A 54,571-nucleotide genomic window follows, 5' to 3' on the forward strand; every position below is an offset into this window, starting at 1 on the left:
TGAGGGACGCCGGTTCGACACCCCCGTTGAACATGAAACCGCCGGCGGCCCGATGGCCCCGGCGGTTTTTTCTTGCCTACGCCCCGGCCCGGCGATCACCGGGCCGGGCCGCGGACGTCAGTCGCGCTGCCAGATGGATCGGTCGATCCCCTTCAGCTCCGGCATCTCGCTCGCATCGAAGGTCGGCTCCTCGCCCCGCGCGCGCTTGGCGAAATAGTCGCGCGTCAGCTTCACCACCGTGCCGGAGAGCGCCACGATCGCGATGAGGTTGATCGTCGCCATCAGCCCCATGCTGGCATCCGCGGTGTTGAAGACCGTCGCGACCGCCTGCAGGGCGCCCCAGACCACCATCAGCAGCACGAGGCAGCGCAGCACCAGAAGCCCCGTCGTGCTCCCGAGCCCGAGGAAGGCCATCGCCATCTCCGAGTAGGAATAATTGCCGATGATCGAGGTGAAGGCGAAGAAGAAGATCGCAATCGCGATGAAGTAGGGGCCGAAGGCGCCGACATGCTCCTGAAGCGCGCTCTGCGTGAGCTGCGTTCCGGTCAGTTCGCCGCCCGGAACATAGGCCCCCGAGAGCAGGATCATGAGCGCGGTGCAGGAGCAGATCACCAGCGTGTCGATGAAGACGCCGAGCGCCTGCACCAGCCCCTGGCTCGACGGGTGATGCGGCACGGGCGTCGCCGCGGCGGCGATATTGGGCGCCGAGCCCATGCCGGCCTCGTTCGAGAACAGCCCGCGCTTCACGCCGTTCAGCATCGCCGCCGCGACCCCGCCCGCGACCCCGCCGCCGACCTCGGCGAAGCCGAAGGCGCTCGCGACGATATGGCCGAGCATGCCCGGAACCTCGGTGATGTTGGTGACGACGACATAGAGCGCGACCAAGAGGTAGATACCGGCCATGAAGGGCACGACATATTCCGCCACGGTCGCGATCGTGCGGATGCCGCCGAAGATCACGAAGGCCGTCAGAAAGGCGAGGACGAGCCCGGTGGCGATCTTCGGCACGCCAAAGGCGCCGACCATCGCGTCGGCGATGGAATTCGCCTGCACCGCGTTGAAGACGAGGCCGAAGGAGATGATGAGGCAGACCGAGAAGACGCCGCCGAGCCAGGGTAGGCCGAGGCCGCGCGCGATATAGAAGGCGGGCCCTCCGCGGTAGACCGCCGAGTCGGTCGAGCTGTCATGGACCTTGTAGAGCTGCGCGAGTGTGGACTCGGAATAGGCGGTCGCCATGCCGACGAGGGCGACCAGCCACATCCAGAAGATCGCCCCCGGACCGCCGAGGTTCAGCGCCACCGCGACCCCGGCGATATTGCCCGTCCCGACCCGGCTTGCGAGCGAGGTGCAGAGCGCCTGGAAGGGCGAGATGCCCTCCTTGTCCGTCTTCGGCGCGGCGAGCACCACGCGGAACATCTCGCCGAACCGCAGGATCTGCTGGAAGCGAAGCCGGATGGTGAAATAGACGCCGACGGCCAGGAGGCCGTAGATCAGCACATATCCCCAGAAGATGGTGTTCAGGAAATCGACTATCGCATTCACACTGTGTCTCCTTGCTCCCCGTATCTCCCATCAACGCACGCGAACGTGATTATGTCCATCACCGAGCGTGACCCCCGCCGCGGCCCGCCGCAATCCCTTGCGCCGGGTCGCATCGCTGTCCTATTGTCGCAGGGGGCCAGCGCATCGAGGAAGCCGAAGCCATGGAAATCAAACGGGTTGGCATCATCGGCGCGGGCCAGATGGGCAACGGGATCGCCCATGTCTTCGCCCTCGCGGGCTATGACATCCTCCTGAACGACGTCTCGAAGGAGGCGCTCGAGGCGGCGCCGGGGATCATCGCCGACAACATGGACCGCCAGGTCGCCCGCGGGAAGATCACCGAGGAGGAGCGCGACAGGGCGATCGGCCGGATCGAACTCGCGCCCGAGATCGCAAGCCTCGGCCCGACCGATCTCATCGTCGAGGCGGCGACCGAGCGGGAGGAACTGAAGCACAAGATCTTCGCGAGCATTCAGCCCTATCTCGCCGATCACACGATCCTGACCTCGAACACGTCCTCGATCTCGATCACGCGGCTGGCGAGCGGCACCGATCGGCCGGAGCGGTTCATGGGGCTCCATTTCATGAACCCGGTACCGATCATGCAACTGGTCGAACTGATCCGCGGCATCGCGACCGACGAGCCGACCTACAATGTCATGACCGGGGTGGTGACGCGGATCGGCAAGACCTATTCGAGCGCCGAGGACTTCCCGGCCTTCATCGTCAACCGCATCCTGGTGCCGATGATCAACGAGGCGGTCTATACGCTCTACGAAGGCGTCGGCACGGTGGCGAGCATCGACACCTCGATGAAGCTTGGCGCGAACCACCCGATGGGTCCGCTGGAACTCGGCGATTTCATCGGTCTCGACACCTGTCTCGCGATCATGAACGTGCTGCATGAGGGGCTCGCGGATACGAAGTACCGGCCCTGCCCGCTGCTGGTGAAATACGTCGAGGCGGGATGGCTCGGGCGCAAGACGCAGCGCGGGTTCTACGACTACCGGAGCGGCACGCCGGTTCCGACCCGCTGACGGCCGGGGCGCGCGGGTGTCAGGCGCGCGGTCCTAGACCGTCACAGACAGGGTCCGGCCGAAGCCGAGCCGTGTGTCCCATCCCTGATGCGCGCCGAGTATGCCGCAGACCGCGCGTGCGACGCCGCCATGTGTGACCCAGAGCGCGGGCCCCTCCCCGGTCGCCGCGTCGCGGAGCGCGGCGGCGACCCGGTTCCGCACCTCGGCCACGGTCTCGCCACCATGCGGGCGCGCATGTTCGAAGTCCGCCGCCCAGGCGTCCAGTTCCGCGCGGTTGATCTCGGCCCAGGGCCGCGATTCCCAGCCGCCGAAATCCATCTCGGAGAGCCTCGGATCGACGCGCGGCCTCACCCCCCGCTCCGCGCCGAGCCGATCCGCGAGCAGCCGGCAGCGGCTGAGCGGGCTGGTGGCGAGTCTGGCGAAGGGTGGGACCGGGGCCGGGAGCCGCGCGGGATCTTCGAGGCCGGGCCTGAGATCGATGTCGGTCCGACCATAGCAGACATCCGGCGCGATGGCCGGAACCGGGTGCCGGAGCAGGATCAGCTCCACCCGAGCAGTCCGAGATAGAAGCCGAGTTCGCCGGTCTGCTGCGTCGCGCCGAGGCAGTCGCCGGTGTAGCCGCCGAGGCGCCGGCCGTACCAGAGCCGCGTCAGGACATGGGCGAGCGCGAGGCCGAGGACCCCCGCCAGCGCGGCGGCGGGCGCGGCGAGGAGGAGCGCGGCCACGGGCAGCGCGGCGATCCCGATCGCGACCGCGACGCCCCGCCCTCCGGTTCCGCCCGCGAGGCTGCCCGCCGCGCCCGCGGAGCGCGCGTAGGTCCCCCCCGCCATCGCGACGACCATCGAGGCCCGGCTCGCCGCATGGCCCGCGATCAGGCCGAGCGGAACGAGCACCGGGGGCAACCCAGCGAGACTCTGCCATTTCGCCAGCAGCATGAGCGAGAGCCCGGCGACCCCGTAGGTTCCGAGCCGGCTGTCGCGCATGATCTCGAGCGCGCGTTCCCGCGTCGCGCCGCCGCCGAGCCCGTCGCAGACATCGGCGAATCCGTCTTCATGCAGGCAGCCGGTGACGAGCATCGCGACGGCCACCGCCGCCAGCGCCGCCAGATCCGGCGGGAAACGCAGCGCGGCGAGTCCATGGGCCGCCGCCGCCAGGGCGCCGACGATGAGGCCGACCGCGGGGAACCAGCGCGCCGCCGAAGCCATGCGCGCCGGGTCCCAGCGCGCGGGAACCGGGAGCCGGGTCAGGAACTGGCAGGCGAGCAGGAAGGATGTCCATTCCTCCGCGACCCGCCCGGCCGCGAACCGGCGCATGGATCAGACGCGGCCGCTGACGCCGGCGCTCTCGAAGCTTGCCATGTCGCGGAGCACGGCGGCGGCGGCCTTCACGAGCGGCCAGGCGAGAAGCGCGCCGGTGCCTTCGCCGAGCCGCATGTCGAGCGCGAGGAGCGGCCGCGCCGCCATCCGCTCCAGGAGCGCGCGATGCCCCGCCTCGGCGGAGACATGCGAGAAGATCATGGCGCGCCGCGCCTCCGGATCGATCCGCTCCGCCACCAGCGCGGCGGATGTCGCGATGAAACCATCTACGAGGACCAGCTTGCCCGCCGCGGCGGCGCCGAGCATGGCGCCCGTCATCATGGCGATCTCGAATCCGCCGAACTGGCGCAAGGTTTCCTCGGGCGATGCGAGCGCGCCGACGCGCGCATTCGCGCGGGCGAGGATGGCTGCCTTGCGCGCGACGCCCTCGGCGTCGAGGCCGGTGCCCCGCCCCACCAGGCCGTCGAGCGAAATGCCGGCCAGCCGATGGGCGAGCATGGTCGCGGCCGAGGTGTTGCCGATCCCCATCTCGCCGAAGGCGACCGCTTCGCCGGACGAGCGCGCGCCGATCTCGCGGCCGTGGCCGAGCGCGGTCGCGCATTGCTCGGCCGTCATCGCGGCTTCGCCGAGGAAGGAGCGCGTGCCGGGTCCGATCCGCCGCGAGACGAGCCTCGGGTCCTCCATCGCTTCGCCCGCGACGCCCGCGTCGACCACCTGCACCGCGATCCCGAGGCTCGCCGCGATGACGGTCGCCGCCGCGCCGCCGGCGAGGAAATTCGCCACCATCTGCCGCGTCACCGCCTGCGGGAAGGCCGAAACGTCCTCCGCCGCGATGCCGTGATCGGCCGCGAAGATCGTCAGCGCGCAGTTTTCGACCCGCGGTCTCAGGGTGCCGAGCGTCACGCCGATCTGGGCCGCGACCTCCTCGACCCGGCCGAGCGAGCCGACGGGTTTGGTCTTGTTGTCGATCGCCCGCCAGACGTCCGCCTCGATATCGGTTGTCACCGCGTTCTCAGCCATGTGCTCGGCCCGCTTGTTGGGAATGCTTGTCTGGAGAAATCCGGGAGGGCGCCAGCGCGCCGGAGGTCCCCGGGGGAAGCTGGGGGTGGCTCGCCCGCGCCATCGAGGCCGGGGAGCCACCGCCGCGTGATCAGGCGTTGATCACGTCCTTGAGCTGCTTGGCGATCGTCACCTTGGCGACGCGATCGGCCGGTTTCTGCATCTGCTCCCCGGTCGCGGGATTGCGCACGGTGCGCTCGGGACGGGCCCGGCAGGCGAACTTGCCGAGGCCGGGCAGGTTGACGGCGCCGCCCGCGGCGACCTCCCGCGTCACGATCTCGGTCAAGGCTTCCAGCGCGCGGTTGGCGCTCGCCTTGTCGAGATCCGCGCTCTCCGCGAGGGCGGAGACCAGCGCCGTCTTTGTCATCGGTTTTTGTGTCATGTTTCTTTCCTGTCCAACTCGTTCCCGTAACCGTTTTCTCAAGGTGCCGGGCACTTAAGCCCGAGGCTCCGGGAAACTCAATCGTGGATTGACCGTTTTCGTTCCCTGTGAGCCGCGGCTATGGCGGGATCACGCGCATACCTCAGAGGAATGCCGTTTCGTGGAAGCTGCGCAACTTCCTGGAATGCATCTTCTCCAGCGGCATTTCGCGCAAGGCCTCCATCGCTCGGATGCCGATATCGAGATGCTGCGCGACCTGGCGCTTGTAGAAGGCCGTCGCCATGCCCGGCAGCTTGAGCTCACCATGCAGCGGCTTGTCCGAGACGCAAAGCAGCGTGCCGTAGGGCACGCGGAAGCGGAATCCGTTCGCCGCGATCGTCGCACTTTCCATATCGAGCGCGATGGCCCGCGCCTGGCTGAGCCGGGCGACTGGGCCGGACTGGTCGCGCAGCTCCCAGTTCCGGTTGTCGATCGTTGCCACGGTGCCAGTTCGCATGATCTTCTTGAGATCATAGCCTTCGAGCCCCGTCACCGAGGCCACCGCCTCTTCCAGCGCGACCTGCACCTCGGCGAGCGCCGGGATCGGCACCCAGATCGGCAGGTCGTCGTCGAGCACATGGTCCTCCCGCATATAGGCATGTGCGAGCACATAGTCGCCCAGCGATTGGGAGTTCCGCAGGCCCGCGCAATGGCCGAGCATAAGCCAGACATGCGGCCGGAGCACCGCGATATGGTCGGTGATCGTCTTCGCATTCGACGGGCCGACCCCGATGTTGACCAGCGATATGCCCGACTGGTTCTCCCGCGTCAGATGATAGCTCGGCATCTGCGGCATCTTCGCCGGCGCGCCGGGCGGCCGCTCACCGGGCGCGGTCACGACATTGCCGGGGCCGACGAAACCGTCGTAGCCCGAGTTGGGATCGGCCAGCATCCGCGCGCCGAATTCGACGAACTCATCCACGTAGAACTGGTAGTTGGTGAAGAGCACGTGGTTCTGGAAATGCTCGGGCGATGTCGCGGTGTAATGCGCGAGCCGGGCGAGCGAATAGTCGATCCGCTGCGCGGTGAAGGGCGCGAGCGGCCGCGCGCCTTCGAGCGACGCCAGCGCGTCGCCGTTCACGATCCGGTCGTCGGTCACGCCGAGGTCTGGCACGTCGAAGAGATCGCGCAGCGGCCGGCGCAGGGTTTCGGCGATCGCCCCCTCGACATGGGCATTCTCGCCCATCGCGAAATGCAGCGGAATCGCGGTGTCGGAGGTGGCGATGCGGACAGGCATCCCGTGATTCTGGATCAGGAGGCCGATCTGCTGGGTCAGGTAGCCCTTGAAGAGGTCCGGCCGGGTGATCGTCGTCGCATAGGTGCCCGGCTCCGCCACATGGCCGAAGCTCAGGCGGCTGTCCACCTTGGCGAAACTGCCGGTGGTGACACTGAGCTCCGGATAGAAGGCGCGGTAGCGGCCCGCCGGCGGCTCCCCCTGCATCACGGCGGTGAAATTCTCGCGCAGGAAGGCGGTCGCTGCCTCGTAGCGGCGCGTGAGATCGGCGACCGCCTCGGCGGCGTCGTTGAACAGGCGGTCTTCCTCGGTCTCCGGGGTGACGACCGGAAGCTCCGCCAGAGGGCCCTGATGCCGCAAGCCGTGTTCCTTTCACGATGCCCGGGCGCTCTGGCCCGCCGGCGGGAGAGTCGGTCGCCCGGCGCCGTTCGGCAAGAGAAAACACGCCCCCCGCGGCAACGGTGACCGGGGGCGCCCAAAAAAGTTGGCCCGGATCTGAAGATCCGGGCCAGGTCCGGGCCGCCGGGTGGAGGCGGGCCCGCGGGTGTCCTTGTTCCGACCGCGCGTCAGTAGGAGTAGGCGCGCTCGCCATGCTCCGCGAGGTCGAGACCCTCGTGCTCCTCCTCCGTGGTCACACGCAGGCCGACGAGCATGTCGACGAGCTTGTAGAGGATGAAGGAGACGACGCCGCACCAGACGATGGTGATGAGCACGCCCTCGATCTGGACCCAGATCTGGGCGCCCATCGAATAGCCGTCGAGACCGGTGCCGCCGAGCGAAGGGCTGACCAGGATGCCGGTGCCGATCGAGCCGATGATGCCGCCGACGCCGTGGATGCCGAAGACATCGAGCGAGTCGTCGTAGCCGAGGGCGTTCTTCACCGTGGAGCAGAAGTAGAAGCAGACGATGGCAGCGAGGAAGCCGAGCACGATCGCGCCGACCGGCCCGATGAAGCCCGCGGCCGGGGTGACCGCGACGAGGCCGGAGACCGCGCCCGAGACCGCGCCGAGCAGCGACGGATGGTCCTTGGTCGTCCATTCGATGAAGAGCCAGCCCAGCGCGGCGCCCGCGGTGGCGACGAAGGTGTTGATCATCGCAAGCGTGGTGATGCCGTTCGCCTCCAGGTTGGAGCCGGCGTTGAAGCCGAACCAGCCGACCCAGAGCAGCGAGCCGCCGACCATGGTGAGCGTCAGCGAATGCGGCGTGTGCGGCTCGCGGCCGTAACCGGTGCGCGGACCGATGACCATGGCGCCGACCAGCGCCGCGACGCCCGCGTTGATGTGCACGACCGTGCCGCCGGCGAAATCGAGCGCGCCCCGGGTGAAGAGGAAGCCCTCGCCGTACCAGACCATATGCGCGATCGGCAGGTAGACGAGCGTCGCCCAGAGCACGATGAAGAGCAGCACCGCCTTGAATTTCATGCGCTCGGCGAAACCGCCGACGATGAGCGCGGGGGTGATCGCGAAGAACGTCATCTGGAAGCTGATGAACACGTATTCCGGGATCACCACGCCGTCGGTGAAGGTCGCGACCGTCGAATCGGGCGTGACACCCGCCAGGAAGAGCCGGGAGAAGCCGCCGATGAAGGCATCGAGGCTACCGCCGGGGTTGAGCGCGAGGCTGTAGCCGTAGACCACCCAGAGCACCATCATCATCGAGGTGATCACGAAGGTCTGCATCAGCACGGAGAGCATGTTCTTCGCGCGGACGAGGCCGCCGTAGAAGAGGGCGAGCCCCGGAACGATCATCAGCAGCACCAGGAGGCACGACGTCATCATCCAGGCGACGTCGCCCTTGTCCATCGTCGGCGCGACCTCGGTCACCGTCTCGGTCAGGGCCGGGTCCTGCGCCAGCGCGGCGCCCGCCGTCGCCAGAAGCGCGAGCGGAGAGAGCTTCAGCACATTTCTCATCATGTTCCTCATTGAATGGCGCCGTCGCTCAGAGCGCGTCATCGCCGGTTTCGCCCGTGCGGACCCGGTAGGCCTGAAGCACGTCGACCACGAAGATCTTGCCGTCGCCGATCTTCCCGGTCTTCGCGGTGGTGGCGAGGGTCTCCACGACCCGCGGCACATCCGAATCCGAGACGACGAGTTCGAGCTTGATCTTCGGAACGAAGTTCACGACGTATTCGGCGCCGCGGTAGATCTCGGTATGCCCCGACTGCCGGCCGTAACCCTTCACCTCCGAGACCATCAGGCCCTGGACGCCGATGCCGGTGAGCGCCTCGCGGACCTCCTCGAGCTTGAACGGCTTGATGACCGCTATGATCAGTTTCATCTGGTCCCCTCGTCTTATCGTTCGGCACGCGCCGGTGCCCTCGAAAGGGCGGAAGGCGTGCCAATGGCGAGGCCATAGGCTGAATTCAGGGCAGGCAGTAGGAGATTTCGCTCCGCGCCGAGGGCATCTTCGCGGAACTGCCGCGATCGCAGGCAATCCAACGGGCACTTGGTTCAATCTGCGCAATTATTAATCAGATACGATCCGCGTCGAGCGGAACGACTCGGGTGTTCCGCGCCGGCGCGCGCGGTAACTCCGGCGGTAACCTTGGCTGCAACTTCGCCGGCAAAGCGCTGGCGCGGCCGGTCGTTTGCCTGTACCTTCGCGAAAAACATCGAGCAGGCAGAACGAGGCACCCCCGATGGGGAAGAGACGGAGCGGGGCGAAGCCCCGGCTTGGCCGCACCGAGCGCATGCTGCGCGGCGCCTTCACCGGCGTCTTCGGCTGGATCTGGTGGATCGGGCTCAGGATGGCTGTCCTTTTCGGACTCATCCTCGCGGTCAGTACGGCATATTACCTGAACAAGCTGCCTCCGCTCGACGACCTGCTCGACGGCCGCGACCGGGGTTCGGTGACGCTGCTCGACGAACAGGATTCGGTCTTCGCCTGGCGCGGCCAGCAACTCGGACTGCTGCGCGCCGAGGATGCCTCGCCGCATCTCGTCAACGCGATCGTCGCGACCGAGGACCGGCGCTTCTACTGGCATTTCGGCATCGACATCAAAGGCACGCTGCGCGCCCTTCTCGTCAACGCGCGCGCCGGAACCACGGTGCAGGGCGGCTCCTCGATCACGCAGCAGGTCGCGAAGCTGCTCTATTTCGACAACAGCCGCACGCTGGAGCGCAAGATCAAGGAGATCCCCGCCGCGATCGCGCTCGACCTGAAGTTCTCGAAGGAGGAGATCCTCTCGATCTACCTCAACCGCGCCTATCTCGGCGCCGGCGCGACCGGATTCGAGGCGGCGTCGCAGCGGTATTTCGGCAAGTCCGCCCGCGATGTCACACCCTCCGAGGCGGCGATGCTCGCCGGCCTGCTCCGCGCGCCCTCGCGTTTCGCGCCGACGCACAACCTGAACGCGGCCCAGGAGCGCGCGGGCGTGATCGTCGGGCTGATGGAGGATCAGGGCTATCTGACGACGGCGCAGGCGGAAGCGGCGCGCGCGCGCCCCGCCGTCCTGTCGCGCGCCGCCGCGGCGCGGGCCGGCGGTGAATTCGCCGACTGGATCATGTCGAGCGGCCCGGATTTCCTGACCCGCCGCACCACCGAGGACATCGAGGTCCTTACCACCTTCGACCCGCGCATCCAGAAGGCGGCCGAGGAGGCGCTGTCCTACGTCTTCAAGAACAAGGTGCGCGAGGGCTCCAACGCGCAGGCGGCGATCGTCGTCATGTCGCCGGACGGCGCGGTGCGGGGCATGGTCGGCGGCCGCGATCTGGGCGGCAGCGACGGGCAGTTCAACCGCGCGACCCAGGCGCTGCGCCAGACCGGCTCGCTCTTCAAGACCTTCGTCTTCGCCTCGGCGCTCCAGAACGGGGCGAGCCCCAACGACACGATCCTCGACGCGCCGCTCACGATCAACGTGCCGGGCTCGGGCCCCTGGTCGCCGCAGAACTATACCCGCGACTACAAGGGGACGATCTCGCTCGCCGATGCCTATGCGAATTCGATCAACACGGCGACGATCCGCCTCGCCGAGATCACCGGCCGCGCCCGGGTGCGCGCGGTCGCGGAGGATCTCGGCGTCTTCTCCCCGATCGCCGAGGGCCCGGCGCTCGCGCTCGGCACCTCCGAGGCGACGCTGCTCGAGATGACCGGCGCCTATGCCGGCATCCTGAACAAGGGCGTGCGCGCCAAACCCTATGGCATCCGCGAATTGCGGCTGAGATCGGACGGCACCCGCCTCATGGGCGCGGATTCCGGCATGCCGGTCCGGGTTCTGGACGAAAGGGCCGCGGGCGAGATGGTCTGGATGATGCGCAACGTGGTCGAGCACGGTACCGGAACACGCGCGAGCCTCGGTGAACGGCCAGCGGCCGGCAAGACCGGCACCACGCAGGCGGCGCGGGATGCCTGGTTCATCGGCTTCACCCGGGACTACGTGACCGGGGTCTGGATGGGCTACGACAACAACACACCCCTGAAGGGTGTCTCGGGCGGCGGCCTGCCGGCCGACATCTGGCGCGAGACCATGCTGCGGGTCGAGGACGGCCTGCCGATGCGCCCGCTGCCGGAACTGGAGCCCCGCGCCCCGCTCCCGGTGCCGAACCTGCCCAGCCCGTCGCAGATGGTCGAGAATGTCGGGCAGACCGTGCAATCCGTGGTTCGCGACGTGCTCGGAGGGCTTTTCGGGAGCAACTGACGAGGAAAACCGGGGACCGACGCGTTTCCGGTGAACAAAGCGCGCTTGATGCGGGCATAACCATCTCATAAACCGCAGCCATCATTACCAGGGGGGCGAGGATGCCGGAGGGACTCATGCGCGGGAAACGGGGCCTGATCATGGGCCTCGCCAATGACAAGTCCATCGCCTGGGGCATCGCGCAGGCCTGCCACGAGGCCGGGGCGGAACTTGCCTTCACCTATCAGGGAGAGGCGCTCGGCAAGCGCGTCCGTCCGCTCGCCGAGAGTCTCAGCTCCGGGATCGTGCTGCCCTGCGACGTGGCCGACGAGGCTTCGGTCGATGCGACCTTCGCCGCGCTCGGGGAGAGCTGGGACGGGCTCGACTTCATCGTCCATGCGATCGGCTTCTCCGACAAGAACGAGCTGCGCGGCAGCTACACCGAGATGACGACCGCGGCGAACTTCACCCAGACGATGCTGATCTCGGTCTATTCCTTCACCGCGGTCGTGCGCCGGGCGGCGGCGATGATGAAGGACGGCGGGTCCTGCCTGACGCTGACCTATTACGGCGCCGAGAAGGTCATGCCGCATTACAACGTCATGGGCGTCGCCAAGGCCGCGCTGGAGGCGAGCGTCAAGTACATGGCGATGGACCTCGGGCCGAGGAACATCCGGGTCAACGCGCTCTCGGCCGGGCCGATCAAGACGCTGGCGGCCTCGGGCATCGGCGATTTCCGCTACATCATGAAGTGGAACGAGCTGAACTCGCCGCTGCGCCGCAACGTCACCCAGGCCGACGTGGGCAAGTCCGCGCTCTATCTCCTGTCGGACCTCTCGTCGGGCGTGACGGGCGAGAACCTGCACGTCGACGCGGGCTACCACGTCGTCGGCATGAAGGCCGAGGACGCGCCGGACATCGACGTGGTGTCGGGCCGCAGGGAGGCGTGACCGCGATGAGCGACCGGCTCCCGCACGAGAAGGGGTTCCACGTCAGCTGGGACCAAGTGCATCGCGACAGCCGCGCGCTGGCCTGGCGGCTCGACAGGCAGGGACCGGAGGGCGGCGAGTGGCGCGCGATCGTCGCGATCACGCGGGGCGGCCTCGCGCCGGCGATGATCATCGCGCGCGAACTCGACATCCGCCTCGTCGATACGATCAGCGTCAAATCCTACAACTGGCAGGAACAGGCGCCGGCCTCGGTCCTGAAAGCCCCCGACCCCGATCTGATGCGCGACGGCGAGGGGATTCTGGTCATCGACGATCTCGTGGACACGGGCAAGACGCTGGAACTCGTCCGCGATCTCTACCCGAAGGCGCATTTCGCCACGGTCTACGCGAAGCCGCAGGGCCGCCCGCTGGTCGATACCTATATCACCGAGGTGAGCCAGGACACCTGGATCTTCTTCCCCTGGGACATGGCGCTCCAGTATGTGGAGCCGTTCCGCGGGAGCTAGCCGCTCCGCCGGATGCCGCCAGCCCGGCCCCTGCGCCGCGAGATCGTGATCCGTTCGCGGCTTCGGTTCCGAACCGGCGAACAATCGCGGTTCGGCGGACCGGACAGTTTCGCCGAATCTTGCATTTTGACAGGATATTCGCCTATTGTTCCTCACTCACGGGGAGGAAGCGATGTCGCGACAGCGCATATCGTCGAGCAGGCTCGACGACGCCGCGCGCGCCGGCTGGCTGTACTATATCGCCGGGAAGACGCAGGACGAGATCGCAACGCATATGGGGATCTCGCGCCAGGCGGCGCAGCGGCTCGTTTCGCTCGCGATGTCCGAGCGGCTGGTGCGCGTCTGGATGGAACATCCGATCGCCCGCGGCCTCGATCTGGCGGCGCGGCTTCGCGACAGGTTCGGCCTCGTCCAGGTCGAGGTGGTTCCGACCGATCCGGGGTCCGAGGGCGGCACCGCCGGGCTCGCCGAGGCCGGCGCCTCCGAGATCACCCGCTGGCTGAAGCAGGAGCGGCCGATCGTGATGGCGGTCGGCACCGGGCGCACGCTCAAGGCGGCGGTCGATCACCTGCCGCCGATCAGCTGCCCCATGCACCGGATCGTCTCCCTGACCGGGAACATCGGGCCTGACGGCTCGGCGGCCTATTACAACGTGATCTTCTCAATGGCCGAGGCGGTCGATGCCCGGCACTACCCGATGCCGCTGCCCGTCTTCCTCGGCGGTCCCGAGGAACGGACCCTGATGCACGGGCTCGGCATGATCCGCACGACCATGGACCTCGCCGCCGCCGCCGACGTGGCCTTCGTCGGCGTGGGCGAGATGGACGAACGCGCGCCCCTACTGCTCGACGGCTTCCTGACCGAGGCGAAACTCTCCGAGATGCGCGCCGCCGGGGCGAAAGGCGAGATCTGCGGCTGGATCTATGACGCCGATGGCGCATTATTGAAAGGGGGCCCCGGCGCGGAGACCGCGAGCGCGCCGATCCCCGACCGGAACCGCGCCCGCGTCATCGCGCTCGCCAAGGGTCCGCGCAAGGTTGGTCCGCTCGCGGCGGCGATACGGGGACGGCTGATCAACGGACTGATCACGGACGAAACCACCGCCGAGGCGCTGCTGCGCGGCGCCTGAGCACGGGGCGCGCTCGCAGCCTCCAGTAAATATTTGCTCGATCGACGGGCGAATGCTCGATTCCTGTTGACAGGCGCCGGATAAGGCGCGACATTCTGACCAATCAGAAAGCCGAGCGAACAATGTTCGGGCGATTGGGAGGATACATGCGAGTTTTCACGCTTCCGATGGGGGCGGAGTCCGCGTGCGCGTCGGACACTGCGCTGCCCTGTCATTCCCTGTCCAGATCATCGAGTTGTCAGCGGCTCACCCGCGCCTGACCGCACGGGCACGAATCCCGTTGACAGAAATCATCACTCGCTGTATTAAAATTTTACGCGAGTAAAAAATAAACCTAACGAATGCACCACACGGAGGAGCGCGCATGAGATATCGCCTCGAAATCCCGATCCTTGCCGCCTTGGGCACCTGCACCGCGCTGACCGGCGCGCTGGCTGGCGAGATCACCATCGCAACGGTCAACAACGGCGACATGATCCGGATGCAGGGGCTGACGTCGGAATTCACGGCGGCGCATCCCGATGTCACGGTGAACTGGGTGACGCTCGAGGAGAACACGCTGCGCGAGCGGGTGACGACCGACATCGCGACCGGCGGCGGACAGTACGACATCCTGACCATCGGCAATTACGAAGTGCCGATCTGGGGCAAGCAGGGCTGGCTGGTGCCGCTCGAATTCGACGCCGACTATGATGCCGACGACCTTCTGCCCGCGATCCGGGGCGGGCTCAGCGTCGATGACAAGCTCTACGCCGCGCCGTTCTACGGCGAGTCGGCGTTCCTCATGTACCGCACCGATCTCTTCGAGGCGGCCGGCCTCACCATGCCCGAGGAGCCGACCTGGGAGTTCATCGGCGAGGCGGCGCGCAAGATCACCGACGCCTCGAACGGCGTCGCGGGCATCTGCCTGCGCGGCAAGGCGGGCTGGGGCGAGAACATGGCGCTGATCGGCTCCATGGCCAACAGCTTCGGCGCGCGCTGGTTCGACGAGGAGTGGGCGCCGCAGTTCGACCAGCCGGAGTGGCAGGCGGCGCTGCAGTTCTACGCCGATCTGATGAAGGACGCCGGCGCGTCCGGCGCGTCCTCGGCCGGGTTCAACGAGAACCTGACCATGTTCCAGCAGGGCCGCTGCGGGATGTGGGTCGATGCGACCTCGGCGGGGTCCTTCGTCTCCAACCCCAATGACTCGACCGTCGCCGACAAGGTCGCCTACACGATCTTCCCGAACAAGGAAGGCGTCGACAACCACGGCAACTGGCTCTGGTCCTGGAACCTCGCGATCCCGGCCTCGTCCAAGAACCAGGAAGACGCGAAGACCTTCATCACCTGGGCGACCAACAAGGCCTATACCGAGTTGGTGGCGGAGAAGGAGGGCTGGTCCAACGTGCCGCCGGGCACGCGTACCTCGCTCTACGAGAACCAGAACTATCTCGACGCGGCCGCCTTCGCGGGACCGACCAAGGCGGCGATGGACGCGGCCGACATCACCAAGCCGACGGTCCAGCCGGTGCCCTATACCGGCGGGCAGTTCGTCGCGATCCCGGAGTTCCAGTCGATCGGCACCACGGTCGGCCAGCTCTTCTCCGCGGTCGTCGCCGGACAGTCCTCCGTCGAGGACGCGCTGGCGCAGGCCCAGTCCTCGACTGAGCGCGAGATGCGCCGCGCCGGCTACTGAGTACTCCCCCAAGGAGTAACACCTGCTGCCCGGGAATTCTCCCGGGCGGCCCTTTCCCACAGCCCGTCCGTCCGCGAGGGAGTCCCCCATGGCCACCCGGCAGACCGAATCCATCGCCCGCTTCATGCGGATGCCCGCGATCATCCTGCTTCTGATCTGGATGGCCGTACCGCTCGCGATGACGGTCTATTTCTCATTCCGCTACTACAATCTGCTCAATCCGGCCGCCGGCGGCTGGGCGGGCTTCGAGAACTATTCCTACTTCCTGAGTGATCCGGCCTTCTGGCAGGCGATCCGCAACACGCTCGCGATCGTGCTCGGCGTGCTCGCGATCACCGTGATCGGCGGCATTGCCATCGCAATGCTGATCGACCAGCCGATCTACGGACAGGGGATCGTGCGGATCCTGGTGATCTCGCCCTTCTTCGTCATGCCCCCGGTCGCCGCGCTCATATGGAAGAACATGATCCTGCACCCGGGCTATGGGGTCTTCGCCGATGTCTCGCGCTTCTTCGGCCTGCAGCCTGTGGACTGGTTCGCCGCCTTTCCGCTCTTCTCGATCATCATCATCGTCGCCTGGCAGTGGCTCCCGTTCGCGACGCTGATCCTGCTCACCTCGCTTCAGTCGCTCGACAGCGAGCAGAAGGAAGCCGCCGAGATGGACGGCGCCGGTATCCTCGCGCGCTTCTGGTATCTGACGCTGCCGCATATGGCGCGCGCGATCACCATCGTGGTGCTGATCCAGACGATCTTCCTGCTCGGTGTCTACGCGGAGATCCTCGTCACCACGAATGGCGGCCCGGGATATGCCTCGACCAACCTGCCCTTCCTCATCTATCGCGCGGCGCTCCTCAATCAGGATGTCGGCGGCGCGGCGGCGGGCGGCGTGGTGGCGGTGATCCTCGCCAATATCGTCGCGATCTTCCTGATGCGCCTCGTCGGCAAGAACCTGGATTGAGGTGAAATCATGGCACGCGCCGTAACAACCCGTACCAAGCTCGGCTTCACCGCCGCCGCCTGGATCGTCGCCCTGCTGATCTTCTTCCCGATCCTCTACACGATCATCACCTCGCTCAAGACCGAGCCGGAGGCGATCGCAGGGCTGGACCTCATCCCGTCCTTCACGCTGGAGAGCTACCGCGAGGTGCAGAACCAGCAGAACTACATCCGGCCGTTCATGAACTCGGTCATCCTCGCGGTCGGCTCGACAATTCTCGCCCTGATCGTCGCGATCCCCTGCGCCTGGGCGATGGCCTTCTCGCCCACGAAGCGCACCAAGGACGTGCTGATGTGGATGCTTTCGACCAAGATGATGCCGGCCGCCGCCGTGCTCGTCCCGATCTACCTGATCTTCCTCAGGACCGGGCTCATGGACACGCGCTTCGGCCTGACCGTGCTGTTGATGCTCATCAACCTGCCGATCGTGGTCTGGATGCTCTACACCTACTTCCGCGAGATCCCGGGCGAGATCCTGGAGGCGGCGCGGATGGACGGGGCCGGGCTCTGGGAGGAGATCTGGCACATCCTGACGCCGATGGCGGTGCCGGGCATCGCATCGACCCTGCTTCTCAACATCATCCTGGCCTGGAACGAGGCCTTCTGGACCATCCGCCTGACGACCACGACGGCGGCGCCGCTGACGGCCTTCATCGCGAGCTTCTCGTCACCCCAGGGCCTGTTCTGGGCCAAGCTCTCGGCGGCCTCGGTCATGGCCATCGCACCGATCCTGATCATGGGCTGGTTCAGCCAGAAACAGCTGGTGCGCGGCCTGACGTTCGGCGCGGTCAAGTAAGAATCCGGAGGAATTTCAAGTGGGCAATATCGTACTACGCGACGTCAACAAGTCCTTCGGGCCGGTCACGATCATTCCGAAGATCAATCTCGAAATCGAGAACGGCGAATTCGTCGTCTTCGTCGGCCCCTCGGGCTGCGGCAAGTCAACGCTTCTGCGGCTGATCGCCGGGCTCGAGGACACGACGGGCGGCACGATCATGATCGATGGCCGCGACGTGACGCACGAGCCGCCGGCGAAGCGCCAGCTCGCCATGGTGTTCCAGTCCTACGCGCTCTATCCGCACATGACGGTGGCGAAGAACATCGCCTTCCCGCTCAAGATGGCGGGCGAGAGCCAGGAGGAGATCGACAAGAAGGTCTCGAACGCCGCGCGCATCCTGAACCTCGCCAACTATCTCGAACGCAGGCCCGGCCAGCTCTCGGGCGGCCAGCGCCAGCGCGTCGCGATCGGTCGCGCCATCGTGCGCCAGCCCTCGGCCTTCCTCTTCGACGAGCCGCTGTCGAATCTCGACGCGGCGCTTCGCGGCACCATGCGGCTCGAGATCTCCGAACTGCACCAGTCGCTCGGCAAGACGATGATCTACGTCACCCACGACCAGGTCGAGGCGATGACCATGGCCGACAAGATCGTGGTCCTGAACGCCGGCAACATCGAGCAGGTCGGCTCGCCGCTCGACCTCTACCGCGCGCCGAAGAACCGCTTCGTCGCGGGCTTCATCGGCAGCCCGACGATGAATTTCGTCGAAGGCCCCGAGGCCGGCAAGCACGGCGCCCATACGATCGGCGTGCGGCCCGAGCATTTCAGTGTCTCCACCTCCCCGGTCGAAGGCGGCTGGAAGGGTACCGTCGGCGTCGCCGAACATCTCGGCTCCGACACCTTCTCCCATGTCGAGACCGAGGGACAGGGCACGATCAATGTCCGCTCTTCCGGCGAGGTCGCGGTTTCCCACGGCGACACCGTCTGGCTCAGCCCCCATCCGGAGCGCATCTACCGCTTCGATCCTCAAGGGATGGCTATCTGATGCGACTTGAAGGCAAATCCGCCCTGATCACCGGCGCCGCCCGCGGAATCGGCGCCGCCTTCGCCAAGGCCTATGTCGCGGAGGGCGCGACGGTCGCCATCGGTGACATCGCGCTCGACCGCGCCGAGGAGACGGCGGCCGCCATCGGCTCGGGCGCCTACGCGGTCCAACTCGACGTGTCCGACCAGGGCTCGATCGACGCCGCCATCGCGGCGGTGGTCGAGCGCGCCGGCGGGCTCGACATCCTGATCAACAACGCCGCCCTCTTCGACGCGCACAACATCGTCGACATCACGAGGGCGAGCTACGACAAGCTCTTCTCGGTCAATGTCGCCGGCACGCTCTTCACGATGCAGGCGGCGGCGCGGCAGATGATCGCGCAAGGCCGGGGCGGCAAGATCATCAACATGGCGAGCCAGGCTGGCCGCCGGGGCGAAAGCCTCGTCGCGGTCTATTGCGCGACCAAGGCGGCGGTGATCTCGCTCACGCAATCCGCCGGGCTGAATCTCATTCAGCACGGGATCAACGTGAACGCCATCGCGCCGGGCGTGGTCGACGGCGAGCACTGGGAACATGTCGACTCGATGTTCGCGAAACTGGAGGGCAAGAAGCCCGGCCAGAAGAAGGCCGAGGTCGCCGCCGGCGTCCCCGCCGGCCGTTTCGCCACGCCCGAGGATCTCACGGGCATGGCGGTCTTCCTCGCCTCCGACGAGGCCAACTACATTCTCGCCCAGACCTACAACGTCGACGGCGGGCAATGGATGAGCTGAACCGGGAGTTCTGACATGGACCTGGGTCTCTCCGACAAGGTGGCGGTCATCACCGGCGGCAGCGCCGGGATCGGCCTCGGCGTCGCACGGTGTTTCGCCCGCGAGGGCACCCGTGTCGTCCTCGCCGCGCGCGACCGCGAGCGCGTGGCCGGCGCCGCGCGCGACATCGCCGAGGAATTCGGCACCGAGGCGCTCGGCCACCCCTGCGACGTGGCGACGGCGGAGGGCTGCGACAGCCTCATCGACGCCGCGCGCGAAGCCTTCGGCGGCGTCGATATCCTGGTCAACAACGCCGGGACCGGCTCGAACGAGACCATTCTCGACGCGCCCGACGACAAGTGGCAGTCATACTGGGACCTGCATGTGATGGCCGCCGTCCGCCTCGCCCGCGGGCTCGCGCCGATCATGGCCGAGCGCGGCGGCGGCGCGATCCTCAACAACGCTTCGATCTGCGCCGTGCAGCCGCTCTGGTACGAGCCGATCTACAACGTGACCAAGGCCGCCCTGCTCATGCTCTCGAAGAACATGGCGACCGAGTTCATCCCCATGGGCATCCGCGTCAACACGGTGAATCCCGGCCTGATCCTGACGCCGGACTGGATCAAGACGGCGAAACAGCTCTCGGCGGACACCGGCGGCGACTGGGAAGGCTATCTGCAATCGGTCGCCGACGAACATGCGCCGATCCGGCGTTTCGGCACGGTGGAGGAACTCGCCGACTTCATGGTGTTCCTCTGTTCGCCGCGCGCCTCCTACGTCTCCGGCTCCGTTCACCATGTCGATGGCGGCATGCTCCGCTCCATATAAGACTACGAGGAAGCACCCGATGCCAACCAATGCGATCCCGCTCTCGCTCGCCAATCTCGACAAGCTGCCGTCCGGGGTCGAGCGCCCCGCCTACGCGCGCGGCGATCTTTCGGCGGGAATCCTGCATTTCGGGATCGGCAACTTCCACCGGGCGCATCTGCAGGTCTATCTCGACCGGCTGATGAACGCGGGCCGCGACAAGGATTTCGCGATCCTCGGCGCCGGCGTCACGCCCTATGACGTGAAGATGCGCGACGCGCTCGAAGGGCAGGACTGGCTTTCGACCGTGGTCGAGCAATCGGCGGCGGTCTCGGCCGCGCGCGTGACCGGGGTGATGACCGACTTCATCCCGCCGATGGAGGGGGCCGCGATCATCAAGGCGCTCTCCGACCCCGCCATCCGCATCGTTTCGCTGACCGTGACCGAGGGCGGCTATTTCGTGAACCCGGCGCTCGGCAAGTTCGACCCGGAGCATCCGGCGATCGTGGCCGACGCGCGGAACCCCGACGATCCGAAGACCGTCTTCGGCCTCATCCTCGCCGGGCTCAAGGCGCGCCGCGCCGCCGGGATCGAGCCCTTCACCGTCATGTCCTGCGACAACGTTCCCCATAACGGCAAGGTCTGCCGCGACGCGGTGGCGGGTCTCGCGGAGGCGCAGGACAGCGATTTCGCCGCCTGGGTCCGCGAGAGCGTGGCCTTCCCGAATGCGATGGTGGACCGGATCGCGCCCGCGACCTCGGACCGCGAGCGCGGGATCGTGCGCGACGAATTCGGCATCGAGGACGCCTGGCCGGTGTTCTGCGAGGACTTCCTGCAATGGGTGGTCGAGGACAATTTCCCCGCCGGCCGCCCGGCCTTCGACGAGGCGGGCGCGGAATTCGTCGAGGACGTGACCCCCTGGGAGATGATGAAGATCCGCATCCTGAACGGCGGGCACGCGATCATCGCCTATCCCGCGGGCCTTCTCGACATCCATTTCGTGCATGAGGGGATGGAGCACCCGCTGGTCCGCGCCTTCCTCCAGAAGGTCGAGCGCGACGAGATCATCCCGATCGTGCCGCCGGTGCCGAACACCGACCTCGACGGCTATTTCCAAAAGGTCGAGGAACGCTGCCTCAATCCGAAGATCGGCGACACGATCCGCCGGCTCTGCCTCGACGGGTCGAACCGGCAGCCGAAGTTCATCATTCCCTCGATCGCCGATCGGCTGGAAAAGGGTCTGCCGGTCGACGGGCTCGCGCTCGAAAGCGCGCTCTGGTGCCGCTATTGCGCCGGGACAACCGATTCCGGCGCGGTGATCGAGCCGAACGATCCGAACTGGGAGCGCCTGACGGCGGTCGCCAAGGAGGCGAAGTCCGATCCGATGGCCTGGCTCGGGATGAAGGACATCTACGGCTCGACGGCGGACTCCCCGGCGTTCCGGAAATCCTTCGCCGACTGGCTCGGCCTGCTCTGGCGCGAAGGGACGGTCGCCACCCTTCAGCGCTACCTGGGCTGAGCGGTGACCGGGGGCGCGCCGCTCGTCATCTTCGACTGCGATGGTGTGCTCGTGGACAGCGAGCCGATCGCGATGGCGGTGCTGCTCGAGACGATCCGCGCCCAGGGGCTCGAGATCGATCCGGCCCAGGGCTACGAGCTCTTTCTCGGCCGAAGCCTCGCCAGCGTCGGACAGATGCTGGCCGAGGATTTCGGCGTGAAGCTCGACCCGCTCGCGCTCGAGGAGATGCGCCAGCGGCTCTACGCGCGGTTCCGCGCCGAGCTGAAGCCAACGCCGCGCACCCCGGAGGTTCTGGCCGCGCTCACCGCGCCCTTCTGCGTCGCCTCGTCGAGCCAGCCGGAGCGGGTGGAGCTTTCGCTGCGGCTGACCGGGCTCTGGGAGCATTTCGACGGCAAGCTCTTCAGCGCGACCATGGTCAGCCACGGCAAGCCGGCGCCGGATCTTTTCCTTCTAGCGGCCGAGCGCATGGGCTATGATCCGGCCAACTCCCTGGTCGTGGAGGACAGCGCGGCCGGCATTCGCGCGGCGCAGGCGGCGCGCATGCGGGTCGCAGGCTACACCGGCGGTGGTCATGCGCGGAACACGGAACATGAAGCGCGCCTGCGGGCCCTCGATCCGGACTGGATCATCGGTGACATGCGCGAATTGCCGAGGCTTCTGCGCCACTGGCAGTGAGGCTCCATGACGCCTCTGCTGGCCGCGATCGACGTGGGCACCGGGAGTGCCCGGGCCGGGATCTTCACGCTCACCGGCCAGCTTCTCGGCCGGGCGGAGCAGCCGATCGAGACGCGCCGCCTCTCCCCGACCGTGGCGGCTCAGGACAGCGAGCAGATCTGGCGCGCCTCGGCCTCCGCGCTCCGCGCCGCGGTCGCCGAGGCGGGTGTCAGGGCGGAGGAGGTCGAGGCGCTCGCCTTCGACGCGACCTGTTCGATCGCCTTCCGCGCCCCGGATGGCGCGCCGGTCGGCATCCTGCCCGGCGAGGCACCGCGCTGGGACACGATCCTCTGGCTCGACCATCGCGCCGCGGCGGAGTCCGCCGAGTTCAGCGCGACCGGGCATCCGGCGCTTCGCTACCTCGGCGGCAACATGCCGCCGGAGATGGCGCCGCCGAAGCTGCTCTGGGTCAAGCGCCACATGCCGGCGGCCTGGGCGCGGACCGGGCTGATCCTTGATCTCGCGGATTTCCTCGGCTGGCGCGCGACAGGCTCCATGCGGCGCTCACACTCCGTCCTCACCTGCAAATGGTCCTACCTCGGCGCCACCGGCGGCTGGCCGCGGGATTTCTTCGCAGCGGTGGGGCTCGACGATCTCGCGGACCGCGCCGGTATCGAACCGGCTCCGGCGGCCGTCGGCGAGCCGGTCGGGCGGCTGTCGATCGGCGCGGCGTCGGATCTCGGCCTGCCACCTGGGCTCCCCGTCGGCGCCGGTCTGGTAGACGCCTATGCAGGCGCGCTCGGAGTGCTTGGGGCGGAACGCCCAGGGGACGCGGCGCTGATCGCGGGAACATCGACCTGCCTGCTCGCGGTCACTCCGGACCCGCCGTTCATTCCGAGCGCCTGGGGTCCCTTCGCGGACGCGGTCCTGCCGGGCGCCGCCGCGATCGAGGTCGGCCAGTCGGTATCCGGCGCGATGCTCGACCGGTTGCTCGCCCCACCCGGCGCGCCGGCCCCGACGGCGGAACTGCGCGCGCGGGTGACGGCGAGGCTGCGCGAACTGCGCGCCGAGACGCCGGATCTCGCGCCAGAGATCCAGATCCTGCCCGATTTTCTCGGCAACCGCGCGCCGCTCGGCGATGCGCGGGCGCGCGGCACCATCACCGGGCTCGACATGGGCGGGGATTTCGATTCGCTCTGCCGGCTCTACTGGCGCGGCGCGGTCGCCCTCGCGGTCGGGCTTCGCGAGATGATCGCGCATCTCGGCGGGCATGGGCTGACCGTGGACCGGCTGCTTCTCGCCGGGGGGCATGCCCGGGACAGCATCCTGACCGGGCTCTACGCCGATGCGACCGGGCTCAAGCTGATCGAACCGCGGGATGATCCGGTGCTGCTCGGCACCGCGATGGTCGCCGGGGTCGCCGCCGGCCGATATGCCGACACGAGGGCGGCCGCCCGGGCGATGGGTGGCGAGGGCCCGGAGCGCGCGCCCGATCCGGCCAACGCAGGCTGGCTTGCCCGGGATGCGAAGGCCTTCGCGCTGATGCGCCGCCACCGCGCGGAGATGGAGGCCTTGCTGCGCCCCCTCTGACGCGCAAGGCAAAAAGAAAGAGCGCCGGAGGTCCAGCGCTCTCATGCCCGTCTGATCAGCATCGACCCGGACGCAAGGCCGGCCACGAAGGCCGACCGCGCTGACCTGGGCGCGAACTCAGGCGGCGACGCGTCCTCCGAGCACGTCATCGACATGCTCCTGCGCCTGGCCCTCGTCGATTCCATTCACCGCCGCGACCTCGCGGGTCAGCCGCTCCAGCGCCGCCTCATAGAGTTGACGCTCGGAATAGGACTGCTCGCGCTGATCGTCCGAGCGATGCAGATCGCGCACGACCTCGGCGATCGAGATCAGATCGCCCGAATTGATCTTCTGCTCGTATTCCTGCGCCCGGCGCGACCACATCGCGCGCTTGATCCGGGCCCGCCCCTTCAGGGTCTCCATCGCCTTGCCGACCGTGTCCACCGAGCTGAGCGGCCGCATGCCGACGGAACTCGCCTTCGCCGTCGGCACGCGAAGCGTCATCTTGTCCTTGTCGAAGGAGATCACGAACATTTCCAGGCGGAGCCCGGCGACTTCCTGTTCGTCGATCGATACGATCCGGCCTACCCCGTGAGCCGGATAGACAACGAAATCGTTCGGGCGAAACTCGGTCGCCTTCTTGGTCTTGCTCATGTTGGCGTCTAATCCTTACTGACTACGGGCGGCCACCTTCGCCGGTACACCGCAGCGACAAATTCCGCGCCGGTTGCTCATCGTGCAACCTGCTCGGAATTGACTGACTCGGCAGACCGGCTACAGGCTGTTTGGCCTCAGCCTTGACCACGTGACCATTTGTGCAACTGCATATAGCACAAACACAGCCAAAAGGGAAGGGACAGGCACGCAATCGCTGCCCCGCGGGAGTTCAGAAACGTTCCCGCGGGGAAAGAGGACCGCGGGCGCGAACTCTGGTTCAGCCGCCCTCGCCCGGCGCTTCGGAGAAGTATTTCTCGCGCTTGTTGGGCTCGCCGTCGCGCTCCTCCGCCTCCGGGAGCGGGTCGCGACGGGTCGCAAGCACGGGCCATTGCTCGGAGTACTTGCGATTGAACTCGACCCATTCCTCGAGATCGGGCTCGGTATCCGGCCGGATCGCATCGGCCGGGCATTCCGGTTCGCAGACGCCGCAGTCGATGCACTCGTCCGGGTGGATGACAAGCATGTTCTCGCCTTCGTAGAAGCAATCTACCGGGCAGACCTCGACGCAGTCCGTGTACTTGCAGGCGATGCAATTGTCGGTGACGACGTATGTCATGGCTCAGGGCCTCGATTCATTGTCCTCATGATCCGCAAAGCCTGTCACACTCCGCGAAAGGGTATTTAACAGGCTACCGTTCGGGATCAAGGGTCCCTGCGGTGTCCGGTTGTGGTTCCTCAAGGTCGAGGTAGAGTTCGCGCGCCTCCGTCGCAGGTCCGCGCCGGGAGCCGAGCGCCACCACCCGGATCACCCGGACCCGTGATCCCTGGACGAAACTCAGCCCGTCTCCGGGCCGGACCGGCGCCGCGGGCTTGGTCACGCGGGAGCCGTTCACCCGGATGCCACGCGCCACCGCCTCGGCGGCGAGACCGCGGCTCTTGAAGAATCGCGCCTGCCAGAGCCATTTGTCGAGACGCATCGACGCCGGTCGGGTCTCGCTCGGCATCACGCGCTCACCGCGGGCCCGTCATTCCCCGCGCCATCATTCCCGCAGTTTCAACGACATCAGCGCGGCGAAGGGGTTGTCCGGATCGACCGGACGTTCCGGGCGCTCCGCCCGGCGCGGCCGGTGCTGCTGTTCGCCCTGCTTGCGCTCGGGCTTGCCCTTGCCATGCTTCGGCCGGCCGCCCTGGTGATCGCCGCCCTTGCGGTTGCCGTCGCGGTTGCCCTCCCGGTTGCCGTCGCGCTCGCCCTGGTTGCGATTCCCGGCCTTGCCGCGGCGCTCGTGCCCGGCGCCATCAGCGCCGTGGTGCCGGCCCTGCCCGGCCCGGGCCGGCCGCTGCCGGGGGGCGCGGACGAAGGTGTAGTAGCTCTCGACCTCGAGCGATTCGAGCGGCGCTTCCTCCGCCTGCGCGGAGGGGGAGATCGGCGGCTCCGAGGGGACGGGCGTTTCGACCGGCGGATCGTCGGGCACGGGCGTCTCCGCCGGGGGTTCCTCGACGGGCGGGGTCACCGGAACCTCCGCCGGCGGATCGATCGGGTCCTCGGTGGGCGTGGTCGGCGGCGCCTCGTAGGGCTCCTCGATCGGCGTCTCGGCCGGAGCGTCGCCCGGAATCTCGGTCGGCGTTTCGGCGGGGACATCCGCCGGCACTTCGTCCGGCGTCTCCCCCGGCGCGGCCGCCATCTCGGGGGGCGTGGCGGGTGGTGTCTCGGACGGCACGTCCGCCGGTGTCTCGGACGGCACGTCCGGCGGTGCCTCGGCCGGGGCGTCGGCCGGCACCTCGGCCGGTGCATCGCCGGGAACATCAGCCGGAACCACGTCGGGTGTCTCGCCCCCGCCCGCGCTGGCGGCCTCGGCCGGCTTCGGGGCGCGCCGTTTCGGCCGGGTGCCCTCTGTCGCGGTATAGCCCATGCCGCGCATCAGCCCCGCGAACTGTTCGAGGCTGAGCCCGGTGATCGACAGCATGTCCGCCGATGCCTCGAACCCCGCGCGGGCGTCGAGACCCCGGATCATGTCCGCGAGGCGTTCCAGCATGTCGATCCGGATCGCGCGCTCCCCGGCGAGCCGGTAGCCGGCGCGGGCGTAGTACCCCCCGGGCGCGCCCTGAACGGCGGGAACGGTGACGAGGCCGGGCGGCGGCGCCTCGGGGAAGACGTCGAAACCCTCGCTCAGCGACCAGAGCACCAGCCGGAGCCGCGTCACGGCGGGTTTCAGCATCAGCGGCTGGAAGATCGTGTACTGGCCGAATCGGACCCCGTGCTTGCGGAGCCCGGCGCGCTGTTCCTGATCCAGCGATTTCACATCCTCGGCCACGTCGCCGCGCGGCAGAACGCCCAGCGCCTCGACGAGCCGGAAGGCGATGCCGCGCGCCATGCCCGACAGCGACTCGTCGTCGCGGAGCGCGATCAGAGGCTGGAACAGCGCCGCGCTCTTGCGGTCGATCCAGTGGCCGAGACGGCGCTTCACCTTCTCGGCGATCTGCGGGTCCGCGCCTTCCTCCACGAAGGCCTCGATCTGGGGCGAGAGCACATCGCCGCCGGTGACGAGCTTGCCGACGGCGTGCTCGCCCCACATCAGGCCGCCCTGTTCGGTCACGTCGATCTCGGTGTCGGGGGCGTTGTAGAACTTGTCCGCCCGCAGGTTCAGCGCAGGCGCCAGCGCCGCGAGGCCGGCGGCGCGCAATGTCCGCGCCTCTTCCGCCGAGGCCGAGGGGTCGAGCTGAAACCGGAACCCTTCGAGCCGGCCGATGAACTGGTCATCGATCGTGACTTCACCGTCTTCGGTCACCGTGGCCACGAGGCCCTCCCTCTGCTTCAACCGCCGCATCAAGATGCTCGTGCGCCGATCGACAAATCGCTGGGTCAGCCGCGCGTGCAGCGCGTCCGACAGGCGGTCTTCTACCGCACGGGTTTCCTCTCGCCAATGGTCCGTGTCATCGACCCAGCCCTTTCTCTGGGCCACATAGGTCCAGGTGCGGATATAGGCGAGCCGTTTCGACAGGGTATCGATATCGCCCTCGGCCCGGTCGATGCGCCGTATCTGCGACGCGAGCCAGTCGGTCGGGATGCCGCCCTCCTCGCGCAGGAATTCGTGCAGCCGGGCGCAGAGGTTCGCATGTTCCTGAAGCGAGACCTTGCGGAAATCCGGAACCCGGCACACGTCCCAGAGAAGCCGGGTCTCCACCGGCCCGCGCAGGCCGCGGATGTCCGGCATCTCGGCGAGCGCGCGCAGCGTCAGAAGATCGTCGGCCTCCCGCGCCCGTTGCAGATCCGGCTGGCCCGACGAGGCTTCGAGACTAGCGATCAGCGCCGCCGGAGAGCCGTATTCGAGCGCGGCGTTGCGCCATTGCAGGCGCCGGATCGGCTCGAACCGGTGCCGCTCGATCGCCTCGGCGACGTCCGGGTCGAGCGGGCCGGCCTCGCCGGTCACACCGAACGTGCCGTCGGACATGTAGCGCCCGGCGCGTCCCGCGATCTGCGCGAGTTCCGCGGGCGCGAGATGCCGGTGCCGCCGGCCGTCGAACTTGACGAGGCCCGAGAAGGCGACATGGCTGATGTCCAGATTGAGCCCCATCCCGATCGCATCGGTCGCGACCAGGTGATCCACGTCGCCGTTCTGATAGAGCGCCACCTGCGCGTTGCGCGTGCGCGGGCTGAGCGCGCCCATCACCACGGCCGCGCCCCCCTTCTGGCGGCGGATCAGCTCGGCGATCGCATAGACATCCTCGACCGAGAAGCCGACGATCGCGCTGCGCGCCGGCATCCGGCTGATCTTGCGCGCGCCGGTGTAGCGCAGGTCGGAGAACCGCTCGCGGGACAGAAACCGCGCACCGGGGATCAGATGCGCGATCCGGCCCCGCATCGTGTCGGAGCCGAGAAACAGCGTCTCGTTCAGCCCGCGCGCGTTCAGCAGGCGGTCGGTGAAGATATGCCCGCGATCCGGATCGGCGCAGAGCTGGATCTCGTCCACGGCGAGGAAATCGGCGCCGAGATCGACCGGCATCGCCTCGACGGTGCAGACCCACCAGGCGGCGCGGGGTGGCACGATGCGCTCCTCACCGGTGACGAGCGCCACGACCGAGGGTCCGCGCAGCGCCACGATCCGGTCATAGACCTCGCGCGCCAGCAGGCGGAGCGGCAGGCCGATGACGCCGGTCCGATGCGCCAGCATCCGCTCGATGGCGTAATGCGTCTTGCCCGTATTGGTCGGACCGAGCACCGCCGTGACGCGGGGTTCGCCGTCGAAAGCCATGCGTGCTCCTTCCGATACCCGCCCCGATTCCCGCCCCTGCTCAGAGATCCGCCGTGCCGAGCGACCGCTCGACGCGTTTGATGTGGTCCCGGATGTCGGGCTGGTTCGGATTGATCCGCTCCGCCGCCCTCAACGCGGCGAGCGCGGGCGCGTACTGGCCGGTCTCGCCGAGAATGATGCCGAGCCCGGTCAGCGCCCCGAAATGCCGCGGGTTCAGCGCCAGCGCGTGTTCGATATCGGCCATCGCCAGCGAGAATTCCCCGATCTGGTAGAAGGCCGTCGCCCGCGCGTTCCAGCCCTCGGCGAAATCCGGCGCCAGTTCGGTCAGGGCGGTGAGATGGTCGATCGCGGCGCCATAATTCTCCGCGTGCATCTCCTGGCCCGCCCGGCGCAGCAGCAGATCCATCGCGGGGGAACCCGATCGGGCCCAGAGCCGCTCGATCTCGTTCTGAACCCGCTCCCAGTCGTCCCGGTCGGGCTCGGCGAGTTGCCGGTGGAGATCCTCGAGCTTCGCGGCGCGCGCCTCAGCCGCGCCGACCGCGTCGTCCGGCGCGCCGGTGCGCGCGTCATCGGGTATGGCACCACCGTAGTCGGGCGGGGCGAGTTCCGGCGGATCTGGAGATTCAGGCGCCGGCGCGTCCTGCGCCCGACCCGGAACGGCGGCGGGAACGGTGCCAAGAATGGCGCCGAGAAGGGCGAACGTCACGGCAAGCCCGGACCTTTGTCGCTTTCCTGAACCGCGCATGCACCCTAGATAGTCGTTGAGCCGAGGAAATCGAGGGTCGCCGACCCTCCGCTGGAGTACAGACATGAGCGACGTTGTCGAAGGGGCCGTCAAGGCTCTCAACGCCAAACTGGCCGGGGAGACGCTGGATGGATCGGTCAAGTTCGTGATCCTCGACCAGGGCGCGGTCCGGATCGACGAGAACGGAGCGACGGCCGACGATTCGGACGCGGATTGCGTGATCATCGCGAGCGACGACGTGTTCCGCGCGCTGCTCGACGGCGAGCTCAATCCGACGACCGCGTTCATGTCCGGCAAGCTCCGGATCGAGGGCGACATGGGGCTCGCGATGAAGGTCGGCTCGCTGCTGTCCTGAGCCCGGTCGCCGGAGCTGGATGCGAACATGACGGGCGCCCCCTTCCACGCCGATGTGGCCGCGGCGCCACCGGGCGCGGCCGCGCGCTGGCTCCGGACCCGGGACGGCAAGCGGATTCGCGCGGTCTTCTGGACCGGGGGATCGCGCGGGACGGTGATCGTCCTGCCGGGGCGTACGGAATATGTCGAGAAATACGGCAAGGTCGTCGGACGGCTCACGGCGCGCGGTTTCAGCGTCGCGGTGCTTGACTGGCGCGGCCAGGGGTTGTCGGATCGCGATCCGCCCTTTCCCGAACTCGGGCATGTCGACGACTTTCGCGCCTATCTGCTCGACCTCGACGCGCTGCTCGCCGCCCCGGAGATCGCGGCGGGGCCGAGGCCGATCCTGATGCTCTGTCACTCGATGGGCGGCTGCGTCGGTCTTCGCGCCCTGATCGAGCGCCGCGACTTCGCGGGTTCGATCTTCTCCGCGCCGATGTGGGGGATCCGCGTCGGCCGCGCGGCGGGCCTGCTGGTCAGGCCGCTGACGGGGGCGGTGTCGTGGATCGGTCTCGGGCGAAGGCGGTTGCCGGGCTCCGGTCTCGGCAACCGCGGTGGCGTCGAAGGCAACCCGCTCACCACGGACCTGAACGCCTTTCGGGCCGCGGAGCGTCAGGTCACCCAGCATCCCGAACTCGGCCTCGGACCGCCGAGCATTCACTGGATCTCCGCGGCCTTCCGGGAGATGGCGGCTCTTCGCCGCCTGCCCTCGCCGAGCCACCCGATGCTCGGCTTTCTCGGGTCGGAGGAGCGGGTCGTCGAGCCCCAGGCCGTCATCGCGCGGTTCGGCCAGGCCTCCGACGCCGAACTGGTCCGCTGCCCCGGCGCGCGGCACGAGATCCTGATGGAACGGGAGGAGATCCAGGTACTCGTCTGGTCGCGGATCGACGCTTACCTCGACCGGGTGGCGCCTGCCCAGTCTCTGGCCTCGTCCCCTGCATCGTCTTCGGGCCCGTCTTCGGCCTCGGGCCGCAAGTCGTGACTCTCAGTCCGGCACGTCCGCCAGCAGGTCCAGCGCGGCGGCGTGCAGGCGCGGGTCGCCCGCGGCGATGATCCGGCCGCCCCGGTGCGCCGGCCCGCCCCGCCAGTCGGTCATGACACCGCCCGCGGCTTCGATCACCGCCTGCGGCCCCTGGACGTCATATGGCATGAGCCCCGCCTCGATCACAAGATCGACCTGCCCGAGCGCGACCAGCCCGTAGGCGTAGCAGTCGAAACCATAGCGCGTCAGCCTGACGCGATCGCGCACCGCCTCGAATCCGGCGCGCTCGGCCGGGGTGCCGATCTCCGGGAAGGTCGAGTAGAGGATCGCCTCGCCAAGCTCTGCGCAGGCGCGCGTGGCGAGCGGCCGCTCCGTCCCGCCACGCCGCATCACCGCGCGCCCCAGCCCGCCCATGAAGCGCTCGCCGACATAGGGCTGATCGATCAGCCCCATCAGCGGCTCCTCACCGGCGTTGACCGCGATCAGCGTGCCCCAGGTCGTCGCACCGCTCAGGAACGCGCGCGTCCCGTCGATCGGATCGAGCACCCATGTCAGCCCGCTCTCGCCCGGCCGCGGCCCCAGTTCCTCGCCAAGAATGCCGTCTCCCGGGCGATGCCGCGCGAGATGGGCCCGCATCGCCGCTTCGGCGTCCCGGTCGGCCTGGGTGACCGGGTCGAACCCCTTGTCCGCCTTGTTCTCCGCCCGAAGCTCCGGCGCGCGAAACTGCGTCAGGGAGACACCGGCGGCGATATCGGCCAGCGCCTCGGCCGTCGCCCAGATATCGTCCTTGAGATCGGCCCTCAGTTCCGCGTCGACGTTCATCCGGGAGCCCTCCGCCTCTCACCGCGGGTGAATAGGCCGGAACTCCCGAATCCGTCAACGCCGGCGCGGCGGCCAGTTCAGCTCACGTCGCTCAGGCCACGTCGCTCAGGACACGGGCCAGATCGAACAGGCGCCGGCGCTGCGCCTCGGGGATCGCATAATAGGATCGGACGAGTTCGAGCGCCTCCTTGTCCGCCAGCAGGTCGCCGCGGGTATCCCCCGCCGCCGCGGCCGGGGCGGCATCGTGCGCGGCTTCCTCGCTCTCGAAGCCTTCGAAGAAGAAGCTGATCGAGACATCGAGCGCCTGCGCGATGTCCCAGAGGCGGGAGGCGCTGATCCGGTTCATGCCCGTTTCGTACTTCTGGATCTGCTGGAACTTGATTCCGACCAGATCGCCCAGCTGCTGCTGGGTCATACCCACCATCCAGCGCCGGTGGCGGACCCGTTTCCCGACGTGCACATCAACCGGATGTCTCATCCCAAGCTCCTGTCATATCAATTCGCCCAGCGCCGACCGCGTCGGCTGTGTCAGTAACGTCAAAGCAAGTTTCGTGCCACATTTCGCACACCACGCGCCATGCGTACAGAAAGCTCAATCATAGGTATTTCACCTCTCGCGCGAGCCGACTCGCCCCACAATCCACGCGCGAGTCCTGCGAACCGGCTCCCACCGTAGGGCGTCGCCGTGACGTTTTGCGAACTTCCTTTGCAAAATGCAAATAACTTCGCGCCGCATTCTCGAAATGCCAACCGGACGCGGCCGGCGATGCCGGGTCCCGAGGGACCGCCGGAGCGCCGTGCCACGGCGCCCCCCGCGACAACGAATGACGCGCGAACGACCAAGGTCCGCCGTTTTCGCAGGCGGGTAACGCGGAGCGCCTGCGCGAATCGGCCGCGGGGCTTCCAGAACGCGAGTCTTTCAGGCCAGAATAGCCTCAAAGAAGAGTTCAAGACGGGACAGACAATGGCAGAGGCTCCCACCGCCATCGCGGATTACGGAATGATCGCCGATGGCCGCTCATGCGCCCTGATATCGCGGGACGGGTCCATCGACTGGCTCTGCTGGCCCCGGCTCGATTCACCGGCCTGTTTCGCCGCGCTGCTCGGGACGCGGAAGAACGGCCGCTGGCTGATTCGCCCGACCGGCTCGTACGGGGCGTCGCGGCGCTACGAGCCGCAGACCATGATCCTCGAGACCACGCACGAGACGGAAACCGGCGCGGTCCGGGTCCTCGACTTCATGCCGATGCTGAACGGCACGGCGGCGATCGTGCGCCGGATCGAGGGGCTGCGCGGCCGGGTCGAGATGGAATGCGATCTCGCGATCCGCGCCGACTACGGACGCACCGTCCCCTGGGTCGAACGGCAGGGGGACGAATGGCACGCGATCGCGGGTCCGGACACTTTCATCCTGCGCACCGATGCCGAGCTGCATGGCGAGGACCTGCATACGGTCGGGGTCTTCGAGGTCGCCGAGGGCGAGACCCGCGACTTCGTCCTCGTTCATGGCCGCTCCTACGGCGACGCACCGGTGCGCGTCGATCCGGACGTGGCGCTGGAGACGACGCGCGCCTATTGGGACGCCTTCACCGACCGGATCATGCTGCCGCCGAAGATGCGGCCGGCCTGGCGCGACGCGGTGGTGCGCTCCCTGCTGACGCTGAAGGCGCTCACCTATATCCCGAGCGGCGGAATAGCCGCGGCGGCGACCACCTCGCTTCCGGAAACGATGGGCGGGATACGCAACTGGGACTACCGGTTCTCCTGGCTCCGCGACAGCGCCTTCACGCTGCAGGCCTTCCTCGAAACCGGCCTTCGCCGCGAGGCGCAGGCCTGGCGCGACTGGCTCATCCGCGCCGTGGCGGGCTCGCCCGACCAGGTCCAGATCATGTACGGTCTCGGCGGCGAGCGGGTGCTCACGGAATGGGAAGTGGACTGGCTGCCCGGATTCGGGAACTCGCGACCGGTCCGCGTCGGCAACGCGGCCGCGGACCAGTTCCAGCTCGATGTCTATGGCGAGGTCGCCGATGTGCTGGCGCTCGCCTCGCGGCGCGGGCTGCCGCGTCATCCGCGCCAGAGCGCCTATCGCGACGTGGTCATGGCCTTTCTGGAGAAGGCCTGGCGCGAGCCCGACGAGGGCATCTGGGAGGTGCGCGGCGCACGCCAGCATTTCGTCTATTCCAAGGTGATGGCCTGGGTCGGCTTCGACCGCGGCGCGCAGGGGGCCGAGGCGCGCGGCGAGGTCGCGGAGGCCGCCCGGCTCCGGGCGATCGCCGACGAGATCCACGCGGAGATCTGCGCGAAGGGCTTCAACGCGGAGATCGGCGCCTTCACGCAGTATTATGGCTCCACCACCGTCGATGCGAGCCTCCTGACCCTGCCGCTCGTCGGCTTCCTGCCGCCGAACGATCCGCGCATGACCGGAACGGTGGCGGCGATCGAGCGGGAGCTTTCCTGCGACGGGCTGCTGCTGCGCTACCAGACCGATGGGCACGACGGGCTCGAAGGCCACGAGGGTGTGTTCCTCATCTGCTCCTTCTGGCTCGTCGAGGTCTATGCCCTGCAGGGCCGCATGGACGAGGCGGAGGCGCTGTTCGAGCGGATGCTGGGGCTCGCCAACGACCTCGGGCTGCTCTCGGAGGAGGTGGATCATGCGACGGGGGAGATGCTCGGCAACTTCCCCCAGGCCTTCAGCCATATCGGCCTCGTCATGGCCGCCGTCGCGCTCAGCCGCCGCCGGGCGGGTGACCGGCCGCTGATGCATCAGTAGGCGGCGGCGAACCGGGGCGCCTACTCGGCGGCGAGGCGCGGCGCGGTCGACGCGGAGAAGGACTGGCGCAGCGAGCAGGCGAGTTCCCGCGCCAGCGCCGCGCGGGGACCGGTCGAGCGCACATACATGTTGATCAGATAATCCGGCAGATCCGGCAGCGCGCCACCGTGCCGGATCACCTCGCACCGTTCCGGGATCGCGCCTTCGAGCTGGGCGAAGATCGCCAGATCGGCGGCGACGCTCACCTCGACGGCCTGGCAGGACAGCGAGTCGACCACGAGTTCCCAGTCCACCCCCGCCGCTTCCAGCGCGTCGATCACCGAGCGGCGGAAGACGCAGCGCGAGGTCGAGCCGAACCGGACCGGCCGCGACCGCCAGACCTGCCCGCCCCGCGCGCCGGCCCAGACCAGCGCCTGCCGCGCCAGCGTTTCTCCCCCGGGGTCGAGGGTCTCCTCCGTCGTCAGGATGAGGTCGAGTTCCGACCGGGCGAACCGGTCCTTGAGTTCGACCGTCAGATCGGACTGCAGCAGGACCTTCACGCGGGGATAGTCCTGCGCGAAATGGCGCAGCACCCGCGGGACGTAGGGATACATGATATCCTGGGGCACGCCCAGGGTCAGTTCGCCCTCGAAGGCGGGGTTGGTCATCCGGCCCCAGGCCTCGTCGTTCAGCGCGAGAATCCGGCGCGCATAGCCGAGAAGCTGCTCCCCCTCGGCGGTGAGCGTGACCTGCCGCTGGCCGCGGTCGAGCAGCGAGAGGCCAAGCTGCTCCTCCAGCCGCTTCAACTGCATCGAGACGGCCGATTGCGTGAGGTTCAGCTGCGACGCCGCGCGCGTGACACCGCCCGCGTCCGCGACGGTGGCGAAGGAGCGCAGCGCGGTCAGATCGAGGTTCCTTGCCATATCAATCTCCGTGATGGGTCGCGCCACATATATTCGTTATCAATATGCCTCCGACTCGGGTAAACATCAAGCACGGTGATGCAGCCGAAGTAACCCTTCACATTACCTGATGGAGAAAACCCATGTATGCCCGTACGAACGAACAGTGCGCCGTCCACCAGCCCTGGCCGCGTCCGTCGGTGCGCGGCATCCTGGACTGGCTCGTGGCCCTCGATGCCCGGTACCGGCAGCGCCGGACCCTCGAGACGCTCGATGACCGGATGCTGCGCGATATCGGGGTGACCCGCGCCGAGGTGGAACAGGAAATCCGGCGCCCGCTCTGGTGAGCGCGGCCTGTCCGGATCACGACTGGCCGAAACCGGCGACCCGGTTTCGGTCCTTGATCTGTTCCCCTATGCGCTCCCCTATCTGCTCTGGGCCCGCTCCACGAGTTCCAGCACCACCGGCCCGATATCCTCGACGATCGCATCGACGCCGTCCGCGTTCGGGTGCAGCCCGTCGCCCTGGATGAGCGCGCGCGCCTCCGACTGGCTCCGGCCCTCGGTCAGCCCGGCGAAGAAGGAGGGGTAGAGGATCGCCTCGTGCTCCGCGGCGAGTTCCGAATACATCGCCGAGAATCTGGCCTGATACTCCGGCCCGAAATTGCCGATCGCCGGGACGCCCGCCAGCAGGACCGGCATGCCCCGGGAGGTCACCCGGTCGAGAATCCGGTCCAGATTGGCCCGCGCCGCCTCCGGATCGAGGCCGCGCAGCATGTCGTTCGCCCCGAGTTCCAGGATCATCGCATCCGCGGGCTCGCCCAGCGTCCAGTCGAGCCGCGCGAGCCCTCCCGCCGTCGTGTCGCCCGAGACGCCGGCGTTGACCACTTCCACATCCTCCGCTCCGTTCGCGGCGAGCCATGCGTCGAGCTTCGGCACGAACCCCTCATCGGGCGGCAGTCCGTAGCCCGCGGTCAGCGAATCGCCCAGCGCGATGATTCGAGTTGCCGCCTGGACCGGCAGCATGGACATCGCTGCGACAAAGAGTCCCAGAACCATCCACGCGGTCGAGGCGTTGATCCGCATCTGGCCCAGGAGTCCGCGCCCGAACCCGGGCCCGACCCTGAACCCGAACCTGAGCCCGAGGCTGGACCCGAACCCGGGTCCGGACTTGGAACATCCAAGCTTGGAACCATATGGCCGAACGAGCCGACCCGAACAGGAAATCCGCATGCCGTCTCCGGTAATCGCCCTCGACAATGTCACACTCACCCTCATGGGCAACGCGGGACCGGTCAACATCCTTCGGGACATCTCGCTGATCGTTGAACCCGGCGAGACGCTCGGTCTCGTGGGTCCGTCGGGCTCCGGGAAGTCATCGCTCCTGATGTTGATGGCCGGGCTCGAAGCCGCCACCTCGGGCAGCATCAGCGTGCTCGGGGAGGATCTGACCGCGATGCGGGAGACCGCGCTCGCACGCTTCCGCCGCGGCAATGTGGGCGTGGTCTTCCAGTCGTTCCACCTGATCCCGACGATGACCGCGATCGAGAACGTGGCGACCCCGCTCGAGATCGCAGGCGTGCGGGACGCCTTCGGCCTGGCAGCGATGGAACTCGACGCGGTGGGGCTCAGTTCGCGCCACAACCATTATCCCGCCCAGCTTTCGGGGGGCGAACAGCAGCGCGTCGCCCTCGCCCGCGCGGTTGTCACGCGACCGCGCATCCTTTTCGCGGACGAGCCGACCGGGAACCTCGACGGCGCGACCGGGGACGCGATCATGCGCCTGCTCTTCGAGTTGCGCGACCGCCGGGGGGCGACGCTCGTGCTCGTCACGCACGAACCGGAGCTCGCGCGGCGCTGCGACCGGATTCTGCGCCTGCGCGATGGCGCGCTGGAACAATATGCCGAGGCGGCTGAATGATCGCACTCGCCTGGAAACTCGCGATACGTGAACTGCGCGGGGGCCTGCGCGGCTTCTACGTGCTGCTGACCTGCCTCGCGCTCGGCGTCGCGGCGATCGCCGCGATCGGCACGGTCAGAAGCGCGATCGAGAACGGCCTTGAACGCGAGTCGGCGACGATCCTCGGCGGCGACGCGGAAATGGAGTTCGCCTACCGCTTCGCCACCGAGGCGGAACGCGCCTGGATGGAGGATCAGGCGATCGACGTGTCCGAGATCGTCGATTTCCGCTCAATGGTCTCGGCCGGCGAGGGCGAGGAACGGCGGACCGGTCTCGTGCAGGTCAAGGGCGTCGATGAATCCTACCCCCTGCTGGGGCAGGTGGAAATCGAGGGCGGCGGCGTGCTGCGGGAAGCCCTCGAAACGCGCGACGACCTGCCCGGCATGGTGGCGCATGGCCTGCTGCTCGACCGGCTGGGTCTCGAACCCGGCGATGTGGTGACGCTGGGCATCCAGAGGTTCCGGATCGCCGGACGGATGATCTCAGAACCCGACAGTTCGGCGAGCGGCTTCACGCTCGGGCCGCGGGTGATCGTGCGACGGGCGGACCTCAAGGAGAGCGGGCTTCTGAGCGAAGGGTCGCTCTTCGATAGCGAATACCGGCTGAGCCTGCCGCCCGACGCCGATCTCGGCGCGCTGCGCGACGCCGCGCGGGCGGCCTTCGGGGACGACGGCATGCAATGGCGCGACCGGCGCAACGCGACTCCGAGCCTGCAGCGTTTCGTGGACCGTCTCGGCTCCTTCCTCGTGCTGATCGGCCTCGCCGGGCTCGCGGTCGGCGGCGTCGGCGTCGGCGCCGCGGTGCGCGGACATCTCGACGGCAAGAAGCCGACCATCGCGACGCTGCGTACGCTGGGCGCGGACGGCAACACCGTCTTTCTCGTCTATCTCTTCCGGTTCGGCATCGTCTCGGCGCTCGGTATCGCGCTCGGGCTGATCCTGGGCGCGAGCGCGCCGCTCATCGCGGCGCCGCTCATAGAGAGCCGGTTGCCGATGCCCGCGGCCTTCGCGCTCTATCCCCGCCCGCTCATCGAGGCGGCGGTCTACGGCGGGCTGACCGCGCTCATCTTCACGCTCTGGCCGCTCGCCCGTGCGCGCGACATCCGCGCCGCCGAACTGTTCCGGCAGATCGAGACCGAGCCGCGCTGGCCCGCGCCCGTCTTCATCGCGGCCATCCTCGGGCTGACCGGGCTCCTCATCGCGCTCGCGGTCCGGCTCTCGGGCGACCCGGAACTCGCGCTCATGACCGTCGGCGGCGTCATCTTCGCGCTGGCGCTGCTGTTTCTGACCGCGCTCGGGTTCCGGCGCTTCGTCCGCTCCGTCGGACGCAGCCGGATGGTCGAGCGGCGGCCCGCGCTCCGCTGGGCGCTCGCCTCGCTGGGCGGCCCCTCGGGCGAGACCGCGGCGGTGGTGCTCTCGCTCGGACTCGGCCTCGCGGTTCTCGCGGGGATCGGGCAGATCGACTACAACATGCGCCATCTGGTCGCCTCCGAACTTCCCGAACGCGCGCCCGCCTTCTTCTTCGTCGATATCCAGGACGACCAGCTCCCCGGCTTCGTCGCCAAGGCCGAGGCCGAGGCGGGTGTCGAGCGCGTCGAAACCGCGCCGATGCTGCGCGGCGTCATCACCAGGATCAACGGCGTCAACGCGCGCGAGGCGGTCGGCCACGGGCACTGGGCGCTCTCGGGTGACCGAGGCGTGACCTACGCCGCGACGCCGCCGCCCTCCACCACGCTCACCGAAGGGACGTGGTGGCCCGAGGATTATTCAGGCGCGCCGGTCATGAGCTTCGCCGAGGAGGAAGCGCGTGAGCTTGGCCTGAAACTCGGCGACGAGGTCACCGTGAACGTGCTCGGCCGCGATCTCACGGCGACGATCACCAGCCTGCGGAACGTGGATTTCCGCTCGATGGGCATCAACTTCCTGATGATCGTCAACCCCGCCGCGCTCGCCGGGGCGCCGCACAGCAATATCGCCACGGTCTACGCCGAGCCGGGGTCCGAGGCGTCGTTCCTGCGCGCCGTCACCGAGGATGCGCCCAATATCACGGCGATCAGCGTGCGTGAGGCGGTCAACCAGGCCTCCGACGCGCTGCGCTCGATCTCCGCCGCGACCCGATGGGGCGCGGGCGCGACACTCCTGACCGGGATCATCGTGCTGATCGGCGCGGCGGCCACGGGACAGCGGGCGCGGATCTATGAATCGGCGGTGCTGAAGACACTGGGCGCGACGCGGGCGCATGTGCTGGCGAGTTTCGCGCTGCGTTCCGCGCTCGTCGGGCTCGCCGCCGGAACCGTCGCCGCGCTCGCCGGGCTCGGAGCGGGCTGGTGGGTGACGACGCGGGTCCTGGAGGCGGATTATGTCTTCGCTCCCGGCTCGGCCGTCCTGATCGTCACGATCGGGGCGCTGGCGAGCCTTCTCGCCGGTCTCGCCTTCGCGCTTCGCCCGCTGCGCGCGAGACCCGCGCGCGTGCTCCGCGCGCGGGAATGATGCCTCCGGACGCCTGAATGGGCCCTGCGGGGGTCAGCCGACCGCGCGCCGCTCGACCGCGCGGGACGGGAACTCCGGCTGTTCCGCGGGACGGCCGTAGAGATAGCCCTGGAAACAGTCCACGCCCTGGCCGCGCAGCCAGTCGGCATCGGCCGGGTCCTCCACGCGCTCCGCCACCATCATCATCTCGAAATGCCGCGAGACCGCGGCGAGGCACTCGACCAGTACCTGCGCGTCGCGGGCGGCATGGACGCCGTTGACGAAATCGCCGTCGAGTTTCACGAGATCGAAGCGAAGTTCACGGAAATGCCGGAAACCCGTCGCGCCCGCGCCGAAATCATCGAGCGCGAAGGAGCAGCCGAAGGTCCGCGTGTGGGCGATGAAATCCTTGACCTGACCCACATCCGCGATCGCCGCGTCCTCGGTCACTTCCAGGATGAGCCGCCCGGTCACCTGCCGCCGCGTCTCGTCGGCCAGGAACGCCAGCCAGTCGGTGTCCCCCATCGTCCGGGGCGAGATGTTGATCGAAAGCCGCAGCCGGGGGTTCTCGGCGAGCGCCGTCAGCGCCTGCGAGAGCGCGAGCCGGTCGATCTCGCGGCCGAGTTCACCCTCTCCGACCATGGGCAGGAAGGCGCCCGCGGCCAGCACGTTGCCGTCGGGCAGCCGCACCCGCGCCAGCATCTCGTGGAAGGCGACGAAACCCGGGTTATCGGCGCGGACCACCGGCTGGTAGTGGAAATAGAGCCGTCCCTGCGCCAGGGCGCGGGCGACGGCGAACCTGATCCGCGCCCGGGCCTCGAGCCGGGTAGCGCCCAGTTCCGCCAGTCGCCGCTGATACGCCTCGTCGGCGAGCGCTCCTGGAAAGCGAATGAAATCCGACGCGGGCTGATCCATGGGGCACTCCTCACACTCGACACCCGTTTACCTAACGGGATCTTCCTTAATCACTGATGAATCGCGTAAAATTATCCCGATGGCGGTGGCCCCCCCGATCCGCGAGGCCACCCGTCGCGCGGCGTGGCTCAGGCCGCGGTCGGATCGCGCCCCGGTGCCGGAACCCGTCGCCGCGGCTGCACGCGGGCATCCGCCTCGCCCGGAGCTTCTCCCGGCGCCGCTCCTCCGCGCGCACGGCGGTAGGCTTCGGGCGTGGTTCCCTCCGCCGCCCGGAACACCCGGATCAGGTGCGGAAGATCGCAGAAGCCCGTATCGGTGGCGATCCGGGTCGCCGACCGCGCGGTCGTCCGCAGGAGATGCTTGGCATGTTCGACCCGGATGAGGCGGTCGGCTTCGAGCGGGGTCATGCCGAGCGCCTCGCGGAAATGCCGTTCCAGCTTCCTGCGGCCGACACCGAGGCGATCGACCAGTCGGGCGATCGACAGCGGCGCGTCGATCGACTGCCGCATGAGCAGGAGCGCCCGGCGCGCCAGCGGATCGTCGGTCGCGAGCGACAGCGGCAGGCCGGGCTGCGGCTCCTCCGCCGCCATCGCCTCGTCGATCATCATGATCCGCAGGCTCTTCGCCGCGCGCGCCCGCCCCAGGTGCCGCTCGACGATGAAGGCTGCGAGATGCGCCGAGGAAACGCCGCCGGAACAGGTCAGCCGGTCGCGGTCCACGACGAAGATCTGGTCCGAGACCGGTTCCAGCCCTTCGAAATGCTCCAGGAAATCCTCGTGATGGAACCAGCTCACGCAGGCGCGGTAGCCGTGCATCAGCCCGGCGCGATGCAGGATGAAGGCGCCGGTGCAGACGCCGACCAGCGGCACACCCGCCGCGCCGGCCCGTTCGAGGAAGCGCGTCGCGTCGGGATGCAACTTCTCGATCTCTCGACCAGCCCGCCCACGACCACCACATAGTCGAAACGGGAAGGGTCGCCGAGCGGTTCCTCCGCCTGGACCGCGACGCCGCAGCTCGACACGATCGGCTCTCTGTCCGCCGCGACGATCTTCCAGGAGCACAGGATAGGCCGCGAGCGGTCGCCTTCGTCGGCGGCGAGCCTCAGCACGTCGACGAAGTTCGCATAGGCGCAGAGCGTGAACCGCCGCGCGAGAATGAAGGCGACCTTGAGCCGGCCGACGTTCGTCATGTCCGCGTCCCCCCACCGCATCCCCGGCGTGACGCGAAGATACAGCGATTCCGACGCATTTGTACAGCCAGCACGGCCGAGCGGAGCACCTCCGCGAATGCGCGCCGCGCTCAGGAGACGAGCGGCGGTCGCGGTGGGGGACATGGCCCGGCTCGGTGTCCGGTCGGCGCTTGCGCCCCGTTCGGCCCTCCCGCCCTTGCCTTGACAGGCCCCGGCCGAGGCGCGACAAGGCCGAGTTGCGCGCGGGCTGGGATCGGAAGGCAGGGCATGGCGGCGAAAACCAAGGCCAAGGGCGGATTTCTCGAACTGGTCAAGACAATCGTCTATGCGCTCCTGCTCGCGGGGGTGATCCGGACGCTGTTCTTCCAACCGTTCTGGATTCCGTCCGGTTCGATGAAGCCGACGCTGCTGATCGGCGACTTCCTCTTCGTGAACAAGATGGCCTATGGCTATTCGCAGTATTCCTGCCCCTTCGGCATCTGCCCGATCAGCGGGCGCATCCTCGCGCGGGAGCCGGCGCGCGGCGATGTCGTCGTCTTCAAGCACCCGACCAACGGCACCGACTACATCAAGCGGCTGGTCGGCCTTCCGGGCGACACGATCCAGATGATCGAGGGCCGGCTCCACATCAACGGCGAGGAACTTCCCGTCACCCCGGACGGCACCTTCACGGAGGTCAACGAGCCGCAGGGGCCGATGGCCAACATGCCGCGGTGCAAGAACCGCCCCGTGGCGCCCGGCGGCGACTGCGACGCCGACCAGTATCTCGAAACGCTGCCCGATGGCGTCCAGCATGCGATCCTCGACATCGAGACCGGCTTTGGCGACAATACCCCCGCCTTCACCGTGCCCGAGGACGAGTTCTTCTTCATGGGCGACAACCGCGACAATTCGATGGATTCCCGCTTCCCGCGCTCGGCGGGCGGCGTCGGGCTCGTGCCGTTCGAGAATCTGATCGGCCGGGCCGACCGGGTCATCTTCTCCTCCGCCGGGTCCTCGATGCTCGCCTTCTGGACCTGGCGTCCGGACCGGTTCTTCAAGGCGATCGAATGAAGCTGAGCCAGCAGATGGCCGCGGCGGCGGAACGGCTCGGCCATCACTTCAAGACGCCCGACCTGCTCATCGAGGCGCTCACCCATTCCTCGGTCATGGGGCCGACCGACAACCAGCGGCTGGAGTTTCTCGGCGACCGCGTGCTCGGCCTCGTGATCGCCGAGGCGCTGCTGACGCGCGACCCGGGCGCCGACGAGGGCGACCTGGCGCCGCGGCTCAACGCGCTCGTGCGCAAGGAGACCTGCGCCGAGGTCGCGGCGGAGGTCGATATCGGCGCGGCGCTGCGGCTCGGACGCTCGGAGATGATCTCGGGCGGGCGGCGGAAGATGGCGCTGCTCGGCGATGCGATGGAGGCGGTGATCGCCGCGGTCTATCTCGACGCCGGTTTCGACGCGGCGCGCGACCTCATCCTCCGGCTCTGGGGCGAGCGTATCACGCAGGCCCGCGCGCAGGGGCGCGACGCGAAGACCGCGCTCCAGGAATGGGCGCAGGCGCGCGGCCAGCATCCGCCGGTCTATGCCGACATCGACCGCGAGGGGCCGGATCACGCGCCGGTCTTTCTCGTCGAGGCCCGGCTCGACGATGGCCGCTCCGCCGAGGGTCGGGCCTCGTCCAAACGCGCCGCGCAGCAGAAGGCGGCGGAAAGCCTGCTCGCCCGGCTGGAGGCGGAGCAATGACCGAACGACGCTGCGGGCTCGTCGCGCTGATCGGAGAGCCGAACGCGGGCAAGTCCACGCTCCTGAACCGGATGGTCGGCGCCAAGGTCTCGATCGTCACCCACAAGGTGCAGACGACCCGCGCCCGCATTCGCGGCATCGCGATCGAGGGCGACGCGCAGCTCGTCTTCATCGACACGCCCGGCCTCTTCCGGCCGCGCCGGCGTCTCGACCGCGCGATGGTCAAGGCCGCCTGGGGCGGCGCGGCCGACGCGGATGTGGTGGTCCTGCTCATTGAGGCGCATCGCGGGCTGACCGAGGGCGTGGAGACGATCATCGAGACGATCGCGAACCAGTTGCCCAGGGGCCGGCGGGTCGCGCTCGCGATCAACAAGATCGACCGGGTGAAGGCCGAGGTCCTGCTCGACCTGAGCGCGAAGATGAACGCCGCCTTCGATTTCACCGCGACCTTCATGATCTCGGCCGAACGCGGCCACGGCGTCGAGGATCTGCGCCGCTGGCTCGCGGATCAGGTGCCGGAGGGACCCTGGCTCTATCCCGAGGACCAGATCGCCGACCTGCCGCTGCGTCTCATCGCGGCCGAGATGACCCGGGAGAAGCTGACGCTCCGGCTGCATCAGGAACTGCCCTACGAACTCACCGTCGAGACCGAGAGCTGGCAGGAGCGCAAGGACGGGTCGGTCCGGATCGACCAGGTGATCTATGTCGCGCGCGACGGCCACAAGGGGATCGCGCTCGGGCCGAAGGGCGAGACGATCAAGGCGGTCGGCAAGGCCGCGCGGGAAGAGATCAAGGCGTTTCTCGGCCGCGAGGCGCATCTCTTTCTCACCGTCAAAGTGCGGCCCAACTGGCTCGACGAGGCGGAGCGGTTCACGGAAATGGGCCTCGACTACCGGGACGGCGAGACCTGAGCGCGCGCCTCACAGCCGATTTCTGGGTGCGTGCCTATCTCGCGCGGCTGAGACTCGCCGACATTCCGGCCTATGTGACCGCCAGGGGCGATCCGACGGCGGGGGCGGTGATCGTCAAGTGTGCGACACTGGACGGGAGTGCCAAGGCGTTCCAGCGGAGTTACGATCTCATGAGCGGCGAGCGGATCTGGGTCGTGCTCGCCGAGGGGCCGGAGGCGGCGGTGGACGCGGCGCTCGCCCGGCAGCGCGCGAACGATCCCGATCTCTGGATCATCGAGATCGAAGACCGCGCGGCGCGCACGCTGCTCGACGAGCCGGGCCTCTAGGGCGGGCCGCGGGCCCGTCTTTCGGGAAGCGCGAAGCGGCCCGGACGCCGTCGACGAGGCGGCGTGGGTCAGAGCGCGGTGGACAGAAGTCCGCCCTACGGAGTTGAGCATGGACTGGCGCGACGAAGGCATCCTGCTCTCGGCCCGGCGGCACGGGGAATCCGCGGCGATCGTCGAGGTCTTCACCGCCGCGCACGGGCGTCACGCCGGCGTGGTCCGGGGCGGGGCGAGCCGGCGGATGGCGCCGATCCTGCAGCCCGGCGCCGAGGTCTCGGCGGAATGGTCGGCCCGGATCGAGGAACATCTCGGCGCCTTCCGCCTCGACCTGATGACCGCGCATTCCGCGCGGCTGCTCGACGATGGCGCGGCCCTCGCGGCCTTGCAGGCGATCGCGGCGCTGACCGCCGTCGGCCTGCCGGAACGCGCGGCCCATCCGGAACTCTACGCGCTCACCCGCGATCTCGTCGGTGCCCTCGGCGCCGCGCCGGACTGGCCGGCACGCTACGCACTCTGGGAACTGGCGCTGCTCGGCGAGCTCGGCTTCGGGCTCGACCTCTCGCGCTGCGCGGCGACGGGCGCGCGGGAGGATCTGATCTATGTCTCGCCGCGGTCGGGCATCGCGGTCAGCCGCGCGGCGGGCGCGCCCTGGGCGGCGCGCCTCCTGCCGCTGCCGGGCTTCATCCGGGACGGGACCACCACCGGGGACTACGAGGCGCTCCGGGCCGGTCTCGCGCTGACGGGATTCTTCCTCGATGCCCGGCTCGGCCCGGCGCTCCCGCGCGAGCGGCTCCCCGCCGCGCGCGACCGCGCGGTGGAGGCCATCCTGCGCGCCGGAGAGCGTGCCAGACAGCGCACCGGGACGCGCGCCGCTACTCCGGGAGAGCCGCGATCTTGACGAGCCGCAGGCTCGTCTCCGGGCCGGTCAGCAGCATCGCGTCGCTCAGCATCTCGCCCCGGTTCACCCGTTCCATCGCGGCGAGGAACGCATCCTCCGCGTCGCGATCCGGGCAGGCCCGCCGCGTCCGAGGGATCGGCTCGAATGCGATATCCGGCCAGGTCCCGGTGAAGGCGGCGTTGAAACTGTTGCAGGGCCCCTGCCCGGTGATCCGGCCATCCTCGGTCAATGTCGCCACGGCATTCGCCTCGAAAGGCGCGCCATTCAGTTCCACGAGCTTCCAGCTCGTGCCCGGGAGAAGCCAGTTGTCACGCGGCACCTCTGCCGTTGGCTGCGCGATCACCACGCAGGCGCCGAGAAGGAGCGGCGCGATGGCACCGCCGACCCTTGCCAACACGCTCCGGGCCGCCATCAGTTCCGGCTTTCCAGAAGACGCCGCGCGATCACCTGCGCCTGAATCTCCGCCGCGCCCTCGAAGATGTTCAGGATGCGCGCGTCGCAGAGCACGCGGCTGATCTGGTATTCGAGCGCGAACCCGTTGCCGCCGTGGATCTGCAGCGCGTTGTCGGCCGCGGCCCAGGCCACGCGGGCGCCCAGCAGCTTCGCCATGCCGGCTTCGAGGTCGCAGCGCCGGCCCTCGTCCTTTTCGCGCGCGGCGTGATAGGAGAGCTGGCGGGCGATCATGATCTCCACCGCCATCATCGCGAGCTTGCCGTAGACGCGCGGGAAGGCGATCAGCGACTTGCCGAACTGCTTGCGTTCCTCGGCGTAGCGGAGCCCGAGTTCCAGCGCGCATTGCGCGACCCCGATCGCGCGGGCGGCGGTCTGGATGCGGGCGCTCTCGAAGGTCTGCATCAGCTGCTTGAAGCCCTGCCCCTCGACGCCGCCGAGCAGGTTCGCCGCCGGCACCCTGAACCCGTCGAAGCCGAGCTCGAATTCCTTCATGCCGCGGTAACCCAGCACCTCGATCTCGCCGCCGGTCATGCCCTCGGCGGGGAAGTCATCGCCCTCGGTGCCGCGCGGCTTCGGCGCGAGCAGCATCGAGAGACCGGAATAATCCGTCGTCGAGGGATCGGTCCGAACCAGCAGCGTCATCACATCGGCGCGGGCCGCGTGAGTGATCCACGTCTTGTTGCCGCTGACGACCCATTCATCGCCCTCCTTCACCGCGCGGGTGCGCAGGCTGCCGAGGTCGGAGCCGGTGTTGGGCTCGGTGAAGACCGCGGTCGGCAGGATCTCGGCCGAGGCGATCTTCGGCAGCCACTCCTTCTTCTGCTCCTCGGTGCCGCCTCCGAGGATCAGTTCGGCCGCGATCTCGGACCGGGTGCCGAGCGAACCGACCCCGATATAGCCGCGCGAGAGTTCCTCCGAGACGACGCACATCGCCGTCTTCGACATACCCGCGCCGCCGTATTCCTCCGGGATCGTCAGGCCGAAGACGCCGAGTTCGCCCATCTCCTGAAGAATCTCGATCGGGATGAGCTCGTCCTTCAAATGCCATTCATGGGCGTTCGGAACGACCTTGTCCTCGGCGAAACGGCGGAAGTGGTCGCGCACCATCTCGAATTCGTCGTCGAGCCCGGTGGCGCCGAAGGTCGCCGCGCCGTGCCCGGCCATCATCAGCTCCACGAGGCGCGCCCGCGCCGCGTCGCTGTTGCCGCCGCGGCGAAGCCGTGCCACCGCCTCGGCGTCGAGCGGCGCGGTCTCCGCCGCCGAGAGCCCGAGGTCGGAGGGCCGCGCCATTTCGCCCTGCGACATCGGAATGCCGCCCGCGAGCTGGCTCAGGTATTCGCCGAAGGCGATCTGGAGGATGAGGCTCTCGGTCTCCCCGAGCGCGCCCTGATCGTCAAGCCTTTCCGCCCAGGCGCGCATCTGCCGCAGGCTTTCCACATAGGTGGCGATCCAGGACAGGCTGTGCGCGGCGAACTGATCGGCTTCCAGCGCCTTGTTGGAGATCTTGCCGCCCGTGCTCACCCGCGCGCCCAGCGTCGCGCGGGCGGCGGCCAGCACGCGATCGGCGGCCTCGACCGCCTCGGCGCAGTCGGCGCGCAAGCTCGGCAGGATGATCTCTTCGGTCGCGGCGGCGCTGGCGGCTTGGTTCATCTCTCGGAAGTCCTCTGGCATCTGGTATTCGCGGCGGGTCTTTTCGGGGCTCGGCGGCGGCCCGTGTCGCACCCGCGGAATCTGTTTCGCACTTGCCGCGTACCCTAGACAGAAGCCTCGGCGGCGTCAATTGTTACGCAATATTACTACGTTGGTGGGGGGTGGCTCGGGAATTTTATTAGCGTTGCCTTCGGCGTCCACTCTTGCGAAACGGGTGCGCGCCGCGACCGCCGGAGGCAGGATTTTGGACGCTTTCATCGCAACATTCGGACTCGCGGGCCTCGTCTATGCGAGCCTCAGCATGGCAGCCGGCGGCTTCGCCAAGGGCGTGGTGGGCTTCGCACTGCCGCTGGTCGGACTCAGCCTCATGGCGTCCTTCCTTCCGGGGAAGACGGCGCTGGCGCTGCTCCTGCTGCCGATCCTGATCTCGAACCTCCTGCAGGCGCTGCGTAACGGCGGCCGCGAAGCCTGGGACTGCCTGCGGAAGTTCTGGCGGCTGAACCTCGTCTTCGTCCTCGTCCTCGTCCTCGCCGCCCAGCTTGTCGTGGTCATGTCGGACGCGATGCTCTACGCGGTGCTCGGCGTCGTGATCACCACCGCCGGCGTGACCCAGCTGCTCGGCTGGCGGCCGCGTTTCGCGCCGCGTTACAACAGACTGGCGGAGGTCATCACCGGGGCGTTGTGCGGAGTGCTCGGAGGCATCGCCGGCATCTGGGGGCCGCCGCTCATCATGTATCTCCTGGCGATCCACGCGCCAAAGCTGGAGATGATCCGCGCGCAGAGCATCACCTTCTTCATCGGCGCGGTGCTGCTTCTCGTCGCGCATACCCATTCGGGCATCCTGAACGCGACGACGCTGCCGGTCTCGGCGCTCATGGTCGTTCCGACGCTGGCTGGAATGTTCGTCGGCTACGGTGTCCAGGACAGGCTCGATCAGGAACTCTTCCGCAGGGCGACGCTGATCGTGCTGGTCGTGTCGGGACTGAACCTGCTGCGCCGCGCCGCCGGATTCTGAAGGCCGGATTCTGAAGGCTGGTTTCTGAACGCCGGGCCCCAAACCCGGGCTCCGAATCGGCATCGCCGCGCCGGATATTGAGCCCCGGCGCGGCGATCTCCCTTTGTCACATCGCCGCGGCGAGAACGTCCTCTTCGACATAGGCGGTGTACTGCTCGAAGTTCGACGAGAACATCGCGACCAGCTTGCGCGCCTGGGCATCGTAGGCTTCCGCGTCCGCCCAGGTCGACCGCGGGTCGAGCAGCCCGGCGTCCACGCCCGCGACCGCGACCGGCACGTCGAAGCCGAAGTTCGGATCGACCCGGAACTCCGCGTCGTTCAGCGTGCCGTCGAGCGCCGCGGTCAGCAGCGCGCGGGTCGCCGAGATCGGCATCCGCTTGCCCGTGCCATAAGCGCCGCCGGTCCAGCCGGTGTTGACGAGCCAGCAGGAGGCGCCGCCCTCGGCGATCTTGTCGCGCAGCAGCGCGCCGTAGGCCTCCGGCCGACGCGGCATGAAGGGCGCGCCGAAGCAGGTCGAGAAGGTCGGTTGCGGCTCGGTCACGCCGCGTTCGGTGCCGGCGACCTTGGAGGTGAAGCCCGACAGGAAGTGATACATCGCCTGCGCCGGCGTCAGCCGCGCGATCGGCGGCAGCACGCCGAAGGCGTCGCAGGTCAGCATGATGATATTGCGCGGCTGCCCGCCGAGCGAGGTCGGGCTCGCATTCGAGATCGCCTCGAGCGGATAGGCGCAGCGGGTGTTCGCCGTCAGGCTGTCGTCGTTGAAGTCGAGCGCGCGGGTCCGGGGATCATAGACCATGTTCTCGACCACGGTCGCGAACCGCGTGGTGGTCGCATAGATCTCGGGCTCCGCCTCGGCCGAGAGGTTGATCGTCTTGGCGTAGCAGCCACCCTCGAAGTTGAAGGTGCCGCGATCGGACCAGCCATGCTCGTCGTCGCCGATCAGAACCCGCGCCGGGTCGGCCGAGAGCGTGGTCTTGCCGGTGCCCGACAGGCCGAAGAAGACCGCGACATCCTCCTGATCGTCCTTGGCGTGGTTGGCCGAGCAATGCATCGGCATCACGCCCTTCTCCGGCAGCAGGTAGTTCAGGATCGAGAAGACCGATTTCTTGTTCTCGCCCGCGTAGGCGGTGCCGCCGATCAGGATCAGCCGCTGCTCGAAGGAGATGGCGATGACGGTGTCGGAGCGGCAGCCATGCTTCGCCGGGTCGGCCTTGAACGATGGGCAGTTCAGGATGGTGAACTCCGGTGCGAAATCGGCCAGTTCCTCGAGGCCCGGCCGGCGCAGCAGGTGGCGGATGAAGAGGTTGTGCCAGGCAAGTTCCGTGATCACGCGCACGTTCAGCCGGTATTCCGCGTCGGCGCCGGCGTAGAGGTCCTGCACGAAGAGCTCGCCGCCCTTGATATGCGCCTTCATGTCGGCCTTCAGCGCCTCGAAGGCCTCGGGCGCCATGGGCGTGTTGTTCTCCCACCAGATCGAATCTTCGACGGAGGGCTCGCGGACGACGAACTTGTCCTTGGGCGAGCGGCCGGTGTGCTTGCCGGTCGAGACGAGCAGCGCCCCGCCCTGGCCCAGCTGACCCTCGCCGCGGGAAATCGCCTGTTCGACCAGCGCCGGCTCCAGCAGGTTGTAATGAACCTGTCCGGCCCCGGGGAAGCCCATCTCCTCAAGCGTCTTGAATGTTCCGAGCTTCGCCATGTTGTTGAACGCCATCGTCATTACGCGATAAATCCCCAGTTTAAGGCACGGTCCGTCGCGCACCCCGCGAAAGGCACGCCCGTCCCGATTGCACGAGTCCTCACAAGTGGCGATCTTCGCAAACGCAGCAACCGCCCCCACATCAGATCTATACCACGAAAGGAGGAGGGAGCCTCAGGCCGTGAATGGTAAAAAGCCATACAGGCGTCATATTTCTAAGGCGGACGTGTACTTACGTGTTGCTCTGCGCGTTCGGTTGCGTTCGCTTCGCGGGAAAGCAACACGCTGCGCCGCCGCATCCGAGGGCGCGCTTCGGGGCCCGAAGCTTTGAGTCGGGGTTCGCGGGACCGCCCGGACGCGGACGCGAAAGAGGGCGCCGATCCGGCCCCGGACCGGCTGGTGGCCCATGCCTCCGCCGTCGCCTTCGACACCCGCGCGGTGCTCATTCAGGGCGCGTCGGGATCGGGCAAGTCGGGCCTCGCGCTGCGGCTGATCGCGCTCGGCGGCGTGCTCGTCGCCGATGACCGCGTGGTCCTGGAGCGACGGGGCCGGTCGATCGTCGCCCGGGCGCCCGATCCGCTGCGCGGACTCGTCGAGGCGCGCGGCATAGGCCTGCTGCGAACGGAGCGGGTCGCGGACAATGTGCCCGTCTCGGCGGTCGTTGATCTCGATTTCGCACCCGCGGCAAGGATGCCACAACTGCGTGTAATCGACCTGCTCGGGACCGACGTGGAGTTGATTTTCGGGCGCGGTGTGCCCAATCTTGATGCAGTGTTGGTGTTTATCATGCAGAACGCCCGATATCAGGGAAAATGACGGCAGAGCAGGGCCCGTCGCCGGAAAGGGCTCGAAAGCAGGCGCACCATGAGCGATGCATCCAGGCTTCCCGCGGGGCAGCACATCCTGATCATCACCGGACCGGCCGGTGCCGGGCGGACCACGGCGATCCGGGCCCTGGAAGACCTCGGTTTCGAGGCCATCGATAACCTTCCGCTGTCGTTTCTCCCCCGGCTTTTCGCGGGTCCGCCGCTCGAACGGGCGGTCGTGGTCGGAATCGACGCGCGCAACCGCGAATTCGGCATCGACCGCCTTGTCGGCGCTCTCGAGGAGGTGGCGAACCTCACCGGCGAGAGCCCGGCGCTCGTCTATCTCGACTGCGGTACGGATACGCTGATTCGCCGCTACAACGAGACCCGCCGGCGTCATCCGCTGAGCCCGACGGAGACCCCGAGGGCCGGGATCGAACGGGAACGCGCTCTGCTCGCGCCGCTTCGCGAACGCGCGGATGTGCTGATCGATACCGGGGAGATGACACCGCACGAGCTTCGGGCCGAGATGGCCCGGCTCTTCGGACCGAAGGACGCGCAGGCCGATCTCGCGATCGAACTGCAGTCCTTTTCCTATGCCCGCGGCACGCCCAGAGGCGCGGACATGGTGATCGACGTGCGCTTTCTGAGGAATCCGCACTGGAATCTGGCATTGCGCCCGAAAAACGGCCGCGATCCGGAGGTCTCCGCCTTCGTCTTGGGAGATTCCGGCTTCGACGCGTTCTATTCGCGTCTCGTCGACCTCCTGCGCACGCTCCTGCCCGCCTATCGGGCCGAGGGGAAGAGCTATTTCGGGATCGGACTGGGTTGTACAGGAGGCAAGCACCGCTCCGTCGCAGTCGCCGAGGCGTTGTCAAAAACGCTTGCGGAGGACGGATGGCGGGTGTCTATTCGGCACAGGGATCTTGAGCGCGCAGTCAAGAGCGCGACTTCGGACCTGGGGATGGGTGTAGCGTGATCGGAATCGTTATTGTCGCCCATGGCGGGCTGGCTGGCGAATATCTGGCAGCCATGGAACATGTCGTAGGCAAGCATCCCGGCACGGTGGCCGTGGCAATCGGCCCCGAGGATGACTGTACGACGAAACAGGCCGAGATCGAAGCCGCCGCGGCTTCGGTGGACGAGGGTCAAGGTGTCGTGGTCGTAACCGACATGTTCGGCAGCACGCCCTCCAATCTCGCCGTCGGCGCGTGCAGGAATCCAGGCCGCGCTGTCCTTTACGGCGCAAATCTCCCGCTTCTCGTCAAACTGGCCAAGGCGCGACGCATGGCACTCGGCGACGCCGTCTCCACCGCGCTCGCCGCTGGCCGCAAGTACATCGACTCGATCGATGGTCTTGGTCCGGACGGAGCACCGCTCCCGTCGTGAGCGCCGACGCCTCCATCCGCATGTCTCTGGAGATCGTCAATGACAAGGGTCTCCACGCGCGCGCCTCAGCGAAATTCGTCGAAACCGTGGAACGCTACGACGCGCGTGCCGAGGTCAGCCGCGACGGGCTCGACGTCTCGGGTGATTCGATCATGGGCCTCATGATGCTCGCCGCGGCCAAGGGCACGCATATCGATGTTCGCGTCGATGGCGCCGAGGCGGAAGCGCTCGCCGAGGCGCTGCGCGATCTCGTCGCAGGCCGCTTCGGCGAGTCGAGCTGAATCCGGACGGCTCCGGCTGGCTTGCTGGCCCGAGGGGCAGCGTTTAGATCATGCCATGGCCGATCGCGACCCTGACCAGCGCAAATCCTACCACCACGGCAACCTGCGCCAGGCGCTGGTGGACGCGGCCATCACGCTGATCGAGGAGAAGGGCCCGCTCGGCTTCACCCTCGCCGAGGCGGCGCGCGCCGCGGGCGTCAGCCCCGCCGCGCCCTACCGCCACTTCCGCAATCGCGAGGATCTGGTCGAGGAAGTGGCGCGGCAGGGCTTCGTGATCTTCGCCGAACAGTTGGAACGCGCCTTCGACCGCGGACGCCCGTCCCCGCTCTCGTCCTTTTTCGCCACCGGCGGCGCCTATCTCGGCTTCGCCCGCTCGCATCCCGGGTTCTACATGGCGATGTTCGAAGCCGGCGCGGCGATCTCGGCGAATCCCGAACTGGCGCTCGCCGCGCAGCGGGCGCTCGACGTGATGATCCGCGCGGCGGAGTTGCTGATGGCGCAGGTGCCGCCCGAGCGGCGGCCGCCGCCGACCATGGTGGCGAATCATGTCTGGGCCTTCAGCCACGGGGTGGTGGAACTCTTTGCCCGAGGCGCGCCCGGCGCCCGCGCGCCCTATACCCCCGAGGAAATGCTCGAATCCGGAACCGGGATCTACCTGCGCGGACTCGGCGTTCTGCCGCTCTGAGCCGGCTCACGATTTTTCGGAAGAAACCTCTTGAAGAGCGCGGCGATTTCGCCAATCTATGTGAATGTTAATAACATTAACATAGGAGCGCCTGATGCATACTCTCGCCGCCTGGACCGGGCGGTCTCGCGACTGGCTCGATGAGCGTGGCCGCGCGGCCTGGATCGCCGCGATGGTCATTGGGTTCATCCTGTTCTGGCCGATCGGCCTCGCCCTTCTGTTCTACATGATCTGGAGCAAACGCATGAGTTGCAACCGTTGGGGCCGCAAGGCCCGTTCGCTGCGGACCCGCGATTTCGGCAAGACCGGGAATACCGCCTTCGACGCCTATCGCGAGGAGACCCTGCGCCGGCTGGAGGACGAGCGGGAGGCCTTCACCTCCTTCCTCGACCAGTTGCGGGCCGCCAAGGACAAGGCGGAATTCGACCAGTTCATGGCGAGCCGCGCCCAGCCGACGGCTCAGCCCGGCTGACCTTTCCACCCCCGAGCCTCGCCGCGCCCATCCGGGCGCGGTTTTTTCTTCCCGCCATCATTGCCGCCGCCAGATCAGCCCGCCCGAAGGTTTCGCCCAGGGGCCGATCACCACATTCTCGCTGGCGAGTTCCTCCCGCGCCGTCTGGCTCCCGGCCCGCGCCTGGTCGAGCAGCACGCGGCGGTCTTCCGTCTCCTCTGTCTCGGCCGCGCTCGCGATCACGTCGCGCATGTGGACGAAACCATAGGCCTGCTCGGTCAGATCGGCGGCGTCGTAGGTCATCTGCCCCATCGCGACATAATGCCGGATCGCGCCCGCGCGGCGCAGGCGGCCGCCGAAGAAGGCGGTGGCGATCAGGCATTCGTCGGCGAGCGCGCGCATCGTGTCGCGCGGCGCCCGCTCATCCATCGCCCGGGTGATCCGGACCGTCAGCATATCAACCCGGATCTCCGACTGGAGAAAGCGGGCGAAGGTGATCGAGAGATAGGCCTCCAGCGTGTCCGTGAGCGGAATCCCGGCCTTCTCGATGCCGGAACGGACGAATTCGGCGGCGATGCCAAGGGTCGCTGGGTTCATGTCCGAGGCTCCGCTCCGAAGGTGCTGATCGAGACTGTCCGGTCGGGTGGCCGGTTG

Annotated in this window: 56 protein-coding genes; 32 read left to right on the forward strand and 24 right to left on the reverse strand. The window is 68.2% G+C overall.

Features of this window, described 5'->3' with window-relative positions; genetic code table 11:
• Positions 1-117 precede the first annotated feature (117 nt).
• Positions 118-1,542 (reverse strand): alanine/glycine:cation symporter family protein, encoded by a 1,425-nt coding sequence (locus ACLJK8_RS06600; RefSeq protein ID WP_413149314.1) that lies wholly within the window; start codon positions 1,540-1,542, stop codon positions 118-120.
• 161 nt (positions 1,543-1,703) lie between these two features.
• On the opposite strand from ACLJK8_RS06600, the gene ACLJK8_RS06605 reads away from it, so the two are divergent.
• Positions 1,704-2,579: a 3-hydroxybutyryl-CoA dehydrogenase gene (locus ACLJK8_RS06605; RefSeq protein WP_413149315.1), complete on the forward strand. Its 876-nt coding sequence runs from the start codon at positions 1,704-1,706 to the stop codon at positions 2,577-2,579.
• A 33-nt stretch (positions 2,580-2,612) separates the two neighbouring features.
• On the opposite strand, the gene ACLJK8_RS06610 is transcribed toward ACLJK8_RS06605, so the two are convergent.
• From ACLJK8_RS06610 to ACLJK8_RS06640, 7 genes are all read right to left on the reverse strand, one after another.
• Entirely contained in the window at positions 2,613-3,128 is a 516-nt protein-coding gene (locus ACLJK8_RS06610) for a histidine phosphatase family protein (RefSeq protein WP_413149316.1), read from the reverse strand.
• Complete coding sequence (cobS, locus tag ACLJK8_RS06615; RefSeq protein ID WP_413149317.1) at positions 3,119-3,892, reverse strand: adenosylcobinamide-GDP ribazoletransferase; 774 nt, start codon at positions 3,890-3,892, stop codon at positions 3,119-3,121. The genes ACLJK8_RS06610 and cobS overlap by 10 nt, the downstream gene beginning before the upstream one ends.
• Positions 3,893-3,895: 3 nt before the next feature.
• Entirely contained in the window at positions 3,896-4,915 is a 1,020-nt protein-coding gene (gene cobT, locus ACLJK8_RS06620) for a nicotinate-nucleotide--dimethylbenzimidazole phosphoribosyltransferase (protein WP_413149318.1), read from the reverse strand.
• Positions 4,916-5,045: 130 nt separating this feature from the next.
• On the reverse strand, positions 5,046-5,336 hold the full coding sequence (locus tag ACLJK8_RS06625; RefSeq protein ID WP_413149319.1) for an HU family DNA-binding protein: 291 nt from the start codon (positions 5,334-5,336) through the stop codon (positions 5,046-5,048).
• Between the two features lie 142 nt (positions 5,337-5,478).
• The gene (locus ACLJK8_RS06630) at positions 5,479-6,951 is read right to left on the reverse strand and encodes an AMP nucleosidase (RefSeq protein ID WP_413149429.1); all 1,473 of its coding nucleotides are present in this window, start codon (positions 6,949-6,951) and stop codon (positions 5,479-5,481) included.
• Between the two features lie 224 nt (positions 6,952-7,175).
• The gene (locus ACLJK8_RS06635) at positions 7,176-8,519 is read right to left on the reverse strand and encodes an ammonium transporter (protein ID WP_413149320.1); all 1,344 of its coding nucleotides are present in this window, start codon (positions 8,517-8,519) and stop codon (positions 7,176-7,178) included.
• A 28-nt stretch (positions 8,520-8,547) separates the two neighbouring features.
• Positions 8,548-8,886 carry a P-II family nitrogen regulator gene (locus tag ACLJK8_RS06640; RefSeq protein ID WP_413149321.1) on the reverse strand — a complete coding sequence of 113 codons (339 nt, stop codon included), beginning with the start codon at positions 8,884-8,886 and terminating at the stop codon, positions 8,548-8,550.
• Between the two features lie 361 nt (positions 8,887-9,247).
• Between ACLJK8_RS06640 and ACLJK8_RS06645 the strand changes: the two genes are divergently transcribed.
• From ACLJK8_RS06645 to ACLJK8_RS06705, 13 genes are all read left to right on the forward strand, one after another.
• The gene (locus tag ACLJK8_RS06645; protein WP_413149322.1) at positions 9,248-11,245 is read left to right on the forward strand and encodes a transglycosylase domain-containing protein; all 1,998 of its coding nucleotides are present in this window, start codon (positions 9,248-9,250) and stop codon (positions 11,243-11,245) included.
• A 101-nt stretch (positions 11,246-11,346) separates the two neighbouring features.
• Complete coding sequence (gene fabI, locus ACLJK8_RS06650) at positions 11,347-12,174, forward strand: enoyl-ACP reductase FabI (protein WP_413149323.1); 828 nt, start codon at positions 11,347-11,349, stop codon at positions 12,172-12,174.
• 5 nt (positions 12,175-12,179) lie between these two features.
• Complete coding sequence (gpt, locus tag ACLJK8_RS06655; RefSeq protein WP_413149324.1) at positions 12,180-12,680, forward strand: xanthine phosphoribosyltransferase; 501 nt, start codon at positions 12,180-12,182, stop codon at positions 12,678-12,680.
• Between the two features lie 172 nt (positions 12,681-12,852).
• Complete coding sequence (locus ACLJK8_RS06660; protein WP_413149325.1) at positions 12,853-13,809, forward strand: sugar-binding transcriptional regulator; 957 nt, start codon at positions 12,853-12,855, stop codon at positions 13,807-13,809.
• 364 nt (positions 13,810-14,173) lie between these two features.
• Positions 14,174-15,484 carry an ABC transporter substrate-binding protein gene (locus ACLJK8_RS06665; RefSeq protein WP_413149326.1) on the forward strand — a complete coding sequence of 437 codons (1,311 nt, stop codon included), beginning with the start codon at positions 14,174-14,176 and terminating at the stop codon, positions 15,482-15,484.
• Positions 15,485-15,572: 88 nt separating this feature from the next.
• Positions 15,573-16,442, forward strand: a complete 870-nt coding sequence (locus ACLJK8_RS06670; RefSeq protein ID WP_413149327.1) for a carbohydrate ABC transporter permease — start codon at positions 15,573-15,575, stop codon at positions 16,440-16,442.
• A 9-nt stretch (positions 16,443-16,451) separates the two neighbouring features.
• Entirely contained in the window at positions 16,452-17,276 is an 825-nt protein-coding gene (locus ACLJK8_RS06675; RefSeq protein ID WP_413149328.1) for a carbohydrate ABC transporter permease, read from the forward strand.
• A gap of 19 nt (positions 17,277-17,295) precedes the next feature.
• A complete protein-coding gene (locus ACLJK8_RS06680) occupies positions 17,296-18,300 on the forward strand; it encodes an ABC transporter ATP-binding protein (protein WP_413149329.1) in 1,005 nt (334 codons plus the stop codon).
• Positions 18,297-19,070: an L-iditol 2-dehydrogenase gene (locus tag ACLJK8_RS06685; RefSeq protein WP_413149430.1), complete on the forward strand. Its 774-nt coding sequence runs from the start codon at positions 18,297-18,299 to the stop codon at positions 19,068-19,070. Before ACLJK8_RS06680 ends, ACLJK8_RS06685 begins: the two co-directional genes overlap by 4 nt.
• A gap of 15 nt (positions 19,071-19,085) precedes the next feature.
• On the forward strand, positions 19,086-19,877 hold the full coding sequence (locus ACLJK8_RS06690; RefSeq protein ID WP_413149330.1) for an SDR family NAD(P)-dependent oxidoreductase: 792 nt from the start codon (positions 19,086-19,088) through the stop codon (positions 19,875-19,877).
• A gap of 19 nt (positions 19,878-19,896) precedes the next feature.
• Complete coding sequence (locus ACLJK8_RS06695; protein WP_413149331.1) at positions 19,897-21,375, forward strand: mannitol dehydrogenase family protein; 1,479 nt, start codon at positions 19,897-19,899, stop codon at positions 21,373-21,375.
• Between the two features lie 3 nt (positions 21,376-21,378).
• On the forward strand, positions 21,379-22,050 hold the full coding sequence (locus tag ACLJK8_RS06700; protein WP_413149332.1) for an HAD family hydrolase: 672 nt from the start codon (positions 21,379-21,381) through the stop codon (positions 22,048-22,050).
• Positions 22,051-22,056: 6 nt separating this feature from the next.
• A complete protein-coding gene (locus ACLJK8_RS06705; protein WP_413149333.1) occupies positions 22,057-23,619 on the forward strand; it encodes an FGGY-family carbohydrate kinase in 1,563 nt (520 codons plus the stop codon).
• A 117-nt stretch (positions 23,620-23,736) separates the two neighbouring features.
• Here the strand turns inward: ACLJK8_RS06705 and ACLJK8_RS06710 are convergent, their stop codons facing one another.
• The 5 genes from ACLJK8_RS06710 to ACLJK8_RS06730 form a co-directional block, all read right to left on the reverse strand.
• Positions 23,737-24,252 carry a CarD family transcriptional regulator gene (locus ACLJK8_RS06710; RefSeq protein WP_413149334.1) on the reverse strand — a complete coding sequence of 172 codons (516 nt, stop codon included), beginning with the start codon at positions 24,250-24,252 and terminating at the stop codon, positions 23,737-23,739.
• 280 nt (positions 24,253-24,532) lie between these two features.
• On the reverse strand, positions 24,533-24,871 hold the full coding sequence (fdxA, locus tag ACLJK8_RS06715) for a ferredoxin FdxA (RefSeq protein WP_413149335.1): 339 nt from the start codon (positions 24,869-24,871) through the stop codon (positions 24,533-24,535).
• Positions 24,872-24,944: 73 nt separating this feature from the next.
• Positions 24,945-25,259: an RNA-binding S4 domain-containing protein gene (locus ACLJK8_RS06720; RefSeq protein WP_413149336.1), complete on the reverse strand. Its 315-nt coding sequence runs from the start codon at positions 25,257-25,259 to the stop codon at positions 24,945-24,947.
• 36 nt (positions 25,260-25,295) lie between these two features.
• Positions 25,296-28,505: a helicase-related protein gene (locus tag ACLJK8_RS06725; RefSeq protein ID WP_413149337.1), complete on the reverse strand. Its 3,210-nt coding sequence runs from the start codon at positions 28,503-28,505 to the stop codon at positions 25,296-25,298.
• Positions 28,506-28,545: 40 nt separating this feature from the next.
• Positions 28,546-29,211, reverse strand: coding sequence for a tetratricopeptide repeat protein (locus ACLJK8_RS06730; RefSeq protein WP_413149338.1), 666 nt, complete (start codon positions 29,209-29,211; stop codon positions 28,546-28,548).
• A gap of 103 nt (positions 29,212-29,314) precedes the next feature.
• On the opposite strand from ACLJK8_RS06730, the gene ACLJK8_RS06735 reads away from it, so the two are divergent.
• Both ACLJK8_RS06735 and ACLJK8_RS06740 read left to right on the forward strand, forming a co-directional pair.
• On the forward strand, positions 29,315-29,605 hold the full coding sequence (locus ACLJK8_RS06735; protein ID WP_413149339.1) for an SCP2 sterol-binding domain-containing protein: 291 nt from the start codon (positions 29,315-29,317) through the stop codon (positions 29,603-29,605).
• Positions 29,606-29,632: 27 nt separating this feature from the next.
• Positions 29,633-30,625, forward strand: coding sequence for an alpha/beta fold hydrolase (locus ACLJK8_RS06740; RefSeq protein ID WP_413149340.1), 993 nt, complete (start codon positions 29,633-29,635; stop codon positions 30,623-30,625).
• 3 nt (positions 30,626-30,628) lie between these two features.
• On the opposite strand, the gene hisN is transcribed toward ACLJK8_RS06740, so the two are convergent.
• Both hisN and ACLJK8_RS06750 read right to left on the reverse strand, forming a co-directional pair.
• Positions 30,629-31,447, reverse strand: a complete 819-nt coding sequence (hisN, locus tag ACLJK8_RS06745; protein WP_413149341.1) for a histidinol-phosphatase — start codon at positions 31,445-31,447, stop codon at positions 30,629-30,631.
• Between the two features lie 91 nt (positions 31,448-31,538).
• A complete protein-coding gene (locus tag ACLJK8_RS06750) occupies positions 31,539-31,925 on the reverse strand; it encodes a helix-turn-helix domain-containing protein (protein ID WP_413149342.1) in 387 nt (128 codons plus the stop codon).
• A 486-nt stretch (positions 31,926-32,411) separates the two neighbouring features.
• Between ACLJK8_RS06750 and ACLJK8_RS06755 the strand changes: the two genes are divergently transcribed.
• Positions 32,412-34,217 (forward strand): glycoside hydrolase family 15 protein, encoded by a 1,806-nt coding sequence (locus ACLJK8_RS06755; protein WP_413149343.1) that lies wholly within the window; start codon positions 32,412-32,414, stop codon positions 34,215-34,217.
• Positions 34,218-34,237: 20 nt separating this feature from the next.
• On the opposite strand, the gene ACLJK8_RS06760 is transcribed toward ACLJK8_RS06755, so the two are convergent.
• A complete protein-coding gene (locus ACLJK8_RS06760) occupies positions 34,238-35,119 on the reverse strand; it encodes a LysR family transcriptional regulator (protein ID WP_413149344.1) in 882 nt (293 codons plus the stop codon).
• A gap of 122 nt (positions 35,120-35,241) precedes the next feature.
• Between ACLJK8_RS06760 and ACLJK8_RS06765 the strand changes: the two genes are divergently transcribed.
• On the forward strand, positions 35,242-35,445 hold the full coding sequence (locus ACLJK8_RS06765) for a DUF1127 domain-containing protein (RefSeq protein WP_413149345.1): 204 nt from the start codon (positions 35,242-35,244) through the stop codon (positions 35,443-35,445).
• Positions 35,446-35,523: 78 nt separating this feature from the next.
• Here the strand turns inward: ACLJK8_RS06765 and ACLJK8_RS06770 are convergent, their stop codons facing one another.
• Complete coding sequence (locus ACLJK8_RS06770; protein WP_413149346.1) at positions 35,524-36,183, reverse strand: arylesterase; 660 nt, start codon at positions 36,181-36,183, stop codon at positions 35,524-35,526.
• A 145-nt stretch (positions 36,184-36,328) separates the two neighbouring features.
• Between ACLJK8_RS06770 and ACLJK8_RS06775 the strand changes: the two genes are divergently transcribed.
• Positions 36,329-37,018 (forward strand): ABC transporter ATP-binding protein, encoded by a 690-nt coding sequence (locus ACLJK8_RS06775; protein WP_413149347.1) that lies wholly within the window; start codon positions 36,329-36,331, stop codon positions 37,016-37,018.
• On the forward strand, positions 37,015-39,546 hold the full coding sequence (locus ACLJK8_RS06780) for an ABC transporter permease (RefSeq protein WP_413149348.1): 2,532 nt from the start codon (positions 37,015-37,017) through the stop codon (positions 39,544-39,546). The genes ACLJK8_RS06775 and ACLJK8_RS06780 overlap by 4 nt, the downstream gene beginning before the upstream one ends.
• Before the next feature lie 33 nt (positions 39,547-39,579).
• On the opposite strand, the gene ACLJK8_RS06785 is transcribed toward ACLJK8_RS06780, so the two are convergent.
• The 3 genes from ACLJK8_RS06785 to ACLJK8_RS06795 all read right to left on the reverse strand — a co-directional run bounded on the left by ACLJK8_RS06785 (position 39,580) and on the right by ACLJK8_RS06795 (position 41,629).
• Positions 39,580-40,440: an EAL domain-containing protein gene (locus tag ACLJK8_RS06785; RefSeq protein WP_413149349.1), complete on the reverse strand. Its 861-nt coding sequence runs from the start codon at positions 40,438-40,440 to the stop codon at positions 39,580-39,582.
• A gap of 128 nt (positions 40,441-40,568) precedes the next feature.
• The gene (locus ACLJK8_RS06790; protein ID WP_413149350.1) at positions 40,569-41,357 is read right to left on the reverse strand and encodes a GlxA family transcriptional regulator; all 789 of its coding nucleotides are present in this window, start codon (positions 41,355-41,357) and stop codon (positions 40,569-40,571) included.
• A complete protein-coding gene (locus ACLJK8_RS06795) occupies positions 41,255-41,629 on the reverse strand; it encodes a hypothetical protein (protein ID WP_413149351.1) in 375 nt (124 codons plus the stop codon). Before ACLJK8_RS06795 ends, ACLJK8_RS06790 begins: the two co-directional genes overlap by 103 nt.
• Before the next feature lie 267 nt (positions 41,630-41,896).
• On the opposite strand from ACLJK8_RS06795, the gene lepB reads away from it, so the two are divergent.
• The 5 genes from lepB to recO all read left to right on the forward strand — a co-directional run bounded on the left by lepB (position 41,897) and on the right by recO (position 45,491).
• Positions 41,897-42,682: a signal peptidase I gene (gene lepB / locus ACLJK8_RS06800; RefSeq protein WP_413149352.1), complete on the forward strand. Its 786-nt coding sequence runs from the start codon at positions 41,897-41,899 to the stop codon at positions 42,680-42,682.
• Positions 42,679-43,359: a ribonuclease III gene (gene rnc, locus ACLJK8_RS06805; protein ID WP_413149353.1), complete on the forward strand. Its 681-nt coding sequence runs from the start codon at positions 42,679-42,681 to the stop codon at positions 43,357-43,359. The genes lepB and rnc overlap by 4 nt, the downstream gene beginning before the upstream one ends.
• Positions 43,356-44,270, forward strand: a complete 915-nt coding sequence (era, locus tag ACLJK8_RS06810; RefSeq protein WP_413149354.1) for a GTPase Era — start codon at positions 43,356-43,358, stop codon at positions 44,268-44,270. Before rnc ends, era begins: the two co-directional genes overlap by 4 nt.
• On the forward strand, positions 44,267-44,596 hold the full coding sequence (locus tag ACLJK8_RS06815) for a DUF1491 family protein (RefSeq protein ID WP_413149431.1): 330 nt from the start codon (positions 44,267-44,269) through the stop codon (positions 44,594-44,596). Before era ends, ACLJK8_RS06815 begins: the two co-directional genes overlap by 4 nt.
• Positions 44,597-44,705: 109 nt before the next feature.
• Positions 44,706-45,491: a DNA repair protein RecO gene (gene recO / locus ACLJK8_RS06820; protein ID WP_413149355.1), complete on the forward strand. Its 786-nt coding sequence runs from the start codon at positions 44,706-44,708 to the stop codon at positions 45,489-45,491.
• Here recO and ACLJK8_RS06825 read toward each other — a convergent pair.
• A complete protein-coding gene (locus tag ACLJK8_RS06825) occupies positions 45,466-45,903 on the reverse strand; it encodes an META domain-containing protein (RefSeq protein ID WP_413149356.1) in 438 nt (145 codons plus the stop codon). The two genes, recO and ACLJK8_RS06825, sit on opposite strands and share 26 nt — an antisense overlap.
• On the reverse strand, positions 45,903-47,594 hold the full coding sequence (locus tag ACLJK8_RS06830) for an acyl-CoA dehydrogenase family protein (RefSeq protein WP_413149357.1): 1,692 nt from the start codon (positions 47,592-47,594) through the stop codon (positions 45,903-45,905). Before ACLJK8_RS06830 ends, ACLJK8_RS06825 begins: the two co-directional genes overlap by 1 nt.
• Positions 47,595-47,838: 244 nt before the next feature.
• Between ACLJK8_RS06830 and ACLJK8_RS06835 the strand changes: the two genes are divergently transcribed.
• A complete protein-coding gene (locus tag ACLJK8_RS06835; protein WP_413149358.1) occupies positions 47,839-48,609 on the forward strand; it encodes a TSUP family transporter in 771 nt (256 codons plus the stop codon).
• A gap of 106 nt (positions 48,610-48,715) precedes the next feature.
• Here ACLJK8_RS06835 and ACLJK8_RS06840 read toward each other — a convergent pair whose 3' ends face one another.
• A complete protein-coding gene (locus ACLJK8_RS06840) occupies positions 48,716-50,305 on the reverse strand; it encodes a phosphoenolpyruvate carboxykinase (RefSeq protein ID WP_413149432.1) in 1,590 nt (529 codons plus the stop codon).
• Between the two features lie 399 nt (positions 50,306-50,704).
• On the opposite strand from ACLJK8_RS06840, the gene ACLJK8_RS06845 reads away from it, so the two are divergent.
• The 6 genes from ACLJK8_RS06845 to ACLJK8_RS06870 all read left to right on the forward strand — a co-directional run bounded on the left by ACLJK8_RS06845 (position 50,705) and on the right by ACLJK8_RS06870 (position 53,938).
• On the forward strand, positions 50,705-51,121 hold the full coding sequence (locus tag ACLJK8_RS06845) for an HPr kinase/phosphorylase (RefSeq protein WP_413149359.1): 417 nt from the start codon (positions 50,705-50,707) through the stop codon (positions 51,119-51,121).
• 48 nt (positions 51,122-51,169) lie between these two features.
• Positions 51,170-52,090, forward strand: coding sequence for an RNase adapter RapZ (gene rapZ / locus ACLJK8_RS06850; protein ID WP_413149360.1), 921 nt, complete (start codon positions 51,170-51,172; stop codon positions 52,088-52,090).
• The gene (locus tag ACLJK8_RS06855) at positions 52,087-52,500 is read left to right on the forward strand and encodes a PTS sugar transporter subunit IIA (RefSeq protein ID WP_413149361.1); all 414 of its coding nucleotides are present in this window, start codon (positions 52,087-52,089) and stop codon (positions 52,498-52,500) included. Before rapZ ends, ACLJK8_RS06855 begins: the two co-directional genes overlap by 4 nt.
• A gap of 20 nt (positions 52,501-52,520) precedes the next feature.
• Positions 52,521-52,781 (forward strand): HPr family phosphocarrier protein, encoded by a 261-nt coding sequence (locus ACLJK8_RS06860; protein WP_413149433.1) that lies wholly within the window; start codon positions 52,521-52,523, stop codon positions 52,779-52,781.
• A gap of 55 nt (positions 52,782-52,836) precedes the next feature.
• Positions 52,837-53,466, forward strand: a complete 630-nt coding sequence (locus ACLJK8_RS06865) for a TetR/AcrR family transcriptional regulator (protein ID WP_413149362.1) — start codon at positions 52,837-52,839, stop codon at positions 53,464-53,466.
• Positions 53,467-53,560: 94 nt separating this feature from the next.
• Positions 53,561-53,938 (forward strand): DUF2852 domain-containing protein, encoded by a 378-nt coding sequence (locus ACLJK8_RS06870; RefSeq protein WP_413149363.1) that lies wholly within the window; start codon positions 53,561-53,563, stop codon positions 53,936-53,938.
• A gap of 57 nt (positions 53,939-53,995) precedes the next feature.
• Here the strand turns inward: ACLJK8_RS06870 and ACLJK8_RS06875 are convergent, their stop codons facing one another.
• The gene (locus ACLJK8_RS06875) at positions 53,996-54,514 is read right to left on the reverse strand and encodes a hypothetical protein (RefSeq protein WP_413149364.1); all 519 of its coding nucleotides are present in this window, start codon (positions 54,512-54,514) and stop codon (positions 53,996-53,998) included.
• Positions 54,515-54,571 lie beyond the last annotated feature (57 nt).

Origin of the sequence: Amaricoccus sp. W119, from assembly GCF_047275745.1 — a bacterium.
GTDB lineage: Bacteria > Pseudomonadota > Alphaproteobacteria > Rhodobacterales > Rhodobacteraceae > Amaricoccus.

What these genes read in the sequence shown, in the direction of transcription:
- era (WP_413149354.1), top strand. Translation starts at nt 43,356, where the DNA reads ATGACCGAACGACGCTGCGGGCTCGTCGCGCTGATCGGAGAGCCGAAC.
- ACLJK8_RS06705 (WP_413149333.1), top strand. Translation starts at nt 22,057, where the DNA reads ATGACGCCTCTGCTGGCCGCGATCGACGTGGGCACCGGGAGTGCCCGG.
- ACLJK8_RS06665 (WP_413149326.1), top strand. Translation starts at nt 14,174, where the DNA reads ATGAGATATCGCCTCGAAATCCCGATCCTTGCCGCCTTGGGCACCTGC.
- fdxA (WP_413149335.1), bottom strand. Translation starts at nt 24,871, where the DNA reads ATGACATACGTCGTCACCGACAATTGCATCGCCTGCAAGTACACGGAC.
- ACLJK8_RS06740 (WP_413149340.1), top strand. Translation starts at nt 29,633, where the DNA reads ATGACGGGCGCCCCCTTCCACGCCGATGTGGCCGCGGCGCCACCGGGC.
- ACLJK8_RS06695 (WP_413149331.1), top strand. Translation starts at nt 19,897, where the DNA reads ATGCCAACCAATGCGATCCCGCTCTCGCTCGCCAATCTCGACAAGCTG.
- ACLJK8_RS06645 (WP_413149322.1), top strand. Translation starts at nt 9,248, where the DNA reads ATGGGGAAGAGACGGAGCGGGGCGAAGCCCCGGCTTGGCCGCACCGAG.
- ACLJK8_RS06735 (WP_413149339.1), top strand. Translation starts at nt 29,315, where the DNA reads ATGAGCGACGTTGTCGAAGGGGCCGTCAAGGCTCTCAACGCCAAACTG.
- ACLJK8_RS06690 (WP_413149330.1), top strand. Translation starts at nt 19,086, where the DNA reads ATGGACCTGGGTCTCTCCGACAAGGTGGCGGTCATCACCGGCGGCAGC.
- ACLJK8_RS06785 (WP_413149349.1), bottom strand. Translation starts at nt 40,440, where the DNA reads ATGGATCAGCCCGCGTCGGATTTCATTCGCTTTCCAGGAGCGCTCGCC.
- ACLJK8_RS06750 (WP_413149342.1), bottom strand. Translation starts at nt 31,925, where the DNA reads ATGAGACATCCGGTTGATGTGCACGTCGGGAAACGGGTCCGCCACCGG.
- recO (WP_413149355.1), top strand. Translation starts at nt 44,706, where the DNA reads ATGGACTGGCGCGACGAAGGCATCCTGCTCTCGGCCCGGCGGCACGGG.
- ACLJK8_RS06765 (WP_413149345.1), top strand. Translation starts at nt 35,242, where the DNA reads ATGTATGCCCGTACGAACGAACAGTGCGCCGTCCACCAGCCCTGGCCG.
- ACLJK8_RS06670 (WP_413149327.1), top strand. Translation starts at nt 15,573, where the DNA reads ATGGCCACCCGGCAGACCGAATCCATCGCCCGCTTCATGCGGATGCCC.
- ACLJK8_RS06605 (WP_413149315.1), top strand. Translation starts at nt 1,704, where the DNA reads ATGGAAATCAAACGGGTTGGCATCATCGGCGCGGGCCAGATGGGCAAC.
- ACLJK8_RS06710 (WP_413149334.1), bottom strand. Translation starts at nt 24,252, where the DNA reads ATGAGCAAGACCAAGAAGGCGACCGAGTTTCGCCCGAACGATTTCGTT.
- ACLJK8_RS06875 (WP_413149364.1), bottom strand. Translation starts at nt 54,514, where the DNA reads ATGAACCCAGCGACCCTTGGCATCGCCGCCGAATTCGTCCGTTCCGGC.
- ACLJK8_RS06860 (WP_413149433.1), top strand. Translation starts at nt 52,521, where the DNA reads ATGTCTCTGGAGATCGTCAATGACAAGGGTCTCCACGCGCGCGCCTCA.
- ACLJK8_RS06635 (WP_413149320.1), bottom strand. Translation starts at nt 8,519, where the DNA reads ATGAGAAATGTGCTGAAGCTCTCTCCGCTCGCGCTTCTGGCGACGGCG.
- rnc (WP_413149353.1), top strand. Translation starts at nt 42,679, where the DNA reads ATGAAGCTGAGCCAGCAGATGGCCGCGGCGGCGGAACGGCTCGGCCAT.
- ACLJK8_RS06755 (WP_413149343.1), top strand. Translation starts at nt 32,412, where the DNA reads ATGGCAGAGGCTCCCACCGCCATCGCGGATTACGGAATGATCGCCGAT.
- ACLJK8_RS06640 (WP_413149321.1), bottom strand. Translation starts at nt 8,886, where the DNA reads ATGAAACTGATCATAGCGGTCATCAAGCCGTTCAAGCTCGAGGAGGTC.
- ACLJK8_RS06720 (WP_413149336.1), bottom strand. Translation starts at nt 25,259, where the DNA reads ATGCCGAGCGAGACCCGACCGGCGTCGATGCGTCTCGACAAATGGCTC.
- ACLJK8_RS06795 (WP_413149351.1), bottom strand. Translation starts at nt 41,629, where the DNA reads ATGACGAACGTCGGCCGGCTCAAGGTCGCCTTCATTCTCGCGCGGCGG.
- ACLJK8_RS06675 (WP_413149328.1), top strand. Translation starts at nt 16,452, where the DNA reads ATGGCACGCGCCGTAACAACCCGTACCAAGCTCGGCTTCACCGCCGCC.
- hisN (WP_413149341.1), bottom strand. Translation starts at nt 31,447, where the DNA reads ATGAACGTCGACGCGGAACTGAGGGCCGATCTCAAGGACGATATCTGG.
- ACLJK8_RS06865 (WP_413149362.1), top strand. Translation starts at nt 52,837, where the DNA reads ATGGCCGATCGCGACCCTGACCAGCGCAAATCCTACCACCACGGCAAC.
- ACLJK8_RS06660 (WP_413149325.1), top strand. Translation starts at nt 12,853, where the DNA reads ATGTCGCGACAGCGCATATCGTCGAGCAGGCTCGACGACGCCGCGCGC.
- fabI (WP_413149323.1), top strand. Translation starts at nt 11,347, where the DNA reads ATGCCGGAGGGACTCATGCGCGGGAAACGGGGCCTGATCATGGGCCTC.
- ACLJK8_RS06760 (WP_413149344.1), bottom strand. Translation starts at nt 35,119, where the DNA reads ATGGCAAGGAACCTCGATCTGACCGCGCTGCGCTCCTTCGCCACCGTC.
- ACLJK8_RS06780 (WP_413149348.1), top strand. Translation starts at nt 37,015, where the DNA reads ATGATCGCACTCGCCTGGAAACTCGCGATACGTGAACTGCGCGGGGGC.
- cobT (WP_413149318.1), bottom strand. Translation starts at nt 4,915, where the DNA reads ATGGCTGAGAACGCGGTGACAACCGATATCGAGGCGGACGTCTGGCGG.
- ACLJK8_RS06725 (WP_413149337.1), bottom strand. Translation starts at nt 28,505, where the DNA reads ATGGCTTTCGACGGCGAACCCCGCGTCACGGCGGTGCTCGGTCCGACC.
- ACLJK8_RS06830 (WP_413149357.1), bottom strand. Translation starts at nt 47,594, where the DNA reads ATGAACCAAGCCGCCAGCGCCGCCGCGACCGAAGAGATCATCCTGCCG.
- cobS (WP_413149317.1), bottom strand. Translation starts at nt 3,892, where the DNA reads ATGCGCCGGTTCGCGGCCGGGCGGGTCGCGGAGGAATGGACATCCTTC.
- lepB (WP_413149352.1), top strand. Translation starts at nt 41,897, where the DNA reads ATGGCGGCGAAAACCAAGGCCAAGGGCGGATTTCTCGAACTGGTCAAG.
- gpt (WP_413149324.1), top strand. Translation starts at nt 12,180, where the DNA reads ATGAGCGACCGGCTCCCGCACGAGAAGGGGTTCCACGTCAGCTGGGAC.
- ACLJK8_RS06625 (WP_413149319.1), bottom strand. Translation starts at nt 5,336, where the DNA reads ATGACACAAAAACCGATGACAAAGACGGCGCTGGTCTCCGCCCTCGCG.
- ACLJK8_RS06770 (WP_413149346.1), bottom strand. Translation starts at nt 36,183, where the DNA reads ATGCGGATCAACGCCTCGACCGCGTGGATGGTTCTGGGACTCTTTGTC.
- ACLJK8_RS06870 (WP_413149363.1), top strand. Translation starts at nt 53,561, where the DNA reads ATGCATACTCTCGCCGCCTGGACCGGGCGGTCTCGCGACTGGCTCGAT.
- ACLJK8_RS06825 (WP_413149356.1), bottom strand. Translation starts at nt 45,903, where the DNA reads ATGGCGGCCCGGAGCGTGTTGGCAAGGGTCGGCGGTGCCATCGCGCCG.
- rapZ (WP_413149360.1), top strand. Translation starts at nt 51,170, where the DNA reads ATGAGCGATGCATCCAGGCTTCCCGCGGGGCAGCACATCCTGATCATC.
- ACLJK8_RS06775 (WP_413149347.1), top strand. Translation starts at nt 36,329, where the DNA reads ATGCCGTCTCCGGTAATCGCCCTCGACAATGTCACACTCACCCTCATG.
- ACLJK8_RS06840 (WP_413149432.1), bottom strand. Translation starts at nt 50,305, where the DNA reads ATGGCGAAGCTCGGAACATTCAAGACGCTTGAGGAGATGGGCTTCCCC.